Source organism: Marinomonas vulgaris, from assembly GCF_018145875.1.
In the GTDB taxonomy this organism is placed as follows: domain Bacteria; phylum Pseudomonadota; class Gammaproteobacteria; order Pseudomonadales; family Marinomonadaceae; genus Marinomonas; species Marinomonas vulgaris.
This window is the reverse complement of the sequence record NZ_JAGSSV010000002.1, coordinates 173,014-230,684: the sequence shown is the minus strand read 5'-3', so window position 1 is coordinate 230,684 and position 57,671 is coordinate 173,014. Positions and strand designations below refer to the sequence as shown.

55 protein-coding genes (2 of these 55 only partly in view) are annotated in these 57,671 nt (G+C 45.3%); 27 read left to right on the top strand and 28 right to left on the bottom strand.

Annotated elements, in window-relative coordinates; all coding sequences use genetic code 11:
* Positions 1 to 300: the start of a rod shape-determining protein gene (locus J9B83_RS03295; protein WP_211535304.1), read on the bottom strand. 744 nt of this gene lie to the left of the window's left edge; 300 of the gene's 1,044 nt are visible here — the first part of the coding sequence; its start codon is at positions 298 to 300; the stop codon falls past the left edge of the window.
* 237 nt (positions 301 to 537) lie between these two features.
* Between J9B83_RS03295 and gatC the strand changes: the two genes are divergently transcribed.
* The 5 genes from gatC (at position 538) to J9B83_RS03270 (ending at position 5,897) form a co-directional block, all read left to right on the top strand.
* Positions 538 to 825 carry an Asp-tRNA(Asn)/Glu-tRNA(Gln) amidotransferase subunit GatC gene (gene gatC, locus J9B83_RS03290; RefSeq protein ID WP_211535303.1) on the top strand — a complete coding sequence of 96 codons (288 nt, stop codon included), beginning with the start codon at positions 538 to 540 and terminating at the stop codon, positions 823 to 825.
* Between the two features lie 12 nt (positions 826 to 837).
* Positions 838 to 2,304 carry an Asp-tRNA(Asn)/Glu-tRNA(Gln) amidotransferase subunit GatA gene (gene gatA, locus J9B83_RS03285; protein ID WP_211535302.1) on the top strand — a complete coding sequence of 489 codons (1,467 nt, stop codon included), beginning with the start codon at positions 838 to 840 and terminating at the stop codon, positions 2,302 to 2,304.
* Positions 2,301 to 3,746, top strand: coding sequence for an Asp-tRNA(Asn)/Glu-tRNA(Gln) amidotransferase subunit GatB (gene gatB / locus J9B83_RS03280; protein WP_211535301.1), 1,446 nt, complete (start codon positions 2,301 to 2,303; stop codon positions 3,744 to 3,746). Before gatA ends, gatB begins: the two co-directional genes overlap by 4 nt.
* Before the next feature lie 196 nt (positions 3,747 to 3,942).
* Positions 3,943 to 4,227, top strand: coding sequence for a YkgJ family cysteine cluster protein (locus J9B83_RS03275; RefSeq protein WP_211535300.1), 285 nt, complete (start codon positions 3,943 to 3,945; stop codon positions 4,225 to 4,227).
* Positions 4,227 to 5,897, top strand: a complete 1,671-nt coding sequence (locus tag J9B83_RS03270) for a L,D-transpeptidase family protein (protein WP_211535299.1) — start codon at positions 4,227 to 4,229, stop codon at positions 5,895 to 5,897. The genes J9B83_RS03275 and J9B83_RS03270 overlap by 1 nt, the downstream gene beginning before the upstream one ends.
* A 92-nt stretch (positions 5,898 to 5,989) precedes the next feature.
* Here the strand turns inward: J9B83_RS03270 and rlmM are convergent, their stop codons facing one another.
* The 3 genes from rlmM to J9B83_RS03255 all read right to left on the bottom strand — a co-directional run bounded on the left by rlmM (position 5,990) and on the right by J9B83_RS03255 (position 8,961).
* A complete protein-coding gene (gene rlmM, locus J9B83_RS03265) occupies positions 5,990 to 7,042 on the bottom strand; it encodes a 23S rRNA (cytidine(2498)-2'-O)-methyltransferase RlmM (RefSeq protein ID WP_211535298.1) in 1,053 nt (350 codons plus the stop codon).
* Positions 7,043 to 7,088: 46 nt separating this feature from the next.
* Positions 7,089 to 7,760: a TIGR01621 family pseudouridine synthase gene (locus J9B83_RS03260; protein WP_211535297.1), complete on the bottom strand. Its 672-nt coding sequence runs from the start codon at positions 7,758 to 7,760 to the stop codon at positions 7,089 to 7,091.
* A gap of 103 nt (positions 7,761 to 7,863) precedes the next feature.
* Positions 7,864 to 8,961, bottom strand: coding sequence for a GGDEF domain-containing protein (locus J9B83_RS03255; RefSeq protein ID WP_211535296.1), 1,098 nt, complete (start codon positions 8,959 to 8,961; stop codon positions 7,864 to 7,866).
* A gap of 499 nt (positions 8,962 to 9,460) precedes the next feature.
* On the opposite strand from J9B83_RS03255, the gene J9B83_RS03250 reads away from it, so the two are divergent.
* From J9B83_RS03250 to J9B83_RS03220, 7 genes are all read left to right on the top strand, one after another.
* Positions 9,461 to 11,014, top strand: a complete 1,554-nt coding sequence (locus tag J9B83_RS03250; protein WP_211535295.1) for an ABC transporter ATP-binding protein — start codon at positions 9,461 to 9,463, stop codon at positions 11,012 to 11,014.
* Positions 11,011 to 12,078 carry an ABC transporter permease gene (locus J9B83_RS03245; protein WP_211535294.1) on the top strand — a complete coding sequence of 356 codons (1,068 nt, stop codon included), beginning with the start codon at positions 11,011 to 11,013 and terminating at the stop codon, positions 12,076 to 12,078. The genes J9B83_RS03250 and J9B83_RS03245 overlap by 4 nt, the downstream gene beginning before the upstream one ends.
* A gap of 9 nt (positions 12,079 to 12,087) precedes the next feature.
* Positions 12,088 to 13,020, top strand: a complete 933-nt coding sequence (locus tag J9B83_RS03240) for an ABC transporter permease (protein WP_211535293.1) — start codon at positions 12,088 to 12,090, stop codon at positions 13,018 to 13,020.
* Positions 13,021 to 13,117: 97 nt separating this feature from the next.
* A complete protein-coding gene (locus J9B83_RS03235) occupies positions 13,118 to 14,185 on the top strand; it encodes a BMP family ABC transporter substrate-binding protein (RefSeq protein ID WP_211535292.1) in 1,068 nt (355 codons plus the stop codon).
* 138 nt (positions 14,186 to 14,323) lie between these two features.
* Positions 14,324 to 15,349 carry an adenosine deaminase gene (locus J9B83_RS03230; protein WP_211535291.1) on the top strand — a complete coding sequence of 342 codons (1,026 nt, stop codon included), beginning with the start codon at positions 14,324 to 14,326 and terminating at the stop codon, positions 15,347 to 15,349.
* Between the two features lie 111 nt (positions 15,350 to 15,460).
* Positions 15,461 to 15,826: a DUF2750 domain-containing protein gene (locus tag J9B83_RS03225; RefSeq protein WP_211535290.1), complete on the top strand. Its 366-nt coding sequence runs from the start codon at positions 15,461 to 15,463 to the stop codon at positions 15,824 to 15,826.
* 530 nt (positions 15,827 to 16,356) lie between these two features.
* On the top strand, positions 16,357 to 17,871 hold the full coding sequence (locus tag J9B83_RS03220; RefSeq protein WP_211535289.1) for an alanine/glycine:cation symporter family protein: 1,515 nt from the start codon (positions 16,357 to 16,359) through the stop codon (positions 17,869 to 17,871).
* A 72-nt stretch (positions 17,872 to 17,943) separates the two neighbouring features.
* Here J9B83_RS03220 and J9B83_RS03215 read toward each other — a convergent pair whose 3' ends face one another.
* Positions 17,944 to 19,524, bottom strand: coding sequence for an L-lactate permease (locus J9B83_RS03215; protein ID WP_211535288.1), 1,581 nt, complete (start codon positions 19,522 to 19,524; stop codon positions 17,944 to 17,946).
* Between the two features lie 308 nt (positions 19,525 to 19,832).
* Here J9B83_RS03215 and J9B83_RS03210 point away from each other — a divergent pair, with 308 nt between their 5' ends.
* Positions 19,833 to 21,029, top strand: coding sequence for a DEAD/DEAH box helicase (locus J9B83_RS03210; protein ID WP_211535287.1), 1,197 nt, complete (start codon positions 19,833 to 19,835; stop codon positions 21,027 to 21,029).
* Between the two features lie 22 nt (positions 21,030 to 21,051).
* On the top strand, positions 21,052 to 21,774 hold the full coding sequence (locus tag J9B83_RS03205) for a polyamine aminopropyltransferase (RefSeq protein WP_211535286.1): 723 nt from the start codon (positions 21,052 to 21,054) through the stop codon (positions 21,772 to 21,774).
* Between the two features lie 29 nt (positions 21,775 to 21,803).
* On the opposite strand, the gene J9B83_RS03200 is transcribed toward J9B83_RS03205, so the two are convergent.
* From J9B83_RS03200 to J9B83_RS03180, 5 genes are all read right to left on the bottom strand, one after another.
* The gene (locus tag J9B83_RS03200) at positions 21,804 to 22,064 is read right to left on the bottom strand and encodes a DUF2442 domain-containing protein (RefSeq protein ID WP_211535285.1); all 261 of its coding nucleotides are present in this window, start codon (positions 22,062 to 22,064) and stop codon (positions 21,804 to 21,806) included.
* Between the two features lie 3 nt (positions 22,065 to 22,067).
* Positions 22,068 to 22,325, bottom strand: coding sequence for a DUF4160 domain-containing protein (locus J9B83_RS03195; RefSeq protein ID WP_211535284.1), 258 nt, complete (start codon positions 22,323 to 22,325; stop codon positions 22,068 to 22,070).
* A 93-nt stretch (positions 22,326 to 22,418) separates the two neighbouring features.
* Complete coding sequence (locus J9B83_RS03190) at positions 22,419 to 23,381, bottom strand: isopenicillin N synthase family dioxygenase (protein ID WP_211535283.1); 963 nt, start codon at positions 23,379 to 23,381, stop codon at positions 22,419 to 22,421.
* Between the two features lie 11 nt (positions 23,382 to 23,392).
* Positions 23,393 to 25,699, bottom strand: a complete 2,307-nt coding sequence (locus J9B83_RS03185) for an ATP-dependent helicase (RefSeq protein WP_211535282.1) — start codon at positions 25,697 to 25,699, stop codon at positions 23,393 to 23,395.
* A gap of 30 nt (positions 25,700 to 25,729) precedes the next feature.
* Positions 25,730 to 26,872: a succinylglutamate desuccinylase/aspartoacylase family protein gene (locus tag J9B83_RS03180; RefSeq protein WP_211535281.1), complete on the bottom strand. Its 1,143-nt coding sequence runs from the start codon at positions 26,870 to 26,872 to the stop codon at positions 25,730 to 25,732.
* 186 nt (positions 26,873 to 27,058) lie between these two features.
* Here J9B83_RS03180 and J9B83_RS03175 point away from each other — a divergent pair, with 186 nt between their 5' ends.
* From J9B83_RS03175 to J9B83_RS03165, 3 genes are read left to right on the top strand one after another with little or no spacing between them, the layout of a single operon-like run.
* A complete protein-coding gene (locus J9B83_RS03175) occupies positions 27,059 to 28,273 on the top strand; it encodes an ABC transporter substrate-binding protein (protein ID WP_211535280.1) in 1,215 nt (404 codons plus the stop codon).
* A 26-nt stretch (positions 28,274 to 28,299) separates the two neighbouring features.
* Positions 28,300 to 30,051 carry an ABC transporter permease gene (locus tag J9B83_RS03170; protein ID WP_236037081.1) on the top strand — a complete coding sequence of 584 codons (1,752 nt, stop codon included), beginning with the start codon at positions 28,300 to 28,302 and terminating at the stop codon, positions 30,049 to 30,051.
* On the top strand, positions 30,045 to 30,680 hold the full coding sequence (locus tag J9B83_RS03165; RefSeq protein WP_211535279.1) for an ATP-binding cassette domain-containing protein: 636 nt from the start codon (positions 30,045 to 30,047) through the stop codon (positions 30,678 to 30,680). The genes J9B83_RS03170 and J9B83_RS03165 overlap by 7 nt, the downstream gene beginning before the upstream one ends.
* Positions 30,681 to 30,716: 36 nt before the next feature.
* Here the strand turns inward: J9B83_RS03165 and J9B83_RS03160 are convergent, their stop codons facing one another.
* The gene (locus J9B83_RS03160; RefSeq protein ID WP_211535278.1) at positions 30,717 to 31,454 is read right to left on the bottom strand and encodes a hypothetical protein; all 738 of its coding nucleotides are present in this window, start codon (positions 31,452 to 31,454) and stop codon (positions 30,717 to 30,719) included.
* A complete protein-coding gene (locus J9B83_RS03155) occupies positions 31,454 to 32,638 on the bottom strand; it encodes a tRNA-queuosine alpha-mannosyltransferase domain-containing protein (protein ID WP_236037080.1) in 1,185 nt (394 codons plus the stop codon). The genes J9B83_RS03160 and J9B83_RS03155 overlap by 1 nt, the downstream gene beginning before the upstream one ends.
* 52 nt (positions 32,639 to 32,690) lie before the next feature.
* On the opposite strand from J9B83_RS03155, the gene J9B83_RS03150 reads away from it, so the two are divergent.
* Positions 32,691 to 33,434 carry a dienelactone hydrolase family protein gene (locus tag J9B83_RS03150; RefSeq protein WP_211535277.1) on the top strand — a complete coding sequence of 248 codons (744 nt, stop codon included), beginning with the start codon at positions 32,691 to 32,693 and terminating at the stop codon, positions 33,432 to 33,434.
* A 90-nt stretch (positions 33,435 to 33,524) separates the two neighbouring features.
* On the opposite strand, the gene J9B83_RS03145 is transcribed toward J9B83_RS03150, so the two are convergent.
* The gene (locus J9B83_RS03145; RefSeq protein WP_211535276.1) at positions 33,525 to 33,869 is read right to left on the bottom strand and encodes a rhodanese-like domain-containing protein; all 345 of its coding nucleotides are present in this window, start codon (positions 33,867 to 33,869) and stop codon (positions 33,525 to 33,527) included.
* A 248-nt stretch (positions 33,870 to 34,117) separates the two neighbouring features.
* On the opposite strand from J9B83_RS03145, the gene J9B83_RS03140 reads away from it, so the two are divergent.
* From J9B83_RS03140 to J9B83_RS03120, 5 genes are all read left to right on the top strand, one after another.
* Positions 34,118 to 34,813, top strand: coding sequence for a VC0807 family protein (locus tag J9B83_RS03140; RefSeq protein ID WP_211535275.1), 696 nt, complete (start codon positions 34,118 to 34,120; stop codon positions 34,811 to 34,813).
* Between the two features lie 151 nt (positions 34,814 to 34,964).
* Positions 34,965 to 36,932 carry a methyl-accepting chemotaxis protein gene (locus tag J9B83_RS03135; protein ID WP_211535274.1) on the top strand — a complete coding sequence of 656 codons (1,968 nt, stop codon included), beginning with the start codon at positions 34,965 to 34,967 and terminating at the stop codon, positions 36,930 to 36,932.
* A gap of 232 nt (positions 36,933 to 37,164) precedes the next feature.
* Positions 37,165 to 38,202, top strand: a complete 1,038-nt coding sequence (gene dusA, locus J9B83_RS03130; protein ID WP_211535273.1) for a tRNA dihydrouridine(20/20a) synthase DusA — start codon at positions 37,165 to 37,167, stop codon at positions 38,200 to 38,202.
* A 5-nt stretch (positions 38,203 to 38,207) separates the two neighbouring features.
* Positions 38,208 to 39,158, top strand: coding sequence for a transaldolase (tal, locus tag J9B83_RS03125; protein ID WP_211535272.1), 951 nt, complete (start codon positions 38,208 to 38,210; stop codon positions 39,156 to 39,158).
* Positions 39,159 to 39,233: 75 nt separating this feature from the next.
* Complete coding sequence (locus J9B83_RS03120; protein WP_211535271.1) at positions 39,234 to 39,752, top strand: sugar O-acetyltransferase; 519 nt, start codon at positions 39,234 to 39,236, stop codon at positions 39,750 to 39,752.
* 76 nt (positions 39,753 to 39,828) lie between these two features.
* On the opposite strand, the gene csrA is transcribed toward J9B83_RS03120, so the two are convergent.
* Together csrA and J9B83_RS03110 are read right to left on the bottom strand one after the other, a co-directional pair.
* Positions 39,829 to 40,023: a carbon storage regulator CsrA gene (gene csrA, locus J9B83_RS03115; RefSeq protein ID WP_211535270.1), complete on the bottom strand. Its 195-nt coding sequence runs from the start codon at positions 40,021 to 40,023 to the stop codon at positions 39,829 to 39,831.
* A 74-nt stretch (positions 40,024 to 40,097) separates the two neighbouring features.
* Positions 40,098 to 40,751: a LexA family protein gene (locus J9B83_RS03110; RefSeq protein WP_211535269.1), complete on the bottom strand. Its 654-nt coding sequence runs from the start codon at positions 40,749 to 40,751 to the stop codon at positions 40,098 to 40,100.
* 265 nt (positions 40,752 to 41,016) lie between these two features.
* Here J9B83_RS03110 and J9B83_RS03105 point away from each other — a divergent pair, with 265 nt between their 5' ends.
* Positions 41,017 to 41,571, top strand: coding sequence for a YaeQ family protein (locus tag J9B83_RS03105; protein WP_211535268.1), 555 nt, complete (start codon positions 41,017 to 41,019; stop codon positions 41,569 to 41,571).
* 119 nt (positions 41,572 to 41,690) lie between these two features.
* Here the strand turns inward: J9B83_RS03105 and J9B83_RS03100 are convergent, their stop codons facing one another.
* Together J9B83_RS03100 and J9B83_RS03095 are read right to left on the bottom strand one after the other, a co-directional pair.
* Positions 41,691 to 42,344 (bottom strand): peroxiredoxin, encoded by a 654-nt coding sequence (locus J9B83_RS03100; protein ID WP_211535267.1) that lies wholly within the window; start codon positions 42,342 to 42,344, stop codon positions 41,691 to 41,693.
* Between the two features lie 125 nt (positions 42,345 to 42,469).
* On the bottom strand, positions 42,470 to 43,828 hold the full coding sequence (locus J9B83_RS03095) for a sigma-54 interaction domain-containing protein (protein ID WP_211535266.1): 1,359 nt from the start codon (positions 43,826 to 43,828) through the stop codon (positions 42,470 to 42,472).
* A 137-nt stretch (positions 43,829 to 43,965) separates the two neighbouring features.
* Between J9B83_RS03095 and J9B83_RS03090 the strand changes: the two genes are divergently transcribed.
* Positions 43,966 to 44,793, top strand: a complete 828-nt coding sequence (locus J9B83_RS03090; protein WP_211535265.1) for a helix-turn-helix domain-containing protein — start codon at positions 43,966 to 43,968, stop codon at positions 44,791 to 44,793.
* A 159-nt stretch (positions 44,794 to 44,952) separates the two neighbouring features.
* Positions 44,953 to 46,071: a PQQ-dependent sugar dehydrogenase gene (locus J9B83_RS03085; RefSeq protein ID WP_211535264.1), complete on the top strand. Its 1,119-nt coding sequence runs from the start codon at positions 44,953 to 44,955 to the stop codon at positions 46,069 to 46,071.
* Positions 46,072 to 46,169: 98 nt separating this feature from the next.
* On the opposite strand, the gene J9B83_RS03080 is transcribed toward J9B83_RS03085, so the two are convergent.
* The 3 genes from J9B83_RS03080 to J9B83_RS03070 form a co-directional block, all read right to left on the bottom strand.
* On the bottom strand, positions 46,170 to 46,937 hold the full coding sequence (locus J9B83_RS03080) for an MlaA family lipoprotein (protein ID WP_211535263.1): 768 nt from the start codon (positions 46,935 to 46,937) through the stop codon (positions 46,170 to 46,172).
* Between the two features lie 26 nt (positions 46,938 to 46,963).
* Positions 46,964 to 50,839 carry an ATP-dependent RNA helicase HrpA gene (gene hrpA / locus J9B83_RS03075; RefSeq protein ID WP_211535262.1) on the bottom strand — a complete coding sequence of 1,292 codons (3,876 nt, stop codon included), beginning with the start codon at positions 50,837 to 50,839 and terminating at the stop codon, positions 46,964 to 46,966.
* A 165-nt stretch (positions 50,840 to 51,004) separates the two neighbouring features.
* Positions 51,005 to 51,253, bottom strand: a complete 249-nt coding sequence (locus J9B83_RS03070) for a hypothetical protein (RefSeq protein WP_211535261.1) — start codon at positions 51,251 to 51,253, stop codon at positions 51,005 to 51,007.
* 166 nt (positions 51,254 to 51,419) lie between these two features.
* Between J9B83_RS03070 and J9B83_RS03065 the strand changes: the two genes are divergently transcribed.
* Complete coding sequence (locus tag J9B83_RS03065; RefSeq protein WP_211535260.1) at positions 51,420 to 51,722, top strand: DsrE family protein; 303 nt, start codon at positions 51,420 to 51,422, stop codon at positions 51,720 to 51,722.
* Between the two features lie 289 nt (positions 51,723 to 52,011).
* Here the strand turns inward: J9B83_RS03065 and J9B83_RS03060 are convergent, their stop codons facing one another.
* The 8 genes in view from J9B83_RS03060 to dnaX are tightly spaced (at most 49 nt apart) and all read right to left on the bottom strand, a layout consistent with a single transcriptional unit that may run on beyond the window.
* The gene (locus J9B83_RS03060) at positions 52,012 to 52,797 is read right to left on the bottom strand and encodes a class II glutamine amidotransferase (RefSeq protein ID WP_211535259.1); all 786 of its coding nucleotides are present in this window, start codon (positions 52,795 to 52,797) and stop codon (positions 52,012 to 52,014) included.
* Entirely contained in the window at positions 52,790 to 54,625 is a 1,836-nt protein-coding gene (locus J9B83_RS03055; protein ID WP_211535258.1) for a vWA domain-containing protein, read from the bottom strand. The genes J9B83_RS03060 and J9B83_RS03055 overlap by 8 nt, the downstream gene beginning before the upstream one ends.
* Before the next feature lie 49 nt (positions 54,626 to 54,674).
* Positions 54,675 to 55,157, bottom strand: coding sequence for a YcgN family cysteine cluster protein (locus J9B83_RS03050; protein WP_211535257.1), 483 nt, complete (start codon positions 55,155 to 55,157; stop codon positions 54,675 to 54,677).
* Positions 55,158 to 55,159: 2 nt separating this feature from the next.
* Positions 55,160 to 55,453, bottom strand: a complete 294-nt coding sequence (locus tag J9B83_RS03045; RefSeq protein ID WP_211535256.1) for a YcgL domain-containing protein — start codon at positions 55,451 to 55,453, stop codon at positions 55,160 to 55,162.
* Between the two features lie 30 nt (positions 55,454 to 55,483).
* Positions 55,484 to 56,623 (bottom strand): ribonuclease D, encoded by a 1,140-nt coding sequence (gene rnd / locus J9B83_RS03040; protein ID WP_211535255.1) that lies wholly within the window; start codon positions 56,621 to 56,623, stop codon positions 55,484 to 55,486.
* A gap of 1 nt (position 56,624) precedes the next feature.
* Positions 56,625 to 57,218, bottom strand: coding sequence for a recombination mediator RecR (gene recR / locus J9B83_RS03035; protein WP_211535254.1), 594 nt, complete (start codon positions 57,216 to 57,218; stop codon positions 56,625 to 56,627).
* A 9-nt stretch (positions 57,219 to 57,227) separates the two neighbouring features.
* A complete protein-coding gene (locus tag J9B83_RS03030; protein ID WP_211535253.1) occupies positions 57,228 to 57,554 on the bottom strand; it encodes a YbaB/EbfC family nucleoid-associated protein in 327 nt (108 codons plus the stop codon).
* Positions 57,555 to 57,570: 16 nt separating this feature from the next.
* On the bottom strand, positions 57,571 to 57,671 hold the 3' portion of the coding sequence (dnaX, locus tag J9B83_RS03025; RefSeq protein WP_211535252.1) for a DNA polymerase III subunit gamma/tau. Its footprint extends 2,014 nt past the window's final position; 101 of the gene's 2,115 nt are visible here — the last part of the coding sequence; its start codon lies beyond the right edge, outside the window — the gene reads right to left on this strand; it ends in the stop codon at positions 57,571 to 57,573.

Here is a 57,671-nt window from a genome sequence, read left to right as displayed (position 1 = left end):
ACTGTTTTCGTGCACTTTAGAGATAAAATACTGCAACATTTTTTCTGTTACATGAAAATCAGCGATCACCCCGTCTTTCATTGGGCGAATGGCGGTAATGTTGCCCGGCGTTCTACCTAACATACGCTTCGCGTCTGTGCCCACTGAAGCCACTGTTTTTTGATTGCCATTGTGGCGAATAGCAACAACAGATGGCTCATCAAGCACGATGCCGCGACCACGAACGTAGATAAGGGTATTTGCCGTTCCTAAGTCGATTGATAAATCGCTTGAAAACATTCCCCTGATTTTCTTAAACATGAATTTGTACACCCTGATAATACGATACGAACAGCGTCAAAATGTAACAATCAAGGGGGGATTGGGCAAGTTGATTCAGCGTAAATTTTCAAAAACTTCACAGCTATTCCCTTGTTTACTAAAATATTTTTAATAATTGCAAAATAAGCTGTGTTTTTAACCAAGCGTGCTTTATAGGCTCACATTGAAGAGATACAATAGCGGCCATTTACGATTGACAAAGGAATCAGGTGGAACATGTCCATAGACAAACAAGACGTGCAAAAAATTGCGCACCTGGCGCGCCTCGCCCTTACTGAGGAAGACGCCGACCAGTACCAACACTCCTTATCCAGCGTTCTATCGCTTGTTGAGCAAATGCAATCTGTGAATACCGATGGCGTAGAACCGCTTTCAAACCCACTGGAAATGACGCAAAGACTGCGTGAAGACAAAGTCACCGAAGAGAATCGCCGAGACGCATTTTTAGCCAATGCCCCCAAAACTGACGCCGGCCTTTTCCTAGTCCCTCAAGTGATTGAATAACGAGACCCTATCATGTTTGAACAGAGCATCAGCACCCTTGCGCAAAAGCTGCGCGACAAAGAAGTATCCAGCGTCGAGTTGACTCGTCTTTTCCTCGATCGCATTAAAACCATTGACCCACAACTTAACAGCTTCATCACTGTCAGCGATGAACTGGCACTGCAACAAGCCAAAGCGGCAGATACTCTTCTTGCCAATGGCAACGCCACCAGCTTGACGGGCATTCCCATCGCACACAAAGATTTATTTTGCACCCAGGGCACCCTAACGACGTGCGGCTCCAACATCTTAAACAATTTTATCCCACCGTATGAATCCACGGTAACCAGCCGATTTCAGCAAGCCGGCGCGGTTATGCTGGGCAAAACCAACATGGATGAATTTGCCATGGGTTCATCGAACGAAAACAGCTTCTACGGCGCAGTAAAAAACCCTTGGGATCTTAACAAAGTGCCAGGCGGTTCTTCTGGTGGCTCCGCCGCAGCGGTATCAGCTGGCCTTGCTGTAGCAGCGACCGGCACAGACACAGGCGGTTCGATTCGCCAACCCGCGTCTTTTTGTGGCATCACTGGTTTAAAACCCACCTACGGTCGAGTGTCTCGCTTTGGCATGATCGCCTACGCATCCAGCCTTGACCAAGGCGGCCCAATGGCAAAAAGTGCCGAAGATTGCGCACACCTAATGCAAGCTATGGGTGGCTTTGATGATAAAGATTCCACATCATCTGAAACACCAAACGATGATTATTTGACAAACTTGAATGCACCGCTTACTGGTCTTACTATCGGCTTGCCAAAAGAATACTTTGGTGAAGGCTTAGATTCTAAGGTCGCCGACACCATTAATACAGCCGTTAAAGAATTTGAAAAGCTTGGCGCCACCATTAAAGATGTTTCACTGCCCAATTTGCAACTGAGCATCCCAGCGTATTACGTAATTGCACCATCCGAAGCATCGTCCAACCTATCTCGCTTCGACGGCGTTCGCTTTGGCCATCGCTGTGAAAACCCAAAAGATTTAATGGATATGTACACACGCTCGCGTGCTGAAGGCTTTGGTAGAGAAGTTCAAAAACGCATCATGGTCGGCACTTACGCGCTGTCAGAGGGTTATTACGACGCCTATTACTTGAAAGCTCAAAAGATTCGTCGCCTCATCAAAGAGGATTTTGTCAACGCCCTTAAAGAAGTGGATGTGATTATGGGCCCTGTTGCTCCGACCACGGCATTTGGCCTTGGAAGCAAAACCAGCGACCCTGTGGCCATGTATCTAGAAGACATTTACACCCTATCCGTTAACTTAGCCGGCATCCCTGCTATGTCTGTTCCAGCGGGCTTTGTTGACGGTATGCCAGTTGGACTACAAATCATGGGCGACTACTTTGCTGAAGCGAAACTGCTAAACATCGCCCACCAATATCAGCAGCATACTGATTGGCATTTACAAACCCCTGACTTAGCAAAAGGAGCACAAGCATGAATTGGGAAGTAGTCATTGGCCTTGAGATTCATACTCAGCTCTCTACCAAATCTAAATTGTTTTCTGGTGCTGCAGTTGGGTTTGGCGCAGAACCAAACACTCAAACCACCTTAGTGGACCTTGGAATGCCAGGCGCTTTACCGGTTTTTAACAAAGAAGCATTACGCATGGCGGTGATGTTTGGCCATGCCATTAATGCAGAAATTGGCATGACGTCCGTATTTGCTCGCAAAAACTATTTTTACCCAGATTTGCCTAAAGGCTACCAAACCAGCCAAATGGATCATCCTATCGTTGGCAAAGGGTATTTAGACGTCACATTGGAAGATGGCACTACATCACGTGTCGGCATCACCCGCGCGCACCTTGAAGAAGACGCCGGTAAATCCTTGCACGAAGATTTTCATGGTATGACGGGCATCGATTTAAACCGTTCGAGCACGCCTCTGCTGGAAATCGTTTCCGAACCGGATATCCGTTCTGCCAAGGAAGCCGTCGCTTATGTGAAAATGATTCACTCTATTGTGACTTATCTTGGCATTTGTGATGGCAACATGGCTGAAGGCTCAATGCGCTGCGACATCAACTTGTCTTTGCGTCCAAAAGGGCAACAAGAATACGGCACACGCACCGAGATCAAAAACGTCAACTCGTTCCGCTTTATTGAAAAGGCCATCTACACCGAAATCGAGCGTCAGGCTGACATCCTTGAAGACGGTGGACGTATTATCCAAGAAACACGCTTGTATGATCCAGAGAAAAACGAAACACGCAGCATGCGCTCTAAAGAAGACGCTAACGACTACCGCTACTTCCCCTGCCCAGACCTGCTGCCTATTGTGTTAACGCAGGAATATGTAGATGACATCAAAGCCACGCTACCTGAGCTACCAAGCCAAAAAGCGGCTCGCTTCCAAAGCGAATACAGCTTAAGCGAATACGATGCGCACGTATTGTCTTCGTCTCGCGCCATGGCCGAGTACTTTGAAAACGCTCAAAGCGTGGTAAAAGATGCGAAACTGACGGCTAACTGGGCAATGGGCGAATTGAGTAAATTACTCAATCAAGAACAGATCGATATTGATCAGTCGCCGGTAAACGCAATCGCTTTCGGTGAATTATTGGTTCGTATCAAAGACAATACTATCAACGGCAAAACCGCCAAAGATGTGTTGCAGGCCATGTGGCAAGGAGAAGGCTCCGCCGATGACATCATTGAGGCGAAAGGCCTGAAGCAAGTCACCGACACAGGCGCCATTGAAGCCATGATCCAAGGCATTCTCGATGCCAATACAGCACAAGTGGAGCAATTCCGCGCGGCCGACGAAGATAAGCAGAAGAAAATGATTGGCTTCTTTGTTGGGCAAGTAATGAAAGCCTCACAAGGCAAAGCCAACCCTGGCATGGTCAATCCTATCTTGGCTAAAATGCTGAAAGGTTAATCGTTATTTGGCAACTGCTATAAGCGCTATTCTGTTAGAACGATGAAAATACCGTACTTTGAGTACGGTATTTTTTTATCCCATCGCCCCTATTCCCTCAGCCATCAATATTCTAGAATAGACGACACTTGTCACTTTCTATACATATATTGTTTAAAAACTGACATCTACTCTAGGGTAAATAAGGATCGTTTTAATGCAATGTCGACCAAGTTGCGGCGCATGTTGTACAGCTCCCTCCATCAGTACCCCCATTCCAGGTATGCCTGATGGCAAAAAAGCAGGCGAGCCCTGCATACAATTACTGGACGATTTGCGCTGCGCTTTGTTTGGACAATCGACTCGCCCCAAGGTGTGCGAAGATTTCACCGCGGAACACTATGTATGCGGCGACTCAAAAACAGACGCCATACGCATTTTAACCCAACTTGAAAATGACACTGCCCCCATTCCGTCTCGCTCATCAATAAGGATGCCTTAATGACATTAGTAAAACACATCATTCCGCTGATTTGCGTAAGCGTTCTAATCAGCGCCTGCTCTTCTTCAAATCAAGCACCACGCTTTGTTGTAGTACCTCCGAGCGAAGCGCAAATAGAAAGCAGCGTCAAAGACCAAGTATTGCTCACACTCAATGCCTTTACACCGGTGGCTGGCCAAGCGCTGCCCAACAACACCGTACTAGACGCCTATGAAATGCGTGAATACGAACCGATTTGGATCAAAGACAAAACCATTAATATGTCTATCTACAAGCTGGTCGACTTACTGGAGCAATCTTACACTCACGGCCTAAACCCCATCCATTACCACGCCGGCATTATCAAAGAATACCTTGATATTAAAGAGCCAACGCCACAGCAATTGGCGGAAATGGACGTTATTACTACCATCGCCTTGACAAGCTATGCCCACGACTTAAGCAACGGCCGTTACGAACCTCAACTTATTGATCCAAACTGGCAACTCGACGCCCCCAGTAACAACTGGAAAGATTTGCTATATCTAGCGTCCGCCACCGATATGGTTAATTCTTTGCCTTTGTTAGCCCCTCGAAGCCCTCAGTATCAAGTTCTACAAAAATGGCTCGTGTATTACCAAGACCTTGCCATTAAAGAAAAAGACATCTTTGTGAGCGCAGGTGTGCCGTTGTCCCAAGGGGACGAAGGCCCACGTGTTGCACAACTAAGGGCACGTCTTGTGCAGCTGGGCGATATTCGCTTTTCCACACGCAAGGTCAATGAAGAAGAATTTGATGACCGCCTACGAGAAGCGCTTATTCGCTTTCAACAGCGCCACCATTTATCCGCAGACGGTGCCGCCGGCTCCCGAACCATTCAAATGCTCAACATTCCTTTAAAAGAGCGTGCAAAACAGATTGCCTATAATTTAGAAAGATGGCGCTGGATGCCCAGTGAACTGGAGTCTAATCGTATCTGGGTCGATCTTACCAACTACACAGTAGATATGTTTCTCCATGGTGAGCGCACCTCTATGAAAGCGGTGATCGGTAAAAAAGAGCGTAAAACGCCCGTTTTTAAAGGCACCATGACCTACATGGTTGCCAACCCAACATGGCGAGTCCCCCACAGAATTGCACGAGAAAACCTATTGCCTAAACTGCAATCTGACCCCAATTATTTGGTCAAACATGGCTATAAGCTTTATTCAAGCTGGAGCGTTTCCGCTAAAGAGTTGGACTCTACTAAAATCAACTGGAGCGCCATCAGTGAAGACAAGCTAGCTTATCGCTTCGAGCAAGAACCCGATGAAGGCAATGCGCTTGGTCAGTACAAATTCATGTTCCCCAACAAAAATGAAATTTACTTGCACGATACGCCGGCAAAACATCTGTTCCGCGAGAATGACAGAGCCTTCAGTTCTGGCTGTGTGCGCTTAGAGAGTCCTGCTGAATTTGCTCAAGAAATCACCAAAGGCTTTAAACAATTTGATGAAATGAACTCGGCCATGAAAAATGGCTCTAACACTGTGATCTCATTGCCTACCTACATCCCTGTCTACTTGGTGTACTTTACCGTTGTGCCCAATGCTAATGGCATGCTGGAATTTAGAAACGATGTTTACGAGCGCGACGCTCTAATGGAAGAAGCCATGGGATATTCTCCTTTTAAAGCTAGTGACTCTATCTAATATTTTTGCTTTGCTCGCGTACACCATAAAAAACGCCTCATAAACCAATGAGGTTTATGAGGCGTTTTATTATGTCTTACGCTGTTTAAATTCTATTTCACCATGATGCACACGGTGATTTCTTCGCGGTCATGATACAGATGCTTAATTTGATAGTGATAACCAACGCCTGCTTTTTTCAGCAAGCTCTCAATAGCCTCAAGGCACAACACCACTTCTTGATAGCGTTTTTTCATCGGCAGTTTTAAGTTAAATACCGCTCGACGTGTCCAACCATTCGCTAGCCATTTGGCCATTAGCTCAGCGACTTTAATCGGACGCTCCACCATATCGCACACCAACCAATCAACCGTATAAGGTGGCTCATATTTGAAACCGTCGGCTTTTTCATGATCGACCAAGCCAGTAGACATAAGCTCTTTTTGCATAGGGCCGTTGTCAATGGCAATCACGTGGATGCCTTTCTTAACAAACTGATAAGTCCAACCACCCGGTGCTGCCCCTAAATCTACGGCCGTCATGCCTTCAGTTAAGTCTCGACTTAACGTTCGCTCTGGAACAAACTGCAAAAAAGCTTCTTCGAGCTTCAACGTTGAACGACTCGGTCCCGCTGCAGGAAATCGTAAACGGCGAATCCCCATAGGGAATTCACTGCGACAAGAAGCGTAAGAAACACCTAAATAAGCCGAACCACCATCCAACATAAACACATGGTGGCGCACACCGACGGCTTTATTGCGTAACACACCGGATTTCTTCCAACCTTCGCGCAGAGGTTTTTCAAGCTTTTTGATTAAACTTGATAAGGATTTTGCTTCGTTAGTATCCGCTGTTTCAATCCATATTTCTTCGGCAAGGGGCAATTCGCGCGCTGCCTCCAGCAGAGATTCTACGCGACCACCCTGCTCTAATTCGATCACGTCGTTAACTGCAATAATCTGACGAGCAAAAATTAGGCGATTAAAATCCAACTGCTGTATTAAGGTCTCTCCCGCATCACTTTGCTCAAAGTTATACACAACAAAACCTGAATCCGGCACGACCTTGGCGTACCCATAAAACCCTTTCTTACTGGCGACGTCAGACAGCTCTGCCGCACAGTCTTTTTCAAACCCTTGACGGCAATACACCAAAACATTTTTCATTCATATTCCTTCTTAGTCAGCCACAACGACCACTAAGTCTTATTAATTACTTTTTAGACGGCCAATGTAAGGCCGCTTCATCAAAATTCGTCATTACAAACTGCACCAACTCATCCGAGTAGTATTCCCCCGAGCGAGCAGGATACAGATATTCTTTAGGTTCACCTTGCCATTCAAACGCCAATCGATAAGCATGAAGATAGCCTCGGTCCGCATCTTCACCACTGTATCTAGCATCCCCGAGGATGGGTGAGCCAATGCTTTTCAATGCCACACGAATTTGGTGTGTTTTACCCGTTAGGGGTCTCACATAAAACACCCTAAGTCCTTGATAAAATGCTGAAAAAAACTGCGTCTCAGCGACATTCTCTAAGGTTTTGGTTAACTTCCATTGACCCCGTCGACTGGGCGACATTCCCCCTGTAATCGTCCCTTGTTTCTTCTTGGGCTTTTTGGCCGACAATGCCAAATAACGCTTCTCAACCAAATGCTGCTCAAATAACGACCCAAAGGTCGCCGCCGCTTGACTGTTACAGGCCACAAGCAACAGACCCGAGGTCATTTTATCCAGCCGATGCACAGGGTAAAAAGTGTGATCAGGATAGGTTTGAGACATATATTGCATCACGCCGACCGATTCTGACTCCGCATGGAAGCTCATGCCTGCCGGTTTTTCAATTACCCAATAATCATCACAACTATAAACGACAGTGATCAAAGCAGCCTCTTCACGAAAAATAAAGAAAAAATCGATTAGCCAACAAGTTTATCCACAGAGAAAGTGGACAACTCATATGTCAATACAAAGAAGTAACTATATTCTAATACTGGTACTCGGACTGTACCGAAAGTTGATTTCGGCCATTTCGTTTAGCGGCATATAGACCCTTATCCGCTTGAGCCAAGATCTCTTCGTAACGAGATACATGGGAATCAATGGCAGCTAATCCTATGCTCACGGTGACAGGAATCACAATGCCGTGATCGGTTTCAATAAGCATGGCTTCAACGGCTTGGCGCATTTTTTCCATCACGCTTTCAGCGTCACTCAAACTGGTGTCACGCATAATCACAATAAACTCTTCGCCGCCGTAGCGACCAATTTCATCTTGCGGACGAATCACATCGGCCATCACAGCAGCGACCTTGGTCAACACGAGATCGCCGGCTTCATGGCCGTAGGTATCATTGATTTTCTTAAAATGATCCAAGTCCACAATGGAAAACACACAAGATTCAGAATTGATCACAGAGTCCGCGAAAATATTTACCGCATCGGCCAAGACCTTACGTCGGTTAGATAAACCGGTTAATTCGTCTTTTTCCGCCAAGGTTCGCAAATGATGATTAACCGATTTTAATCGACTCATGACCAAACTAATCATTAATGCAAAATTGATTGCTACTAAGAAAAAAACCAAACTGATGGAAATACTTTTATCCACTGCTGTGAGTAACATCCCACGCGTTTCCAAAAGTTCACACATTAAAAACAAAGCTAATGAAGCACAAACCAGCCAATATTTGTGCGCTCGCTGATCTGCTCTAAACACGACAAATGCATAGGAAATGACATTAAGAAAAAACCAATGGAAGCCACTGCCTGTACCAAAGTAAAACACACTTAAAATAGTCACCTGAGCAATCTTAGTGACTGGCATTAACCATTGAGCACGAGAAAAATGACCGATGTAATTGTAACGCAAGCCCGCCAAACCAATGAGCAGACCTAAAGAAGAGAAAAAAGCCACGGCATACATTGAACGCGTTGCAAAAACCACCAGCATAAACAGCGAGCTGGCGCAAAACATCATATAAGAGAAGTTAACAACGTGCTTTTGGTTTAAATCGTTGTCAAACTCATCATCAAAGCCTAAATTTAACAGCTTATTTATCGTTGTTTTTATCGATGCAAACACAGTGCCCCACATTGATCAATTGTTATCGAAGCGACATTATCAAAGCAAGGAATAAAACAACCTTGTCCGTAATGAGACGTCCACAATGCTAAAATAAAGGCCATTATTCTACAGAGTATCCTGCACTTTTCCTATTCATAAGGCCGCAGGATACAAATCTCCAACATAACATGACGCCTATGGTGGGTATAACAGCAAGTTGTAAATAACGTCATTAAAGACAAATGAGTGAAAATCTCGTATTCTACGCCGCGTTAATAAAGTGTATTGGCATGATAATTGATATCCATAAATCAAATTTTAAAAAAACACTTTAAATTTAACTAATCGGTCAAATAAGTGAAAGCATTGCATTTTTGTCGCACCAAAGTGGCACATAACCCGGCTCATATTGGTGCGAAATGATTCTATGTTTTGTAATATGCGCGCATACGCGGCGCAACACGTAATAAATAGCCTTTTAGCATTTACTTAATCTTAAAGATAAGGTGCCAGAACATTGAAAAAACAACATTTGGTATCACGACTTGAACTTGTCAAGCTGACCAAACAGTACCCAGGCTGCCTTGCCAACGACAACATCAGCATAACGCTTATGCCCGGTGAAATTCATGCTTTATTAGGCGAAAATGGTGCTGGAAAAAGCACCTTAGTTAAGAGTATTTATGGTGTCGTTTCTCCTGACGCAGGTGCCATTATTTGGGATGGTAAAGAAGTTGATATCAAATCGCCTTCCATAGCGCGCGATTTGGGAATCGGTATGGTGTTTCAACACTTTTCTTTGTTCGAAACCCTAACGATTAGTGAAAATATCGAGCTCTGCCTGAGTAAGACTCAACTTCACCAAATTGGCGATTTAGCGACTCGTATAACTGAATTATCTGAAGAATACGGTCTAAATGTTAATCCAACCCGATATGTTCACTCTCTCTCTATCGGCGAACGTCAGCGTGTTGAGATCATGCGCTGTCTTGTGCAGTCAGTAAAACTACTCATTCTTGATGAACCCACCTCAGTGCTGACCCCACAAGAAGTCGCCGGATTGTTTGAGGTTCTTCGCACGTTATCAGAAGAGGGTTGCAGTATTTTATTTATCAGCCACAAGTTGCATGAAGTGACAGAAATCTGCCACAAAGCGACTATTTTACGTGGCGGTAAAGTCGTTGATACTTGTGTGCCTAACGAAGAAACACCTGCCTCTATTGCCAAAATGATGGTCGGCGACTTAGCTGAACAAGACGCCGGTTACGTTAAAAGAGAAGGTCAAGAGCGCATATTTGAAGTGGATAACCTGTCTCTGCCTTCTAAACAACCCTTTGGCACGGCGTTGAAAAACATTCAGTTTGACCTAAAAGCCGGCGAGATTTTGGGAATTGCAGGCGTCGCGGGCAACGGTCAAGACGAGCTCATGGCGGTTATTAGTGGCGAAGACGAACGGAATGTCAAAAATCAGCTGTCTTTAAATGGTGCTCCTATCGGTCATTTGCACGCAGGAGAGCGACGCAAGCGTGGTATGGCGTATGTTCCTGAAGAACGCTTAGGACGAGGTGCCGTGCCAGACATGAGCCTATCCGAGAACACCCTGCTAACCCACAGTGATGGTTTTATCAAAAAAGGCTTGGTCGATTGGCAAAGCATCAAAGACTACACCGCTTCCATCATTAAAAAATACAAAATCAAATGTCACGGCGAGTTTTCCGAGGCGAAAAGTCTCAGTGGCGGCAACCTGCAAAAGTTCATTATGGGGCGTGAAATTGGTCAGAACCCGAGCGTCTTAATTTGTGCTCACCCAACGTGGGGAGTCGATGTGGGCGCAGCTCTCGCTATCCACCAAGCCTTACTGGAACTAAGAGATCAAGGTGCGGCTATTTTGCTAATCTCAGAAGACATCGACGAGCTATTTTTATTGGCAGACCGAATGGCTGCAGTCTGTGATGGCTACTTGTCTCCCGTCGTCAAAACAGATTCAACAAACATAGATCAAATAGGACAATGGATGGCGGGTACCTTTATTGACACGATTAATCAATCAACGCAAGGAGCTGGCGCATGATTCGCATCCAAGCTCGAACTGAGCCCAGCTCGTTAATGAAAGTACTGTCGCCTGTGTTGGCCATCGTACTGACATTAATTTTCGGCAGTATTTTGTTTACCGCAATAGGTAAATCACCATCGCAAGCATTGCACGTGTTGTTGATTGCGCCCTTGGCAGACAGCTACAACATAGGCGAAATGTTCGTTAAAATGGCGCCTCTTTTGTTGTGTGCTGTCGGCCTTTCGCTTTGTTACAGAGCGAATATGTGGAACATAGGCGCTGAGGGTCAGCTTCTTGCTGGGGCGCTAGGCGGCTCCGCTATGGCATTGTATTTCATTGACTCTGACTCTGTTTTTGCTTTGCCGATCACCTTACTCGCCGGTATGGTATCGGGAATGCTTTGGTCTGCCATTCCGACGTTTTTAAAATTACACTTCAACTCCAACCTCATCTTGACCACCATCATGTTTAACTATATCGCTTTGTATCTTTTGATATGGGCGGTACACGGTCCATTGAGAGATCCTGATGGCTATGGCTTTCCTGAATCGGCAATGTTTTCTGATGCTACTATGTTACCGACTTTGTTTGAAAGTAGCCGTACCCACTTGGGAATTGTGTTTGCTGTGCTGGCTGGCGTGGTAGGTTGGTTTATTTTAAGCAAAACCCACCTAGGCTTTCAAATTCGCGTGTTTGGGGCCGACGAACCTGCCGCACGATACGCAGGTTTTAGCGGCAAAAAACTAAGCTGGTTTGTGATGTTGTTTGCTGGTGCCTTGGCAGGACTTGCCGGCATTGGTGAAACCTCCGGACCCATTGGTCAGTTGGTTCCAAATGTTTCTCCAGGTTACGGCTACTCCGCAATTATCGTGGCGTATTTAGGGCGACTACACCCTATCGGTGCTATTTTAGCCGCCGCATTTATGGCCGTACTTTATATGGGCGGCGATTTGGCACAAATTGAAATGGGTATACCTGTTGCCGTTGTCAGTATGTTCCAAGGGGTATTGTTGTTCTTTTTATTGGCGTGTGATTTCTTCATCAATAACCGCCTTTCTTTTACCAATCAAGCGACAAATTAGGAGCCTATTATGGACTCAGATCTTATTATACAAATCTTATTTGCCGCGATAAAAACCGGGACTCCGCTTTTATTCATCGCCTTAGGCGAAGTTATTTGTGAAAAATCGGGCGTGTTAAACCTAGGCCAAGAAGGCATGATGCTAATGGGCGCCGTGGTTGGTTTTCTAGCGGCCTACACAACGGGAAATGCCGGCCTTGGGGTCATAGCCGCTATGCTAATGGGCAGTATCATGAGCCTTATTTTTGCTTTTTTGGTTTTACATCTTGGGGCAAATCAAGTGGCTACAGGACTGGCACTAACTATCTTCGGTACTGGCTTAAGTGCTTTCATTGGCTCTGGTGTTGTGGGTCAGACCCTTCAAGGCTTCCAGCCTATCGCTATTCCTTTATTATCAGACATTCCCTACTTGGGTCGCATTTTATTCCAGCACGATATTTTGGTGTATACCTCTTTCGTTATGACCTTTGTACTTATGTTTGTAGTGAACAAAACTCGCATTGGCTTAACCTTGAAAGCTGTTGGCGAAAACCCTCACGCTGCTAACGCCATTGGTATTAAGGTGCTCAGAGTACGTTATTTAGCGGTCATGTTTGGCGGTGTCATGGCGGGTATATCAGGCGCTTATATGTCATTGGTTTATACACCAATGTGGGTAGAAAACATGACAGCAGGACGAGGCTGGATCGCTCTGGCGTTGGTTGTGTTTGCCTCATGGCGGGTAGGTCGCATTATGCTGGGCGCATACCTATTCGGTTTGGCCAGTATTATGCATCTGGTTCTACAAGGGCTAGGCTGGTCTATTTCACCGAACCTCTTGGCCATGTTGCCTTACGTCGCCACCGTAGTCGTGATGGTGATCATCAGTGCAGACAAATTTAAAGAGAAACTCTTATCGCCTCGGTCTTTAGGCAAGCCCTTTGATCCTAGACAAATGGCATAAGAAGAAATTTATACCCTTTAAAATAGTCTTATATATGTGATTTAAATATAATTTTAGTTAATACAACAAAATCGCCTCAGTGGCAAAAGGAGCAGCAATGAAACTTAAAAGTTTACTGGTTAGTTTGGGATTATTAGCAGGAGCCTCCCTGGTTCACGCCGAAGACCCATTTAAAGTAGGTTTTGTCTATGTCGGCCCAGTAGGCGACTTAGGCTGGAGCTACGAACACGATATGGGTCGTAAAGGCTTGGAAGAATACTTTGGCGATAAAGTAGAAACCACATTCGTTGAAAACGTGCCAGAAGGTGCCGATGCAGAACGCGTTATCACGCAGTTGGCTAAATCTGGCAATGACATGATCTTCACTACGTCTTTTGGTTTTATGAACCCAACAGTGAAAGTTGCGAAACGCTTTCCAAATGTAACTTTTGAACATGCCACTGGCTATAAACTGTCTAAAAATTTGGGCACCTATGTATTGCGTACTTATGAAGGCCGCTATATTTCTGGTGTCACCGCCGGCATGATGACCAAAACCGATACCATTGGTTACATCGGATCTTTTCCTATTCCAGAAGTTATTCGTGATATCAACGCCGTTTACATGGGTGCGAAAAGCGTCAACCCAGACGTGAAAATCAAAATCGTCTGGGCGAACACCTGGTACGATCCAGGTAAAGAAACCGATGCAGCAAATGCGTTAATGGACCAAGGCGTAGATATTTTATTGCAACACACAGACAGCCCAGCGCCACTTATTGCGGCGGAAAAACGCGGTTTACGTGGTATTGGTCAAGCGTCAGATCAAAGCAAGTTTGCTCCTAAAGCGCACATTTTCTCTGTTCGCGATGATTGGTCTCCGTACTACATCAAACAAGTACAGGCCGTTATGGATGGCACATGGGAACCTAAAGATTTCTGGGGTGGATTCCAAGACGACATGCTAACGCTAGCGTCTATTAACTCGAACCTGCCTGCCGATGTTCGAGCTAAAATCGATGAAACGCACGACAAAATCAAATCAGGTGAATTTAAGCCTTTTACTGGCCCAATCACAGACAATAAAGGCAACCTTGTTGTGCCTGCAAACCATTCTTTGACTGACGTAGAACTTGCGAAAGTGAACTGGTATGTAGAAGGCATTACCGACGAGATTCCTCGCTAATACATCTAGTTCAGCGCGGATAGGTATCTCTGCCAAGTCTTACAACCTCTAAGCAAATAAACAGATTTCTGTTTATTTGCTTTCTTTTTTTACACTAACATCGTTTCCCATTGTCATTAAGTCACCAAAGGTATCGCTATGGACACAACAAACACATTGATTGCGCTTTCTAAAGCCATGCCAAAAACCGAGCTACATTTACACATAGAAGGCACGTTTGAACCGGAACAAATGTTTGCCATTGCACAACGCAATCAGGTGGCCCTTAAATACGATTCCGTTGAAGCATTAATCGCTGCGTACCAGTTTACTAACCTTCAAGACTTCCTTGACCTTTACTACCAAGGCATGTCTGTCCTTTTGCATGAAGAAGATTTTTACGATCTCACCATGGCCTATCTGACGAAAGTACACAGTGAGAACGTGGTGCATGTGGAGATTTTTTTCGACCCCCAAGGTCACTTGTCTCGCGATGTGTCTTTTGATGTGCAAATCAAGGGCATTTATCGTGCCCTTCAAGATGCTAAGCAACAGTGGGGCATGACCAGCAAGCTCATAATGTCTTTCTTAAGACATCTTAGTGAAGAAAGTGCCTTTGAAACCTTGGCCTTAGCCAAACCCTATTTAAAGTGGATTGATGGTGTTGGTCTAGATAGCTCAGAGCTTGGCCACCCTCCAGAAAAATTTCTACGAGTTTTCCAAGCCTGCAAAGCATTAGGACTAAAAGTAACCGCTCATGCAGGTGAAGAAGGACCACCAGAATACGTGTGGCAGGCCATTGAAGACATTGGCGTTGATCGAATAGATCACGGCAACCGAGCACTGGAAGATAACAACCTAATTTGCACCATTCAACAACGTAATTTAACCCTTACCGTGTGCCCCTTATCTAACTTAAAGCTGTGCGTCGTGGACGATATGAAAGACCACCCCATTACCCGCATGCTGGCGCTTGGTTTAAAAGCCACGGTCAATTCAGACGACCCGGCCTACTTCGGTGGTTACATGAATGACAATTACGCCTCTTTGATTCAACACACAGGTATAAATCTAGCTCAACTGTATCAATTAGCCAAAAACGGCATTACCGGCAGCTGGATGACAAGGGCCCAACAATCTGTTCACCTCAACACGCTGGACGCCCTCTTTAAGCAATACAAATAAATAAAGCCGTTCTTCATCGTGCGTCTCGCCCAGACAAAAGCGACGTATATCGCGTCGCTTTTCGTTTTACCAGTATGATAATATGGCGTTTTTTATTATTGAGCCATTCTTATGACAACCTCCGCTTTCGACGACACTTTTTATCGTTTGCCCAGCAGTGAACGCTACGATCAGGTGCTGACTCTAATCAAAAAACAACACGCAATCTGGACGCTGGCCGACAACGAAGGCTGTTTAATTATTGATCTTGGCAGTGATAAAGTACTCCCCATTTGGCCAGAACAAGCCTTAGCCCAAGCTTGGGGCGAAAAAGATTACGAAGGCTTTCAGGCGCTTGAAATTAAAGCAACTGACTGGATTGAAAAATGGCTACCTGGCATGGAAAAAGACGGCTTTGCCGTTGGCGTTGCCCCTAATTTAGCTGGCGAATGCATTGTGTCCTCAGCGCAAGAGCACAGGGCAGACATTCAGGGTTAATAAAATTACATTTAAGTACAAAAAGCTTTGGGTGTTAGCTCAAAGCTTTTCAAAATGAATGACGTCAGACAGTTTCATTAATTGGCTTTCTCAACAATGTGCTAAGCACCTCTTTTTTCAGCATTACCCTTTTACTCCTCTTCAAGCCAAACAAAAAGTTCATTTTTACAAAGTAATTCATTAACAATAGATTGCTGTGTTTATTATATTAGATAAATTGAATGAGCACTTTGTTAATACCCCGATTCTACAGATAGAAGATAAATCGGTTATTTTGCATTTGATAACGCACTTATTCTTTAAAATTGTTACTGCAACAAAAGAAAACACTCAATAACATAGATTTACAAATAGATCTGGCTTTTTTTTCATGATAAATTCTTACCTCGTAGATGCACTTTTCATGCGTTATTTACCTCTTCGTAATATCACACAAAGTAACAGCGGCTGTCTCCATGGACGAGACGCTGCATCTACACTCTTCATAACGACAAAAAACGCTTATAGCGAATCACAATCGAGGACTTTCTATGCAAGCATTCATTGATTTCTTAAACGGAGTCATTTGGAGCCCTGCCCTAATTTATTTGTGTTTAGGTGCCGGTTTATTTTACTCAATACTTACCCGTTTTGCCCAAGTACGACATTTCAAAGAAATGTGTTCTTTACTTTTCAACTCAAACGACTCAGACAAAGGCATCTCGTCTTTCCAAGCCTTAGCTGTGTCACTTTCAGGTCGTGTGGGTACCGGTAATATCGCAGGCGTTGCCGCTGCAATTGGTTTTGGTGGCCCTGGTGCTGTTTTCTGGATGTGGGTTGTGGCGTTTTTAGGCGCAAGCACCGCCTACGCAGAATCAACGCTTGGTCAGCTTTACAAAGAAAACGACAACGGCCAATACCGTGGTGGCCCAGCGTATTATTTTGAACGCTGCCTAGGCTCAAAATGGCTGGGGGTGTTGTTTGCTTTTGCTTCCATCCTTGCGTGTGGCATCTTCCTTCCAGGCATCCAAGCCAACTCGGTGGGTAATGCGGTAACGCAAATCTTCGGTGAAGGTGTGGTGGTTTCTAGCTCTTTCGGTGATGTGGGTTCTACAAAATTAGTAGCGTTAGCGGCTATTTTGTTGGTGTTGGCCTTTATCATTTTTGGTGGCATCAAACGCATCGCAGGCTTCACACAAATCGTCGTGCCGTTTATGGCGCTAGGTTACATTGTGATGGCTTTGATTGTCGTGCTCTTAAACATAGACAAGGTGCCTGGCATCTTCGGTATGATCTTCTCTGATGCGTTCACCGCTCAAGCCGGTTTTGGTGCAGCGATTGGTTGGGGCGTGAAACGTGGTGTTTACTCAAACGAAGCAGGTCAAGGTACTGGTCCTCATGCGGCGGCCGCGGCCGAAGTGCAACACCCTGCACAGCAAGGTTTGGTTCAAGCTTTTTCTGTGTATGTTGATACCTTGTTTATCTGTACAGCAACCGCCTTAATGATCTTGATCACTCAACAGTACAACGTGCAAGGCACCTTGCCAGATGGTCAGTTCATCGTACAAAACGTCGATCCTTCCACTATTATTGCTTCCCCTGCCTTTACACAAATGGCCTTGGCCAGTGTGTTTGGTAGCATTGGACCAATCTTTGTGGGTATCGCCTTGTTCTTCTTCGCCTTCACAACGATTTTGGCGTACTACTACATTGCAGAAACCAACGTGGCGTACCTTCGTCGCGCATTGAAAATTAACGTGTCTTTGACTTTCGTTAAGCTATTGATCATGTTCATGGTAGCTTACGGCACAGTTAACACCGCAGGTTACATTTGGAACCTAGGTGATGTAGGCGTGGGCTTAATGGCTTGGTTGAATATTGTCGGTATCATCGCTATTTTCTTCATGTCTCGTCCGACCATGAAGACATTGCGTGATTACGAAGACCAAAAAGCCGCTGGCGTAACAGAATATACCTTTAACCCGAAAGCCCTTGGCATCAAAGGCGCGGAGTTCTGGGAAAAACGTTACGACGAACAGCAAGCTCAGAAAAACGCGAAGAAATAATCTTTTCTAAACGTTCAAAAAAAGCCACTTCACGGTAATAGTGAAGTGGCTTTTTTTGTTTCTTGTAACGACTTAAAGCAAGGTCACCACTGCAAACAAGGCCGCAACTAAAGCATAAAAAAGCATGGGCACAATCGTACGCTTAATGATGTAACCCTCTTGGTTTTTAATGCCTAGGATCGTCGAGACAGCAATAATGTTGTTAATGCACACCATGTTCCCCATGGCCGCACCAGCCGACTGCAAAGCCAACACCAAGGTCACAGGCAAACCCACCTCTTGTGCGATGCCTAATTGAATGCCACCAAAAGTGATGTTGGAAACCGTCGCGGAACCCGAGAAGAAAGACCCTAACCCACCCAACAAAGCGGCAGCATAACCCCAGTAATCGCCCAATAAGTTGGCAAACGCCTGTGCCAGCAACAACATAGGTGCGGCGTCACCACCTTGCATCATCAGCTTCACCATCACCAAAGCACCAATTAACGACAATACTGGCAAAAGTAAGCGTTGGCCGGTATCACGAAAAGATCGGCTTACCAGAGAGCGCGACATGCCAAAAAGCGGAATACAAATCAGTGAGACGATTAGGAAAGGGATCATCGCCGGCACATACAAACTCTTATATTGCCAACTGACAGACGTACCTAAAATGTTATTTAGGCTAAAGACTAACGCTTGGCTTAGCTCAAATTCGGTTGTGCCCATTTGAGCCGACCACAAAGGCACCATGCTGTTGAGTAAATCTTTTATGCCCCACTGGGGAATTCGGGTAACGATAAGAATCAGAATCAGCAGCGCAAAGGGTAAAAAGACTTTTGCCACTTGACGCAAGCTAACCGGTGCGTCTTCGTTACTCACCTCAGACGCAGCCTTCAAACCCAAGCCTTTTTTTGCAAAAAACACATTAAAACCAAGGCCAACTGCGCCACCAATCAAAGAGGGAAACTCATAATTCCATTGGGCAAACAGCACATACGGCACAGTACAAGACAGCACACTCAGAACAATAAACACCGTATTCTGACGAATTTCTTTCCAGCTCAATAAGAAACGCAATGCCACAAAAGGAATCACTAACGCCGCCAGACTATTCAACAGCGCCGTTTGCTTTGAAATATCCATCAATTGAAGTTCAGAAAGCGGCAGTGCCGACAGACCAAACCATATCGGTGTGCCCACGGCGCCAAATGATACCGGCACCGAGTTCATCGCTAAGGTGAAAATCGCCACAGGAATGGCAGGAAAACCCAATCCCACCAAAATAGGCGCAGCAATCGCCGCAGGCGTACCAAAACCAGACGCGCCTTCAATCATAAAGGCAAACGCCCAACCAATAATCATCAACTGAGCCACTTTATTGGTGCTGATGCTTTTGAGCCACTGACTCAATACCGCCTCAGCACCGGAAAAGAACAAAATACGATTCAACAAAATCGCCCCAGCAACAATAGAAATAGGCGTCAAAACAGACAATACGCCTGCCACCACATTAGCGCTCAGCAAACGCATATCCGCCTGGAACAAAAACAACTGAATGAACGCCACCATTATGGCGGTTAGAGGCAGAGCAATGTGCGAAGGCACGGCATTGCGCTTCGTCATGGCCCAAATTAGAAGCAAAATGGGTAAACCAGAAACAAAAGTAGTCATGCTTTTCCTTGATGAGTTAACAGCAAACGCTCACAGCCCATAAAAAGCGAATGCAAGAATGGCGCGCAATTCTAACATTGATCACACACCACCATCATTAAACAGTATAAAAACAGTGATAAAACGCACAAAATATTCAGTTTATGACGTTTCTCTGTTTCATTTAGGCATAAATGATAAAGCGTTGTGAGTGTCTACCATTTGCTAAACACCCATCATTCGGTAAACCAAGCACGTTTTGTTCCTGATTGCGTTATACTGCGCAGATATTACGCCACTTTATTTTTACTCACCCATTTGAGCCACTTATGTCATTTTCAACGCTAGGATTATCTCCTGCTATTATTAAAGCCGTGCAAGATCAAGGCTACCAACACCCAACACCCATTCAACAGCAAGCCATCCCCGTCATTCTCGCTGGAAAAGACCTCATAGCGACGGCGCAAACAGGCACAGGTAAAACAGCGGCGTTCGTATTGCCCATATTGGAAAAACTTCAGCACATTCAAACGCGCCGCAGCAAACGCATCAAAGCCTTGATCATCACACCAACACGAGAATTGGCGGTGCAAGTCGCGTCCAATGTGGCTCAATACAGTCAACATTTAAACGTCCGCTGTTTGGCCGTCTATGGCGGAGTGGACAGCGACGCACAAAAACAAAGCCTGATCGAAGGCGTAGACATTCTCGTCGCCACACCGGGTCGACTGCTGGATTTGGCACATCAACGGGCGGTGCATTTTGACGAACTGGAACACCTCGTGCTCGACGAAGCCGATAGAATGGTTGATATGGGCTTTGTTGACGATATTTACAATATTCTCGACCGACTGCCATCCCAGCGTCAAAATTTGCTTTTTTCCGCCACCATGACCGACAGCGTGCGTGTGATTGCGAACGAATTTTCCGACAGCAAACAAGACAAGCCTGCGTTTGAAATCGCTATTTCGCCTAAAACCAAAGCTGCTGCGAACATCAAACAATGGTTGATCACTGTCGATAAAGACACCAAATCGGCCTTACTGAGTCACTTGATCAAAGAGCAAGAATGGGATCAGGCACTGATCTTTATTGAGAAAAAACACGGGGCGGCCAAACTCGTCGATCAATTAGCTAAACGCGGCATTATTGCCGATTCCATTCATGGCGATCGCAGCCAAGCTATGCGCGAGCAAATTTTAAACCAATTTAAATCCGGTGAACTCAAATACCTAGTGGCAACGGGCGTCGCGGCACGCGGTATCGACATCGGCGCATTAAGCCGTGTGGTGAATTACGATCTGCCATTCAAACCAGAAGAGTACATTCACCGCATTGGTCGAACCGGTCGCGCTGGTGCCAGCGGCGAAGCTATTTCGTTTGTTGCCATGGGAGATTTTAAAAACCTCTGTGCAATCGAAAGTCGCCTCAACCACCTTATTGAACGTAAAGAAATCGATGGCTTCCCCGTACGCAAAGTCGTACCGGTTTCTATTTTAAATTACGTTCGCAAGAGCCAACGCTAAACCCTATAAAAGGTCTTACTTTATGTCTTTATTATTTGAAGAAATCGACAGCCAAGACTCGCCATTAGGCGAAATTTCTTTACGTAAACGTCGCATTCCGACGTTTGGCGACCGTGATATTTACGAAGTAAAACTCGGTGAAGAATTTTTGATGTCGAGCATGTTTGTCGACGCGGAAGAAGCTCTATCCGATCTCGGTTTAGCCCAAGTCAAAGGCGAGAATTTGAGCGTTGTTGTTGGCGGATTAGGCTTAGGCTACACCGCCGTCGCGGCGTTAAAAGACCCACGAATCAAAGAACTCTTGGTGGTCGATGCCCTAGAAACCGTGATCAGCTGGCACCAAAAAGAACTCGTGCCACTGGGTAAAGTACTCAATGAAGATTCACGAAATCGCTACGTACTCGGCAGTTTTTTTGACCTTGCCACGGCCCCAGAAACAGGCTTTGATCCAACATCTAACGGTAAAAAATTCGATGCGATTTTACTCGACATCGATCACTCCCCTACCGAGTTTCTCAACCCTTCCAACGCCGGTTTTTACACCACTGACAACCTCACGCTCATGGCAGAGCAGCTTAAACCCAACGGTGTGTTTGCCATGTGGTCACAAAACCCACCGGAGGACAATTTCATTGCTCTACTAGGCACGGTTTTTAACCAGGTCGACGCTCATCTGGTATCTTTTTTCAATCCCTTTCAAGGCAAAGACTCCACCAACTCGGTGTATGTTTGCGTAAAAAACTGACATGACGGCTTAGAATAACAAAGAGCGATTCATTTCAACTGACTCGCTGTTTGTTGTTTGCAATGAAGTCTCTTTAAAAATTCAGGAGCGAAGTCAGCCCCATTCGGCCAGACCAGTGTTTCTAACTCAGGATCAAGGGCAACCTGATTAAATGTCTCAACGCTTTTAAGCGGTTCAAACATAGGCCCTTTTAACTCATCGGTGAGATCAATGTTCCCCGAGGTTCCGTCATCAAATGCCACCCAAAGCCTGAAACCTGAAAGATACTTTACCGATGTTACATGCAACATAACTTACTCCAGTGGGTCGATAGGATTTAAAGGCTCACCGGCTCTTGCTCGAGACCAGTTTTCTTCTAACTCAACTTTGTGGATATCAATCCATTCTTGGACAAAAGTACAGGCTCTTCGTGGCAATTCACCATCTAAAACAACGCCGTCAAAGTCAAACAAGGCTTCATAGCCAGAATATTTGGCATGAAAATGAGGGGGATTGTGATCGTTAAAATACATAGCAATCAAAATCCCATAAAAACGACTAATCACAGGCATTCCTTTGCCCTCCGTGTGGTCATGTTTTAGGTCAACCAACTATCGTAAATTTTAGAACAATTTCAGATAGTAAGAAAATTTTCTAACTTCCTTTTACTGCCCTGCTGCTTCTTTTTCGCGATAAGCGTAGGTGGCGTCAAAACGCGACTGTATCCAGTCACCGCTGAGGATGGCGTCATATTTCGCTGGTTTTTCTGCCGTGGCACAGCTAGGCACGCATTCCACATTGGTTTCGTAATCGGGTTCCACGAAAAATGGGAAGGAGTAACGATGTACGTCTGGCAAGGACGCTCTCACACGGTGCGCGGTCGACACGTATTCGTCGTTGGTCCAGCGTTGCATTAAGTCGCCAATGTTTACCACGATGGCGTTTTCAATAGGCGTCGCATCAACCCATTCACCTTGACGAGTCTTCACTTGCAATCCACCAATTTGATCTTGCAACAATAAAGTCACACAACCGTAATCTGTGTGAGCGCCTGCGCCATTGTCGTGTTCGCTGGCTGGACGCGGCGGGTAATGGATCATGCGTAACACAGTCACATGGTTCTGAAAGCATCGGGTGAAAAAGTCGTCGTCTAGAGACAGGGCTTGCGCCATAGCGGTTAGCAGCTTTTGCGCGACCTTAAAGGCTTCCACATAATAGTCTTGCAGTACTTCGACGGTTTTTGGATCACTTGGGTTTTGATTAGGCCCGTACATGGTTGGGTATTTCGCCGCTAAAGGGTGATCGTTTGAAAAATCCAATGCCATGTCGAAGGTTTCTTTCCAGTCGGCGTGGCCTTTTTCGTCTAACTGCTCTTCGCCGATATTGCCATATCCACGATGATTGATGCTGTGTTTAATATCGATGGCATTTTTGACATCTTGTGGCTGACCAAAAAAGCGCTTCGCCTCACGCATTAAGGCCGACATAAGCTCATTCGGGATGCCGGTATTAATCAAATAGAAAAAGCCAATTTCTCGACACGCTGTGTCTAACGCCTGTATTTCACTCTGACGAACGTCGCTGCTGCCGTGAGTCAGTTTGGATAAATCAATTAATGGGATAGACATTGCCCTGTTCCTTACATTCTGGAAGATAATTTAATAAGTTGAGTGTGCTTGGTATTAAAACGCTTTAATCCCACTTCGCCGAAATCGACGACTATCATAGGTTTATCGCCTTGCTCTTGGCGGACGATAACACCTTGGCCAAACTTGTCGTGACGAACCTTGTCACCGGGTTTTAAACCATTTTGCGCCTCCACACGATGGTGGAACACTAACGACGGAGAAGGTTCCACCGCGCTTAAATAACGCTGAAAAACCGCGCCCTTTTCGGAAGCAATGGGTGTGCCAGAGGGCACATCGTACCAGGCTTCACAAATTTGACTAACAGCGTAAGGCTGAGCTTCAAACACAAAGCGGGATAAGGACAAACTTTTGACCGCCGCACGAGGAATATCGCCCTGCTTCATGCGTTTATGCTCGTCAGCCGTCGGTGTTTCAAGGATCACCAATTTTTTCCTAGCACGAGTAATGGCCACATAAAACAAACGACGCTCGGAAGCCAAATCGCTGGCGGCTTGCTTGTCAATGGCGCTCAAATCTTCGTCGTAATAGGGGAAGCGCCCCTCTTGTAGCCCCGACAACAACACCTGATCAAATTCCAACCCCTTAGACTTATGAATCGTCATCAGGTGCACGCCATGGCTGTCGTCGGTGTGCCTTTCATTCAAGGTGGCAAGTTGCTCTAGAATAGACTGAGCTTCACCGCCCACACCGCGAACATAAGCCATAAAAGCATCGCAGGTGGCAATTTTCTCTTGGGTTTGGATGTCTTTGCTGCTGGTGCTTTCAAAGTAACGATAAATGCCCAGTTTCTCCAAGGTGTGCGCTAAGCCTTGCGCCGGATCGCGGCGATACATGCCTAAGCTGCGTAACCAATCTGCCCGTTCATAAAGCTTTTTCGCACGCCAGCCATCCATCGAATCCGCCAGTGTTTCTATCATTTGTGGCAACAAATGGGGTGACTGACGAGCCTGCTGAATCAAGGTTTTTCGTTGTGCCATGGAGCCACCCAAACTGGGAACGGTCAGTAAATACTCCACATCATCCCGATGAAAAAATACCGCAGGATTTTCTAAGCCACCCGCAATCACCGCCAAATACGCCATTAACATGCGAATTTGACGATTTTCCAACAAGGGTGAATCCCCATGCAATTGATAAGGTACACCCTTGTGCATCAAGGCCAGTTGCACCGGCACCATGTCGCTGTAAAGACGAACCAGCACGGCACTGTCGCTCAGGGCATGGCCTTCATCTACCCAAGATTTCAGCTCTCCCAATAGAGCTTTTCCGGTTTTTGGCGCACGAGCAAAAGACACTCTAGTACGCTCGCCAGCGCCGATTACCAAGGCATCTGGGTCATTTTCACTGATCACGCTGGACGCCATTAACCCCACCGCATGACCAAAACGAAAACTGCTGCTCAGCGGGTAAGTCACCGCTTTATCGAAGTCTATATCGAACTGGGTCGCCATGATCTCAGGGCTAGCACCACGCCATTCATAAATGCATTGTTGCACGTCACCCACAATCATCCATTGACACGGCGCAGGATAAAGCCGCTTTAACAACTCATACTGACAGGGGTTGATGTCTTGAAATTCATCAATAAGCAAGTAGCGAAAATCCGGCACCAGCTGCCTGACTCGTAAGCACTCTGCTTCGGGCAATTCGCTGATCAACTGATAAGGGTCACTGAGCAAGTCAGCAAAAAAACGGACGTTATCGCGTTTGCGTAAACGTTCTAGTTCATCGTATAAGTCGGGGAAAAAACGTCGCTCAGTTGACCAACCAAGAGCATCAAAAACACGTTGTGCCGATTGGTCCGACGCTTTCACTTGATCGATAAACAGTAGGGCATCTTCTAGCCAGTCTTTTTCATCTTGCAAAGAAATCTGATCGCCTTTGCGCACCAAGCGTTGCAAGGCGTCGCGCAACATTTTCACTAAACTAAAATCGTCCGTCACCAGCTTGGCGGCTGGCAACCAATTTTGCTGTTCTAAGCGTCGGCAAAACTGCATACCAAAGGCATGAAATGTCATCACACTCGGAGAACGAAAGTACCCTGCTGCGTTTAAGCGCTTGCTCAAACGCTCAGCAAACTCCGCTTGGGCGCTTTTGTTAAACATAAACACGCCAATGTGTGAAGGATCGACACCTTGCGCCAATAAATGCTCGATACGAGCGATTAAGGTCGTGGTTTTCCCCGCCCCCGCCACAGCAATGACTTTCGCTGGCGTGGTCAAGTCGTGATCAACGACCCCTTGCTGCTCATCGGTTAACGACGAGGATAGGCGGGCATCAGATTGTACAGCTGTCAAAATAATCTAACCTTGTTCATGATCAAAGCGCTAGTCTTCAAATAAATGGCCCATCTCACGAAACGCAAGATGCTCTCTGCCGGCGATTTTAGCAATGGATTCACCGCACACCACCAGCCGACGTTGCACACGGGCAAATAAAACGCCATTGGTGCGAGCAACTAACGGATAGGAAGAGGTTTCCACGTTGTCGTCGGTTAGATTCACCACCTCGCCAATCACTTCGCCCGCCTCTACTTCGTCGCCAATGGCTTTGTGATAACACACGATGCCCGCGCACGGGGCTTTCACCAGATCCATCGCGTCAAGGGGGTAATACACCAGTTCGCTGTCGTCGATCGCCGGTGCTTTACCAGCAATGACCTCGCGCAACACCAAATAATCAAACAAAGCTTGAGCATCTTGTTGCGCAAAGTCGTTAGAAATATCGTTTTCGCCGCGCAGTTCTACAGTGAGCGAGCGCGTTCCCCAAGGCACTAAATGCGCATAATGGGCTTTTAGCTCGCGCCATACACTGACATTGGTTTCATCGAATGAAGCCGCGCCGGTTTCTAATTCAGATAAGCCCACCTTAGCACCCAACAACGCCAACAGCGGTCGAAAGTGCCCTTCAAATTCTTGCGCTACATAGGCGTGCATACTGGCTTCACCCGAGCAATGTAAGTCCAGCACTTCGTCTGCGTCCATCGACAAGGCCAGTAAGGTTTTCTTCATGCCTTGTAATTCTGTGGTTTCTGGCAGTAAGCATAGTTCTTCGTGAATGGCATGACGGACTAGGTCAACATTGGCCGCAATATCGCCTGTTATCTCACTTTTGATGCGCTTTTCTACTTTTTGCCCGAGCTGAGGCCAATTGCGATTAAAATTACCGCCACCATCCGAAAAAGCAAATCGCCCTGGAATATAGCCATGGAAATTCTGCGCCAAACCAATAGGGTTAGCCACGGGAACAATGACAATTTCCCCTTGAATTAAACCCGCTTCATCGGCTTTTTTGAGCATTCGAAGTAAAGTATTGAGGACCAAAAAGCCCGGCCATTCATCGGCATGTAGTCCCGCTTGAAGATACACTTTCGGTCGCGCTCCAGCCTCGCCAAAATGATTCGCTTTAAGCACACGCTGAGTTCCTGGGGTTGCATTAGGTAACGCATGGGAAAAAATTTGGTACGTCATAACACCTCATCAATGACCGTAATCGACACAAGGTATACATAATGACACAGTCAGATGCACTCTATTTACCGCTGCAACATGGTACGCTAAAAGCCATTTTTAATAAAAAACAATTGCCATCGGTGTAACAATTCACCCGTTACATACGTCTTATAATAAATCGCTTATGACTGTTAGGAAAAAACCATGAAAAAAACCTTTATCGCTGCGTCAATGGCCGCCGCTTTTATGCTCTCAAGCGTGTCCGCTTTGGCCGTCACCAGCAACGACCAATGGCAACAAACACTTGAACAAGCCAAAGGCCAAACCGTGTATTTTAATGCGTGGGGTGGCGCCGATAATATCAACGATTACATTCAATGGGCAGCCGATCGTATTGAACAAGAATACGACGTGACGCTCAAGCAGGTAAAACTGACCGACGCGTCCGATGCGGTGAACCGTGTATTGGCCGAAAAAGCCGCAGGCAAAAACAGTGAAGGCTCCATTGATCTTATTTGGTTAAACGGTGAAAACTTTCGTGCCATGAAAGACAACGCATTGCTGTTTGGGCCTTTTAGCCACAATTTGCCTAACTATGCTCATTACGTCGACGAGTCCGCTCGTCAAAGTTTGACCCAAGATTTTGGTACGCCTGTTGATGGCATGGAGTCGCCTTGGGGCATGGCACAGGTGATTTTCATGCACGATACCGAAACCTTAGCAACGCCGCCTAAATCCATGAATGAGCTACTTAGTTATGCCCAAGCCAACCCAGGCCGAATTACCTACCCAGAGCCGCCGCAGTTTTTAGGCTCCACGTTTCTAAAACAAGCGCTGCATGAGTTAACACCTGATACCAGCTTGTTATCCAACCCTGTCGATCAAGTAGATTTTCACGCTGTTACCGCGCCTTTATGGGCGTATTTGGATCAGCTGCATCAAGTGGCGTGGCGCAACGGCCAAACCTTTCCTTCCAGTTCTGAAGAAATGATGCGTTTGCTCGACGATCAGGAAATCGACGTGGCGTTGAGCTTTGACATTTCAGCGGCGTCGATACAAATCGACCGCGGCAATTTGCCAGACTCGGTTCGTTCTTATGTGTTTACTAAAGGCACCATTGGCAATACGCACTTTTTGGCCATTCCTTACAACAGCAGCGCCAAAGCGGGCGCTCAAGTAGTAGCCAACTTTATGTTGTCTCCCGAGGCGCAAATTCGCAAACAAAACCCCACTGTTTGGGGCGATTTAAGTGTCTTGTCCTATGCGAAATTGTCCAAGGAACAGCAACAAGCCTTCGACACTATTCCCCGTGGTATTGCCACCTTAAGTATTGAGGAGCTTGGACAAACACTGCCTGAACCTCATAGCAGCTGGGTGACCGCTTTAGAAAAAGAATGGCGTGAGCGTTACGCACAATAATCGCCAACCACTGACTAAGAAGTAAAATGCCCCTAATTCACACACGCCTTATTACTTGGGTAATGGCTTTGGTACTGATGATCCCCATTGCCATTGGTCTCATCGGTACCTTATTGCCTGCCTTTCAATATTTCCCGCCACTGGGTGAATATCAACTGTCGTTGTCACCATGGCGAGATTTATTTTCCCACGGCGAGTTTTACGCCAGCCTGAAGTTAACTCTGATCACCGGCATTGGCGCGCCTATTTTGTCTTTATGGCTGGCGTTATCATTGTTAGCGTGGGGCTATCAGCGACCTTTTTTTACTAAAATAGAAGCCTTGCTGTCGCCCTTGTTGGCCATTCCCCATGCGGCCATCGCTATTGGTTTGCTGTTTTTGCTCAGTCCTTCGGGCTGGTTGGTGCGGGTTTTTAGCCCTTGGTTAACTGGATTTGAACGACCACCTAATTGGATCAGCGTACAAGACCCTTACGGCGTGTCTTTGATTATCGCCTTGGTGATCAAAGAAATGCCTTATTTGTTGTTTGTCATGCTCACCACCATGAAAAGCATTAAGGCTCGTGAAAGCTTGCAGGTAGGACAGGCCCTTGGCTACAGCCGTTTTACCTTGTGGCGTAAAGTCTTGATCCCGCAGTTATACCCTATTGTGCGTTTGCCGATTTTTATTGTCGTGGCCTTTAGTCTTACCGTGGTGGATTTGGCACTGGTCATTGGCCCCAACACACCCTCTACCTTAGCGGTTACTTTATTGCGCTGGTTTAACAACCCAGATCTGTCGATGCGATTCATGGCCAGCGCTGGGGCCGTATTTCTTATGTTGTGCGTGGTGTCTGTGTTGGCAGGCTGGGAGTTGAGCCACAAACTGACCAGCAAAATCACTCGTTCCGAGCGTAGCAACGGCAAACGCGCCGGTTTGAGCGACAACTTACTACGCTTAGGTGTTATTGTTGGGTTATTGGCGTTGCTGAATGGCTTTGTTGCTCTGGTATTGTTGCCGATATGGTCTTTGGCTCGACGCTGGCGTTTTCCCGATGCCTTGCCAAGCCAATGGACGCTTAGCAATCTTGAACGTGCGGGCCCATTGTTACTGGAACTCACGACAAACACGCTGTTAATCGCGTTTTTGTCTACCTTACTGGCGTGCGCTATTAGCCTGATCATGCTGGAAACCAAACGTCAGGATATGGACAAGCAACATCAGCACACGAAAAACCATTTATTCGATTGGTTGATTTATGTACCGATTTTGCTGCCGCAGATTGGCTTCTTGTTTGGCTTGCATGTTTTACTGATTTACTTGGAACTCAACGGCGACCTTTGTGCCATTATTGCTCTGCATCTGATGTACGTGCTGCCCTATGTCTACTTAACCCTCAAGGGCCCTTATCTGAGCTACGAAGAAGGCTATTTGCAACAGGCGAACCGCATCCATTATCGGCCTTGGCGAAATTACCTCGGCATCAAAATCGCCATGCTCAAACCCGCGATGTTTACCGCATTCGCCATTGGTTTCTCGGTCAGTATTGCGCAATACCTGCCAACGCTCATTGCTGGCGAAGGCCGCTACAGCACACTCACTACCGAAGCCGTTGCGCAAGCTGCCTCTGGCGATCGTAAGCAAGTGGGCAGCATGGCCATGTTGCAAGCTTTCTTCCCCATATTGGTGTTTTGGCTCGCACAATTTATTCCTCGTCGTTGGACAAGATGGCGTCTCTTCATCAAACAGTGCGTCATTCGTAGCAAACACTTTTTCTTCAAAAAGGACACCCAGTGCTAATCGTAAAAGACTTCTGCTTATCCCTTAAAGATAAACGACTGATTCAACACGTGAGTTTCGACATCGACAATGGCCAGGTGCTGTCCATTATGGGGCCAAGCGGTATTGGTAAATCCAGCTTGTTGCACTTTTTGAGTGGCACTTTACACCAAAGCCTCACCGCGACAGGGGAAGCCTTTTTGAATGATACGGCGCTTCACGGTAAGCCTACGACGGCTAGGCGAGTCGGCTTGTTGCAGCAGATGCCCTTGCTGTTTCCACACATGAGCATTTTGGAAAACCTACTGTTTGCCATTGCCGAAGACATTCCACCTGAGCAGCGCCACAAAATGGCGCAACAGGCGCTGGAAAAGCTCGGCATACCCGACAAAGCCAACGCACTGCCGAAGGAATTATCTGGCGGACAACAAGCCCGTGTCGCCTTACTTCGTACCTTGCTTTCAAAACCAGATTATCTGCTGCTAGACGAGCCTTTTAGCAAACTCGACCCCGCCCTACGACGGGACGTGCGCGCCTTCGTGCTGGCCGAAATACGCCACGCCAACATCCCTGCATTACTGGTTACTCACGATTCAGAAGACGCCAAAGCCATGCAAGGCAAGTGTTTGGAACTGGAAAAAGCCACCTGATTGGGTGGCGCTTTTAAATGAAATAGTTGAAAGAAATTATACAGCGCGCTTCAGAGCTCTGAGTCGTTTCATTCGATGCCACTGTGGTTTGTTGAATTGTTTATAAAGCCACAAACAGCCAATGTCGAAGCCAAAATAAAACATGCTGATGCCGCTGGGTGGGTTGCTGCTGGTGATAAATGACACGGTTGCAAACCAAGTATCTGGCCATGTCCAGCTGCCAAAATACGTTCCTAAGAGTTCTAGGTACACCACCATAAAAAACATGATAAGAAAGAAGAGTTCATAGCCGGTTTTCTTTCTTAGCAATAACAGAATAACCAAGGTACATAAAAAGCCAAAACGGTCTTGATCAAGCCATAACCAAAGGCTCGAATAGACCACCATTACGCCATACAAAATGGTGGTCAACGGCTTTTTGTACTTTTGAACACACCTTTCTTTATGGAGATAAAATACCGCGGCGTAAACCAAGCTGTGCCCAAGTGGCACATAAAAAGGCACATTGCCGAGCCGGTACTCATACATACCCAACCAGAGTGCAAATACGACTTCCCCAAGGTATGCGAGGCCGACGCCGTAGAGCATCAACTTTTTAATTCTATGGCTGACTTGCCAATATACCCAAACAAAGCACGCCAACACCAAGCCATTGGTGATCGATTGGCCTTGTTCTATACGCATCGCCATGGTGTCGCTGTCTAACAATAACCCAAGCCAAAGCACGAAAAAAACCGGTAAATAAACACGACCATACGACAAAGAAAACATCATCAACTGGCTCCTTGTGTCGTCAGCTGTTGCAGTAAAACGTCGTATTTCAGCAGCAAATTTTCAGCGTAATAATGGGCGACATCTGGCTTACGTAGTGGTGCTGACGATAACTCAAGTATCCGGTCTACCGCCCCTTTGGCTTCCTGCGCTATGTCTTCAATGTGACTTTGATAGAGAAATGGCGGCTCAAACAATTCTGGGTATACCTGTCTGTTAGGCAGCACGGGCAGACAGCCTAACGCGACGGCTTCAAGTACGGACAAACCTTGAAATTCATGCAATGCCGTGGACAGCACCATGTGAGACGAGGATAAAAACGACAGATAATCCGCCCGGCTGGGGGCAAAGCCAAATTGGGAGATTTGGTCGCTAAACTCAGCGTGTATTTGTGCAAATATTGGCGGCGTGGTGCGAAATTGTTCTCCCAAAATAGCTATTTCAAACTTAACCCCTCGTCGCTGCAATTCCTTGAGAATGGCGAAGAGACGCTCTGGGCCTTTGTCGAATTCCCAACGTGCCGACCAGACGAGTTTAATCGGTGACTCTATGTTTGGTATTGAGTTTGGAGCAAATGGGGACGACAGGGTAGCTTGAGGTATTTCTAAAGGCACAGGCAACACATCGGCTTTAGATTCCACTTTATCAAGCCAGCTTGGCGACACAAAATCGGGCAGCTTTTTCAGTAACGCTCGCGCACCGGCAAAAAATGTGTGTTTATTAAACACGCTGTTAAAGACACATTGATCAGCCGCCAACGCACTGTACAAAGTCACCATTTGCATCTCTACCAAGCCTTGCTGTTTGTCGTTGGCAGGGTAAGCAAATTGATTTTCATGAAAATACAGCAACCACGGAAGGGACTGCAAAGCGGGACAAAAGGCTTTCAAGCCGACCACGTCGGTCATCGAGGTGGCGATAACCAGGTCGTAACCAGCGTCTAATGTGGGTTTATTCTGAGGGTCAAAAGCAAAACTCATGGCATTCCCGCGAATGCGCCACGCAAAATGTCGCGCTGGCAAAGACAAATAGGTCCATTCGTGCTGATTTAACCCCGTCATTAAGGTATCAGACCACGCTTTGTGACTGCTGGCTTCGTAGGCACTGATCAATAAAATTCGCACAGGGTTCTCTTTGTTATTTGCAAAAAATTTAGTCGGTAAAATGTGCTTTTGTGGCTGGCTCATCCATGGCAGCTCGCCTATTATGTAGGAAAATTACATTTCTTTAAGGAAAACCATGATCATTCAACGTCACGATCAAGACATCGACACCCCAACAGGCACTATGCGCTGCACCGTTTATCGCCCTCAAGCAGAGGGTAAATTCCCTTGCGTCTTTTTCTATTCTGAAATTTTCCAACAAACTGCGCCCATTGCGCGCTCAGCCGCTATCATGGCAGGCCATGGTTTTGTGGTCATTGTGCCCGAAGTGTTCCACGAACTAAACCCAATCGGCACAGTGCTGGGTTATGACGATGCAGGGAAAGATAAGGGTAACGCCGATAAATTCACCAAAACACTGGAAGCACACGACAGTGACACAATAGCCATGATCGAATATTTCGAACAAAAGACCTATTGCACAGGACAATTTGGCAGTATGGGTGTGTGTTTAGGCGGACATTTGGCCTACCGCGCGGCGTTAAACCCTCGAATCCAAGCGGCTTTCTGCTTGTATGCCACGGACATTCACTCCAACACTATACCATGCCAAGAAGGTAACGATTCTTTTATGCGCACTAAAGACATTCAAGGGGAAATCGCTCTTGTGTGGGGTAAGCAAGACCCTCATGTTCCGACCGAAGGCCGCCAAAAAATCTACCAGCAATTGATCGACACGAACCGCAATTTCACTTGGCAAGAAGTAAACGGACAACACGCCTTTATGCGTGATGAAGGTGATAGGTACGACCCTGCATTGGCACTTGAATGCTACGCAAAAGCAGTCGCGCTATTCCAACGGACACTTCACAAAGCTTAAATAACAAAACAATAAACCCCAGCAAGCTGGGGTTTATTTGTAACAGTGTTTTTTCTAGCGCTGGCAAAACAAACGCCAGTAGCAGACTTTTTACAACGCCTTATACGCGTTTAATCCACCTGCCACGTATTTAGCATTTACATAGCCCATATCTTTAAGTGATGCGGCAGACAAAGCGCCACGGTTATTAGCATTGCAGTAGCACAAAATTTCCGTTTCTAAGTCTGGAATTTTGTCTTCCACGATCATTTCTAGTTTTCCGCGACTGATGTTTAACGAACCTTCAATGTGGCTTTTCGCATGCTCATCAGGATCACGAATGTCTAGCGCAATCGCACCATTTGCTATGCGCTCGTTAACAGAACTTGGCTCAATGCCTTCGGCTTTGGCTTGAGCGGCATCGGCCATGGCTTGGAATTTTGGGGTATATTGCATGATGTACTCTCATAGAAGTTAATTAAGGTTCATCTAATATATTGAGATTAAGCTTACTTATCAAGCTATTGGCTTTATTCAAGAAACCAATGACGGCCGCAGCACAGCATTTTTACAGTAAAATCATTGAATACCTTTTAACCCCTTAATTTTGACGAGAAAAACTCATAGATACTCTGTAACTTATGGTATTTTTTGCTCTATGATAGTTGCCCTGTACCCCTGAACTTTTTTGGAAACGTTTTATTATGAATAACCCCCCTACTCACAAACCACGTCCTATGGTTGACTTAATTGTCAGCGTCATTTTACCTTCTTTTATTTTGATGAAGCTCAGTGGTGAAGACGCTTTAGGCGTAAGCGGTGGTCTTATGTTGGCGCTGGCCTTTCCTTTTGGCTGGGGTGTGTTCGAATTAATCAAATATAAAAAGTTTAACTTTATCGCTTTACTAGGCATCGTCAGCGTATTTTTAACTGGTAGCATTGGTTTATTCGAGTTAGACAATAAATGGCTCGCGATTAAAGAAGCAGCAATTCCTGCGATTATTGGCGTGGCGGTTTTAATCTCAACCTTTACCCCCTACCCCTTGGTCAGAGCCTTATTTTTCAATGCGTCCATTATGGATGTGGAGATGATAAAGCAGAAACTCGAAGAAAATAACAGTTCAGAACTGTTTGAAAAGAGGCTGATGACAGCCACCTACTTTATTACTGGCTCTTTCGCGTTTTCTGCCACCATGAATTACATTCTGGCAAAATGGTTAGTGACCAGTCCAGCCGGTACCGAAGCGTTTAATGAGGAGTTAGGGCAAATGACCCTATACAGTTACCCTATGATCGCCATTCCTTCCATGGTGATGATGATGGCTATTTTTTACTACCTACTGCGCAGCATTAAACAAGCAACAGGTTTGAAGCTAGAAGATCTGCTGATTAAAAAATAAACTCCACAAAAGATAACAACCAAATAAGGACGAAAAAATCAAATTTGTCCTTATTAATATCATTTCTCACAGTGTATTGCGTTATATTTATTTAAATAGGAAATAATCATGTTTCCTAATGATAGATCTTAAGAACCATTGGGTATAAATCATGAAAATCAAAACGAAATTACTGGTTGCATTTTCGGTTGCTACGCTCTTGCCTGTGCTCATTGTGAGCTCCATCACGGCTTTTTTCTCCTCAGATCAAGCACTAAACAGCTTCTCTAAAAACAGTGCACAAACGTTAGGCGCTGTCGAAGAAACCTTTGTTCAATTCATGAATGATACGAAATACCTAATAGGATTTATTGCCGACAGCGATAAAGTCACCGCCAAAGATGCGCCGCCTTTAACATCTTATGCGGATATTATAGGCAAAGCGCCTAGCAAGGTCGCGATGCAAAACGGTGGTCGGGAAGCAGGTCTTTACAACCTATTTAAAGCAATTGGCACCAATAACCCCAATTTAGTGTACGTTTATCTTGGTGACAAAACCAATGGCTACTCTGAATGGCCAGGCACCTACGAATATGCAGAATGGTCTCCAGTTGAGAGAGATTGGTATAAAAAAGCGCTCGAAAATCCTGGTGAAGTCATGCTTCGAGAGGCCTACTACTGGGAACCTGATGACGCCGTTTACATTTCAGCCGTTCAAACCTACAACAAGGGGAGCGAGATAGGTGGTGTTGTTGCGGTTGATGTGTCGATTAAAACCTTGACTGAAATGGCAGCCAAGACCCAGCTTGGTGAATCTGGCAGTATCATGGTGATTGAAAACACAGGTACTGTGCTCGTTGATCCCTTGCATCCGGATAATAACTTTAAAAATCTAAAAGACATTCCAGGCAAAGCCTACACAGCCATTGCCAACACTGATTCAGGGATGATTAATTTCACGATGGATGGTAAAGATTACTATGCCAACATCATGACATCGCCAAATTTAAAGTGGAAGTTTATCGGCCTCATGCCTGCGGCTGAAATCTACGCCAGTACGGTTGAGCTGATCAAGACAACATTGATTGTGTGCGTACTGCTATTAATTGTGTTTGGCGCATTAGCCTTCTTTATGGCACGAAACCTAATCACACCGATTCAATCGGTATCGATGCATTTGCGCACCTTGGCAGAAGGTGAAGGCGATTTAACGTCTAAAATTACAATCGATACTAACGATGAAACTGGCACCTTATCGAACTGGTTTAATCAGTTTATTGAGTCTACTCGTAAACTCATGTTGGGTATCAAGCAGTCCAGTGTGCAAATGGAACAAGCCGCGGCAGACACATCCTCAAAAGCAAGCGATGTAGCCAAATCTGCAACTGAGCAACTTCAATCTATTGAGCTAATTGCTGAAGCCGGTCAGCAAATGCTGATTGCCTCTAATGAAGCGGCGGAGAGTTGTGCCAATTCTGCTCAGTTTTCTGAGCAAGGCCTAGAAACTACTATCGCGGGCAAAGCTTTATTGAAAAACAGCGCAGATGGGGTCAATCGTTTAGGTTCCCGATTAAAAGAGTCTAATCAGATCATTAGTGATTTGCAGAAAGAAACCAGCAATATCAATCAAATCTTATCGACGATTCAAGGGATTGCTGAGCAAACCAATCTATTGGCGCTAAACGCGGCTATTGAAGCCGCCCGAGCGGGTGAGCAAGGTCGCGGCTTTGCTGTTGTCGCAGACGAAGTACGAACCCTTGCAGGGCGTACTCAAGAATCCACAGAGCAAATCAGCCACATTCTTGGCCTACTGGCAAACCGCACCAAACAAGCGTCGGATTCCATGTTGACCAGCGTGGCTGAGTCAGAAAGTGCCATCGACTTATCCAGCCAAGCACTGGAATCCTTCGAAAAAATCGAAGAAGTCGTTAAGCAAATGCGCGATATGACCATGCAAACCGCAGCCTCCGCCGAAGAGCAGCGCGCGGTCACGGAAGGGGTAAACGAAAACATCAACACCATCAGCCAATCTGCACATCGTGTGTCGAGCATCTCTGGGGATGTGGCTGACCTATGCCACAAACAAGATGTATTGAGCAAAGAGTTACACTCTATGGTGGCACGATTCCGTACCGAATAAGCAACCGGCCCTTGTAGACACACTGTAATGCCCCGTCTTGTCATGAGCCGGGGCTTTTCTTTTGCCTGAAATTTTAAATATGGTTAGAAACGTTGTAACTTTATGACATAATCAACGGTATAAATAGCAAATATGAGTGTGATTAAGACAATATCTGCGCAATACAAGACGCTCTACACATACATACCTTGCAAACATTCACCGCACCAGCTGACCCAAAATAGACATATTAATGTTACAAGACTCTCTCGGTAATACAGAAAAAAATGCAGTAAACTCAAGGGATACAGTCGATAGACGCTTTTCCATCGCACCCATGATGGATTGGACCACATCTGATTTTCGTGTCTTCGCCAGAACGCTGACTAAGCGTACCTTGTTGTATACAGAAATGGTAACAACGGGAGCCTTGCTGCAAGGTAATCATCCTGAAAGATTCTTACGATATGACGACTGCGAGCACCCTATTGCTCTGCAACTGGGCGGCTCCGATGCAACCGCTCTTGGAAAATGTGCCAAAATGGCCGAACAAGCTGGCTTTGATGAAGTCAATTTAAACGTAGGCTGCCCAAGCGATCGTGTACAAAACAGTCTAATTGGTGCCTGCTTGATGGCTCACCCAGACAAAGTAAAAGACGCCATGTGTGCCATGAAAGACAACTGCGACATTCCAGTGACTATTAAACATCGAATTGGTTTAGATCACGAAGAAAGCTACAGTGTTGTGCGAGATTTTGTCGGTGACATCGCCACAACGGGTGTTACTACTTTTATTGTTCATGCACGTAACGCAATTTTGGCTGGTTTAAGCCCAAAAGAAAATCGTGAAATCCCACCGTTAAAGTACGATTACGTTCATCAGTTAAAGAAAGATTTCCCACACCTTGAAATCATTTTAAACGGCGGCATTAAAACAGTAGCTGAGTGCCAAGCACAGTTAGCGCATGTAGATGGGGTGATGGTGGGGCGCGAAGCCTACCACAACCCTTGGATAATGAGCGAAGTCGACCAACAGCTGTTTAACGATGTCGCTGTCGTGGCTAGTCGCTTCGACGCGTTGGATGCTTTTGTTCCTTATGTAGAACGAAAATTAGACGAAGGTGAACGGTTACTGCATTTAACTCGTCATATTTTAGGCATTTTTCAAGGTGAACCCGGCGGCAAACAGTTTCGTCGCTATTTGTCTGAAAACGGTCATAAAGCCGACGCCAAGATCAATGTATTATTAGAGGCCATTGATTTGGTCAAACACCATCAACACAAAGGATAAGAGCAATGAGCAACAAATTATCTCAATTAAAAGCGTTCACGACCATTGTGGCCGATACCGGTGATATCACAGCAATTAAAGACTTTTTACCTGAAGATGCGACAACTAACCCGTCTTTAATGCTTAAAGCAGCACAAATCCCTGAATATGCCCCCTTCCTTGATCAAGCCGTGGCTTGGGCAAAAACACAAAGCGATGATAAAGATCAGCAAATTTTAGATGCCGGCGATAAACTCGCCGTAATCGTAGGTACAGAGATTTTAAAGTATATTCCAGGTCGCATTTCAACAGAAGTGGACGCACGCTTATCTTTTGATAAAGAAGCAACCCTAGCGAAAGCTCGTAAACTGATTGCACTGTATGAAGAAGCCGGCGTCTCTCGTGATCGCGTTTTGATAAAAGCGGCCTCAACATGGGAAGGCATCAAAGCGGCGGAAGAATTAGAAAAAGAAGGTATTAATTGCAACCTGACCCTGCTGTTTTCATTCGCTCAAGCCCAAGCATGTGCTGAAGCGGGTGTGTTTTTGATTTCACCGTTTGTGGGTCGTATTCTAGATTGGTACAAAAAATCCACTGGGCAAGAATACACAGCCGAGACTGACCCGGGTGTTGTGTCTGTGACAGAAATTTACAATTACTACAAAGAGCATGGCTACAACACCGTGGTTATGGGCGCGAGCTTCCGCAATATTGGTGAAATTGAGCAATTAGCCGGATGTGACCGTTTGACTATCAGCCCAAATTTGCTGGAAGAGTTAAAGAAAGACGAAGGGACATTGGAACGCAAACTCATCCCAGCAACAGATGTGAAACCTGCGCCTGAGGCGATCACTGAAGCCGCATTCCGCTGGGCAATGAACGAAGACGCTATGGCAACTGAAAAATTGTCTGAAGGCATCCGTAACTTCGCCGTCGATCAACGTAAGCTAGAAGTAACCTTAGCCTCTATGCTGTGAAATATTTTATGTAATTAAGCACACCAAAAAACGCGACCTAGGTCGCGTTTTTACTGTCTATTGTAAGGTGAGAATATGAATTTGACAGAGTTTGACAAAATGCGGCAGGGTAAACCTTTTAACGCCATCGATCTAGATTTACGCCTACGGCGCGAAGCCGCTCGATTAGCCTGCGCTAAATTTAATGCTCACCCAAGCAAAGGCAACCTTCGCCATATAACACGCCTGTTCTCGTCTTTTGACAGTCTCGTCATTGAGCCAGGATTTCAATGCGATTACGGCACGCAAATAGACGTTGGAGAACGCGTGTTTATTAATTTTAACTGTGTGTTTTTAGACAGCGCCAACATCCATATCGGTGACGATGTGTTAATAGGCCCAGGAGTGCACTTTTATACTGTTGATCATCCAAGAGAACCAGAACAACGCGCACAAGGCGAATGTTGCGCCCGCCCTATTTTCATAGGCAACAACGTCTGGATTGGCGGTGGCGCAAAAGTTTTGCCGGGTATTAATATTGGCCACAATGCCATTATTGGTGCAAATGTCGTGGTAAAGCGAGACGTAGCTGAGAATGAGCGCTATGTGGGTTAATTTGAAGTGATCTGACGAAAAAAGGTAAGCCTGAGCGCCTTACCTTTTAAGGTATCTATGATTCTATGGTATGTCCCTAAGAAGAACTTGTTGCTGTTTCTTCCTTCTCGGCGGCTTTGATGCGGTGATAAATTTCTTCACGATGGACACTCACGTCCTTGGGTGCCTTAATACCTAATCGGACTTGAGAGCCCTGAATTCCTAATACCGTTATTTCCGTATCGTCTCCAATGTTGATGGTTTCACCAGAGCGTCGAGTGATAATTAACATAATTCCTATCCTTTGGTTGTTATCGACAAAATCAAAATACAGTTTACGTTGTATAGCTGTCAACCAGATGCGCTCTAATCACGAAATTTTTGCATAGAAAATATTACTACGCCAATGATCGTCATACTGTCGTTCGCTTTGATCTGAGTATAATCGGTATTGAAAGAGCACAAATAACAATTGTCACCTTCTACTACCATTTTCTTAATAATGACATCTTGATGCTCTGCTAATTTCACCACAACAACATCACCATTTTGTGCCGTTTGACTTGGTTCTACTAAAACAAGATAGCCTTCTGGAATGCTGCTCCCAGATTGAGACGTCATACTGTTATTTTTCACTAATAACCAAAACGCATCTTGTGATGCATCGAAATACGTAGACACCCAAGTCACATTAGTAGGCGTGTGGTATTTATCAGGCCACAATGCGGCTTGCTGGTATGTAAGAATGGGGCGTTTACCAGCGTTATGAATATGATCAGAAGCAACATCACCGTCGTAACCAAAGGGCTGCTCTCGAACTTCTTTACCCTTACCATGCATTAACCATTCTGGGCTGCAGTCAAGCGCTATGGCTAACTCCAAAATTCTACGAGGGTTACGTGTTTGGCCATCTTCGATTTTTTGCAATGACTGCTGACTAATGCCCACGCGGCTCGCTAACTCCACTTGAGTCAATCCTAATTTATGTCTTTGCTGTTTAATACGTTCGGCTATTTTCATGGCTCGAATCATTACAACTTTGTTTGTTTCTAACAAACAATATTAATTGTTATTTATACAGTAAAAACTGTTTTTCTTTGTTAGTTCATACATTAACTATCAAAGATATTGATAATTAAGCAAAGACCTCATGAGTCATTTAGAGCAAACTGCAAACGAACAGAATCTTCACCCTGTAAATCCCAAAAGATAATCGTGTTGTTATCTGCGTATGCTGTACAATTCGCCACAATTATTCCTTAGCAACCATTTAGAAAGTGACCTCATGGCAACGAAAGCGACAGTGTACAAAGCATCGGTTCAAGTATCAGATATGGACCGCAATCATTATCAAAGTTATGAATTAACGCTTGCATTACACCCATCTGAAACAGAAGAACGCATGATGGTTCGCCTTGCAGCATTTGCGTTATTAGCCGATGAAAAAGAAGGTGGCGAACAACTTAGCTTTACCAAGGGCATTAGTACAGAAGATGAACCTGACCTTTGGCAGAAAAACTATTCAGATGACATTTTATTGTGGGTAGAGCTAGGACAGCCAGATGAAAAACGCTTGCGCAAAGCTTGCGGTCGAGCTAAACAGGTCATCATAGTGAACTACAACGATAAATCAGACATTTGGTGGGAACAGAACAAGGGCAAAAACAGCCGATTTGATAACATGCGAGTGCTGCAATTTCCTGAATCACAAGTGCAAACCTTAGTAAAAATTTGCACAAGGTCCATGCAATTAAACGTAACGATTCAAGACAGTGAAATGTGGATCTCTGGTGAATTAGGAGAATGCGCCATGACCCCAATATGGCGAGGTGAAGCATAACGACGGCGGATATTTTTTCGTAAACATGATCAATAAAAAGCCAGATAATCAATATCTGGCTTTATAGTTCTTAGTAATCAGATTGTGTCATTGTCTAATTTTCACAATGACAACCGATATTAAGACGGTAATTTAACTGTGCGTAGGTAAGGCAAAATTGTGTTCACTTCACCGAATTTTTCTTTCGCTTGCTCGTCTGTCAAAGACAAGGCAGCGATAACATCTTGACCCAATTCCCAGTTAGCTGGCATAGCAACAGGTACACCGTAGCTTGCTTGTAGTGCGTCTAGTGCGCGCAATACTTCTGCAAAGTTACGACCAACAGACATTGGGTAAGTCATAGACAATTGCAATTTCTTGTCTGGGCTGATGATGAAAACAACACGAACACTTGCAGAATCAGCGGCTGTGCTGCCGTCTGGTAGGTAAGCATCAGCTGGCAACATGTCTAGCGCTTTCGATACTTCTAGAGAATCATCAGCGATGATTGGGAAGCCTGCTTTGGCACCAGAGTATGACTCAATGTCCGCTTTCCATTCTTTGTGTTCTTCAACGCCGTCAACAGACAAACCGATGACTTTCGTGCCGCGTTTTTCCCACTCTGCAGACAGCTGTGCAACGGCACCGAATTCTGTTGTACAAACTGGTGTAAAGTCTTTTGGGTGACTGAACAAGATCGCCCAGCTGTCGCCGATCCAATCGTGTAATTTGAATGTGCCTAGGTCTGTTTCAAGTTCTAGGTTTGGAACGACATCATTAATACGTAAAGACATTACTGTACTCCTTAATAAGAAACTAAAATAAGCATTAAGCTTTGCTTGCTCAATGCGTAAATATTAGTATTATCTAATATTTAGTTCAACGCAGATTTTTCTATGATCGTCATTGAAAAAACTAATTAGGATTCAAGCTTTCGATATAAAGATCTAAGGCTAATACCCGCCACCTTTGCCACTTTATCCTTATCTCCCTGATAAAAAGCCATCAATTCCGACAAATATCGGCTTTCAGCTGTCTTCAGGTCAACCCATTCTGTCTTATTAGAGGGTGTTAATACAAGCTCTGAATTCATTAAATGCGCATCATTATCATTTTCTTGACTTAACTCATAATCAATGTCTAAACACTCTTGAATGGTGCTAGGCTCAATTAAGTTGGTGTCAGACAAGATAACAGCGCGATTGAGGAGATTACTTAATTCGCGGATATTACCAGGAAAGTCATAACGCTTAAGCACACGTAAAGCAGAATCGGTTAAATGGTATTCTTTGCCCTCACTGATGCGTTTCAATAAGGTGCTTATAAGGAGGGGCAAATCATCAGGCCTTTCACGCAATGAAGGAACATGAATAGGGAAAACATTGATCCGATAGTATAAATCTTGTCGAAACTCTCCTTTCTTAACCATATTGGCCAGATGTTTGTGAGTGGCACAAATGAGACGGAAGTTGCTGTGTTTGATAATAGAAGACCCCACAGGTCGAAATGACCCTGTTTCAATCAGTCGCAATAACTTCACCTGCATCGATAAAGGTACATCTCCTATTTCATCCAAAAATAATGTACCACCATTCGCTAGCTCTACTAGCCCCGTTCGGTTGTTATTCGCTCCGGTGAAAGAGCCTTTGACATGGCCGAACAGCTCACTTTCGAATAGAGAATCCGTTAAGCCAGCACACTCAAGCGTCACAAGAGAATTCTTCGACCTTTGACTACCTTGGTGAATTGCTGTCGCAACCAGCTCTTTCCCACTACCGGACTCCCCTAATAACAACACAGACGCATCTTTTTGACTGACTCTAGACACCTTTTCCAGCATCTGATTAAAGCGGCGGCTCGCCCCAACTAATTTGGTGTTCAAATTTTCAGGGCTAGATACCGGAATGCTGCGCAGCAATTCCACAAAAAATAACAAGGCACCGTCGTCATCAAAAATAGGCAACATTTCAACGTCTACATGCTCTTTTCCTCGAGGGGTTTGATGAATGTGTAAAATACGCTCTTTATGACCACTTTGTACTACAGCAGACAAAGGGCAATCTTCACCAGCCTCATCACAAGGCACAGTAAAACCGTGGGATACCTCATAACACCGAGGCTTATCGGTTAAAGAAACTCGCCCAAACTCATTACGATAATGCTGATTGGTCGCCAATATTTGATACTCCACAGACACTAAAATAGCTGGGCAATCATAGCCTTCAAGCATATTTGCCAAGCCTTCTGTGGAAGGAGAATCGGTTGCGATTATATTCATCAGAAATGTCACTTTTGTCATAAAAACTCAGTCAAATATGACAAGAATCACTACATTAGTCAAAGCTGATTTTATTTTTGGTTTTTTTCTCCTTAATAAACATAAACTTAAAAATATTTAACTTGGTGGCATGATTCATGCTAACAGTAAGTTTAGTTAATCATATAGCGTATTTTTATAGATGTAAGCCATGCAAGCTTATAAAAAGTGATTGTGTTACCCGCTTTTCTAAGCTGCATTCATTTTTAGTCGACGATTTGGTTACCCATTTTATGACCGCCAACAAAGAAGCAAACATCCTAAGCACATTGCGAAGATCCATTGTTAATCGATTGATCGAAACCAATGCGACAAGAACCGTTAAGGTGAGCAAAATTAAAAAAGGAGGCATCCTTTTCAAAGAAGGTGAGGCTTTCGATCATATTTATGTGATTTTCTCTGGATCGGTTAAAACCTACACCACAACACTATCCGGTAACGAAAAAATAACCTGTTTTTTTCATCAAGACGACATTCTAGGCTTCAGTGGCATCGACGCCGGCACCTATCCTGTTTCGGCAAGAGCACTAGAAACGACCCATGTATGTCGGATCATGTTTAGCGATATCGAAACACTTTCACTGAAAGATCCTGAGTTACAAAGAAGTATTTTCAAGCTCATGAGCCGACAAATACATGAAAATCAAAAGCTCCTTTCACTGTTAGGAAAAACGCAATCTGAAAAGCGAGTAGCTTCTTTTTTACTTAATCTCTATTACCAGAGACATGCACTGTCCTCTGAAATACAACACAAATTAACCATGTCTCGAAAAGATATAGGCAATTATCTTGGTATTACCGAAGAAACGGTTAGCCGCTCTATTACTAAACTCAGTAAAAGCGGTTTTATTAGCATTAGCGGCAAAACCTTTAGCATTATAGATACACAGAAACTTGTGGAGTTCATAGACGGCTACGTCAAGTAGCCTAAATTTCAGCAATTGCTCACGCTTTAATGCAAGAATCTGAATACTGCATTCAACTAGGCAAGCAATCCGCAATTGTGAAGGAAGTCCTTCCTAGCCTCGCTCTAAGCCAAACTTTTTGTTTATACTGCACACAAATTCGCGAGACGAGGTCGCACAATGAAACTTTGGATTCTATTTATCACCAGCCTATTTACATTGGCAGCTCACGCCTCACCATCTGCATCGGAAGAGCCACTTAATGTACACGAAGTCACGCAATTCAATGGCATTCCATGGGGCATTGCCTTATTAAATGACAACGAGGCCATTGTTACTATCAAGCAAGGCTCCGCTTATAAGATCAATCTAACCAATGGCAACAGCCAAGCTATTATTGGATTACCAAAGGTCGATAGCCGTGGCCAAGGTGGTTTGCTTGACGTGGCAAAATCGCCACATTTTTCCGAACAAGGCTGGTTGTACTTCACGTACGCTAAACCGTTCCAACAAGGTAGTAAAACCACCCTTGCCCGAGCAAGATTATCTGGTAATACGTTGGAACAATGGCAAGACTTATTGATCAGTGATTCCGCTAGTAACCAGAGTGTGCACTTTGGCGGACGCATCACTTTTGATGATAAGGGCCACGTTTTTTTCTCTGTGGGCGACCGAGGCAACCGAGATAACGCACAGAACTTAACCAATCATGCAGGCAGTATTTTACGCCTTAATCTTGATGGCAGCGTCCCCGAAAGCAACCCTTTCGTAACCCACGCAAATATTCGTAATGAAATATGGAGTTACGGTCACAGAAACCCGCAAGGCTTATTTTACGACACCAGCACGCAAACATTCTGGTCAAATGAACATGGCCCAAGGGGCGGAGACGAAATCAATTTAATCAGACCTGGTGCCAATTATGGTTGGCCAATTGTATCTTACGGAAAAGAATATCGGGACGCCTCCACCATTGGCGAAGGGCAAGTAAAAGAAGGCATAGACAACCCTGCCAAAGTATTTATTCCGTCTATTGCACCGAGCAGTTTACTGCGTTATCAAGGGATTTTGTTTTCAAACTGGAACGGTGACTTTTTATCAACCGCTTTGGCATTAAGACATTTAAACCGAGTGAAAGTCGCTAACAATGGCGACACCACTGAAAATCGTTATTTACAAGATCTTAATGAGCGTCTTCGTTCAATTGCTCAAGACTCAATGGGGGCTTTATATCTCGGCACGGATTCAGGACGGTTACTTAAAATTACTTTGGCACCACACGTTACTGTCAGCCAATAAGCAAACACAAATTACACTGTGCTAAAACAAATAAACGTCTCGAAAGGCGTTTATTTGTTTATGAATGCACTGAGTGTTACAAGCAAAGCGTTTAACGATTACTCAGCCCAACTTGAGTCATCATCGCCCCAGCTGTCTTCTTCACCCCAGCTATCATCAGCGGCGCTAGCATCCTGTGTCGATGCCTTTACAGGCACATTACCATCGTAGACTTCAAATGCACGAGACTGTAAGTAGACATCACGAACAAAACTATAACGATCACCTACGATCATGCCTTCAGCATTTAAAAGGCGAGCTCTTGTTTGCACAACGTCTAAACCAAGCAAAGCCAACTCTTCTTTGTTATTCAAATCTAAATAATCAGTTTCATCAATGGCAACGTACTCCGCTACTAACCCCGTGCCATCACGCACTGTAGAAGGTCCAAAAAACGGTAACACCAAATATGGCCCTGAATTGACCCCCCAATATCCTAAGGTTTGACCGAAATCTTCATCGTATTCTTTCAAGCCAAGCTCTGATGCCACATCAAAAATACCAAACCAACCCGCTGTACTATTAATCAAAAAACGAAAGGTCGACGAGGCCGTTTGATCCCATTTACCTTGCAATAAATTATTCGTGATGTTGCCGATTTCGCCCAAGTTAGAAAAGAAATTACTCACACCTTTCTGAACTGGGGTTGGGGTCACAGCTTTGTACCCTTTCGCCACCGGTTTGAGCACAGCCCCGTCTATTGCATCGTTAAAAGTAAACATAGCACGGTTAAACCCTTCCCATGGATCTTCTTCAGTGGCCGCGAATGTCATATTTGAACACACAAAAGATACACTCAAGAGCCAAAAAACCATCAACTTACGCATTTTTTATCCTTTTAATCACTGATTTATTAAACCAATTTCTTCACTTCGTTCCACTGTTTTGCTAAACGCTTATCTGAAATGGGTTCCAATGTGCCGACCGATTGGGCGAACAAGGAAATTCGGTATTCTTCTAACATCCAACGGTATTTAATCAACTCTGGATCATACAGGGCCTTGTCGTGGTGCGCTCTTTTTTGACGCTCGAAGGTTTGCCATAAAATTTCTAATTGAGACACGGCGGCATTTTCTTTGTTCAAATGATTTTGAAACCGCTCTAGTCGAACTTCAATACCTTTAAAATAACGTGGTAACTGCCCCAACCAAAACAAGGGGGTATTGCCAATAAAGCCTGGGTAAATCAGCTGCTCAAGTTGAAATTTGATGTCACCATATACTCGCGTCCATGGCAACGGCACAGATCCTTTCATTTTTTTCGCCACCCCTTGGTAAGAAGACAACACTCGGTAAAGCTGAGTGGCCATCTCGTTAGCGACCGTCACTAGTTGCGACTTGTGTGTGGACACACAACGTTCAAATTCAGCTTTACTACGAGGTAAGGGGCGCCCATCCAGAAACACCTTATCTAACACTGCATTTAGCAAGTCTTCTAACAAAGTTTCTTTTTTACCCAAAGGAGCAAAAATTAACATGGACTCTTTCAGTTTAGGTAAATTCTTCTGCAAATACCTAACCTCTTTATTGAGCATCAGCTTTAATAAAGTGATCACCCCTTTGCGATGGGTTTCGATCGCGGTGTTCTGATCATCAAACATTTTCAACGACACACTGTCACCCTGAGACACCAAGGCCGGAAAAGCCGTGACTTTAATGCCGGCTTGCTTGATCTCTTGTCGCTCAGGAATACCTTGCTCAGGCCACGTCGTTAAACCTTCTTGTTCATGCTGTTTGGTACCAAACTTAGCGAAACTTTCATCTACTAGGTCACTGAATTGGCTTTGCAATTGCGCCAAGTTTTTACCCACACCAAGTACTTTGCCACGCTCGTCTACCACTTCTAAATTCAGGGTCAAATGGGAATCGAGTTTGTCGGCATTCCATTCGTTTAACGGGATATCAATCAAGGTTTCACGCTTAATTTGCAAACTTAACTGTTCCAGCAAGTCGCCTTTGTCTCTCGAAAGATTCGGATAAATACGCTCAACAAAGGGAGGAATCGGCACAAAACGACGTCGCAAGGCTTTTGGTAAAGCACGCAATAATGCTTCACAACGCTCCTTGATAAACCCCGGTACAGCCCAACCTAAATCTTCCAAGCTCAATTGTCTGAGCAAACCTACAGGCACTTTTAAGGTCGCGCCATCGGTGGCTTTACCTGGGTCAAATTTGTAATCTATCGGTAATGCCACACCATGCAACCCAAAAGAGTCGGGGAATGCCTGATCATCAACACTCACCTCTTGATTGATCAAATCATCACGTGTCATTAACAGAATATCAGGGGACTTCTTAACAAAGTAATCCAAGCTTTTTTGGTTTCGAACGGTCTCCGGTAAGCGCGAATGATAAAAAGCAAACACGGTTTCATCGTCGACTAAAATATCGCGGGTACGTAGCTTGGCTTCTTGTGTCTCTAAAGATTCGATCAAGGCCTTATTTTTGCGATAAAACGCCTGCTTAGTTCGCAGCTCCCCTTCTACTAAACCAGAGCGGATAAAAATCTCTCGGGCTTCTTCTGGGTTAATTTGTCCATAATCCACTCGACGTTTCGCCACCACGATCAAGCCATACAAAGACACTTGCTCGTTGGCCATAATTCGGCCTTGATTGCGCTCAAAATGCGGATCAAAGTATTGACGCTTCACAAACGGCGCCGCATATTCTTCGATCCATGCAGGATCAATTCGCGCTGTTACACGGGCATATAACTTGCTGGTTTCCACCAGCTCGGCCGCCATAATCCACTGGGGTGGTTTTTTAAACAACATAGAGTTTGGAAAAATCGACAGCTTACGAGAACGGCATCCTAGCATCTCTTTACTGTCTTCCATTTTGTTTGCCACTTGAGTAAACAAGCCCGCCAACAAAGAGCGGTGAATGGCTTCATAGTGGCGCTCCTCGTGTTGCACTTCCTTGAAACCGAGCTGCTTACAAGCGATCATAATTTGGCGGTGAATATCTCGCCATTCGCGCATGCGCATGAAATTCAAAAATTGTTTACGACAATACTGGCGCAAATGATTTTGCGACAAAGCCTGACGCTGCTCTTCGTAGCGCTCCCATAAATTAAGAAACACAACAAAATCAGAATCTTCGTCTTTGTCTACGGCATGAGCTTGATCCGATTGAGTTTTCTTATCTTGAGGTCGCTCGCGAGGATCTGGAATAGATAATGCACTGACGATAATCGCTACTTCTTTGAGCACACTATGTTGTTCTGCCGCAATCAAAATACGACCCAATTTAGGGTCAATGGGCAACTTAGCCAACTGACGACCAATCGGTGTTAAACGATCTTTATTCAGCGCCCCTAACTCAGTCAACGCTCGATAACCGTCGTTAATCATGCGCTTTTCTGGCATTTCTACGAAGGGGAATTTTTCCACAGCACCTAACTTGAGACTGGCCATTTGTAAAATAACCGACGCCAAATTAGTGCGGAAAATTTCAGGATCGGTAAATTCAGCACGATTATTAAAATCCGCTTCATCATACAATCGAATACAAATACCATCGGCCACACGACCACATCGCCCTGCACGCTGATTCGCACTGGCTTGACTAATCTTTTCAATGGGTAATTGCTGTACTTTTGAACGCACGCTGTAACGACTGATACGCGCCAAGCCAGGGTCAATCACATAACGGATTCCAGGCACCGTTAATGAGGTTTCCGCCACGTTGGTCGACAACACAATACGACGACCGCCATGTGACTTGAAAATACGCTGTTGTTCACTGGCGCTCAAACGGGCATAGAGCGGTAAAACTTCGGTGGCTCTTAGCTCAGCGCGACGCAGTATCTCGGCGGTTTCGCGAATTTCCCGTTCACCGGGCAAAAAAACCAAAATATCACCGGCACCGCGATAACCAGATTGACGCTCTTCGGCGATGAGTAACTCAACCGCATCCAGCACGCCTTGCTCCATGCTTTGGTCTTCGTCGAGCTCTTCTGAATCCGACTTACTTAACAAAGGTTGATAACGCACTTCCACTGGGTAGGTTCGACCAGACACTTCAATAATAGGCGCATTGTCAAAATGTTGTGAAAAGCGCTCCACATCAATGGTGGCTGAAGTGACAATAACTTTTAAATCTGGTCTTGCGGCCAAGACTTGCTTTAAATAACCGAGCAAAAAGTCAATATTAAGGCTGCGTTCATGGGCTTCATCTATGATGATGGTGTCGTATTTATAAAGGCGTTTATCTTGTTGGATTTCAGCGAGTAAAATACCGTCAGTCATCAGCTTAATCAGCGTTTCTTCGGTGCTTTCATCGCTAAAGCGCACCTGAAAACCCACCTGCTCACCCAACTTCACCTGTAACTCGTCGCTAATACGCTCGGCTACACTGCGCGCCGCTAAACGCCTTGGTTGAGTGTGACCAATAACACCAGCGACCCCACGACCCGCTTGCAAACACATTTTGGGCAACTGAGTAGTTTTACCTGAGCCTGTTTCACCCGCAATAATCACTACCTGATTGTCTTGAATCGCCTTGATGATTTCGTCAGCACGTGCGGCAACCGGCAAACTTTCGTCATAAGTTACTTTCGGCATACGAGACAAGCGCGTCTGATAAAGCGTCTCAGATTGCTCGATCATAGTATTTAACTCAGTTTGCGTTCGGTCAAAGGGCAAACCGTCTTTTTGGCGCTTAGTGAGCTGCTGCTGTTTGCGCTCAATGAGATGACGATCACGGGTCATCAGTGGAGGATTTTGCATACGACTAAAAAAGTATCCTGTGTTTTGGGTGCTGACCTAATCAGATATCTTGATAGATCGCACATCGCCTAACGATATAATGGCCAATTCTAACATCAATACCCATCAATGAGTTAGAATGGAAGCATTGACGTAAAGCGGCTTTCAATGCCCGTTCGATGATCATTAATGCAGTTTTTTTGTACCGTAACGAACCATATCTTTGCCGTTTTCATATACGTCTGCGCTGACCCAACGGCCTAATAAAAGCTGCTGTTTATCGTCTAACACAGCAATAAAAGGTCGACCATTGGCGTTATTCGTAGCTAATGCGACACCTTCCACATTGGCTAAGCCAAGACCGCCAATTTCAATTAGACGTAAAAACGCCTCAAGCTCTTCTAAGGTTTCGATCACATCGTTGTCGTTAATCATCTTGCACACTCTGTAAAGACTAAAAGGCGAGCAAGAATAGCAGAAAATGAAATAAAAATGTCTGGATAAGGTATTTTACAATTCACATAGAAAGGTGACACAAACGCCTTACAAAAAATCGCTCAATACACTACAAACGCACTTTAATCTTTAAAAGGAGAGCACCATGTCCGTAACGAAACTACTTATTCATGCACCGACAGTGGATGCATTGAAACGCGCACAAAATAACGCGCGTAATTTGTTAAAACTAGAATCAAACGCCCAGGTTGAAATCGTCGTCAATGGCCCAGCGGCAGCCCTTGCGGTTACCCTCACAGACGCCGACATATTAGCTCGATTAGTTCTTTGTCGTAACAGCCTACAAGCACAATCTCTCACGGCTCAACCAGACGTGAAACTTGTCGCCGCCGCCGTTCAATACCTTGCTCACCAACAAGCCGATGGCTGGAGTTACATACGAGCTTAAAGATATTTAGGTTAAGAAGTCGAAGCAAAGCCAATGAGGGAGGTCAAACGATAGTGTCGAGTGAATGGTTTTGATTTGATGATTATTGAATAACAAAGTCATTAAATGGGTCGAAGCAAAGCCAATGAGGGAGGTCAAACGACAATGTCGAGTAAATGGTTTTAATTTGATGATTGTTGAATAACAAAGTCATTAAATGGGTCGAAGCAAAGCCAATGAGCGAGGTCAAACGATAGTGTCGAGTGAATGGCTTTGCTTCGACACTCATTAAATCATGCAAACCAAAAATTTAAAGATTTGGCCTGATCTGAAACACCACTTCCCCGCCTTCAAAAACACACAGCTCACCTTCCTGCATTTGATTCCATGTTTCATCTTGGGTTAAAGGCTGCGTAGCGATGACGGTGACGACATCTTTGTCGGTAGTGACTTCTTTAAAATCGATGATGACATCTTCGTCAGACAAGGTGGCTTGTTTAAACGGCGCACGTCGAGTGATCCAATGGAGTTTTGTGGTACAAAAGCAATACAATCGAACGCCGTCAGAAAGCATCATATTGAACACGCCGCGGCTTTTGAGTTGCAACGCCAATTCTGACAACAATGTTGAAATGTCGTCCAAACCAGGTTCCTGATCCCCAAATCGTGCTTGTAACTGCTCGATAATCCAACAAAAAGCACGTTCTGAATCCGTATTCCCCAAAGGGTGATAGCGCTCAACCGGCAAGTCATTGACGTTTTCCAATTGGCCGTTATGGGCGTACGTCCAAGTTTTCTCCCATAATAAACGACTAAAAGGATGGGTATTTAACAAAGAAACAGCACCAACATTGGCTTGGCGAATATGGCTAATCACAATGTCACATTTTAACGATGAATGGCTCATTACTTCAGCCATATCTGAATCGGCACTCGGCCTTGGGTCGTGCACAGCCCACACGTAACCGTCGCGATACATAGCCATACCCCAACCATCCTTGTGCGGGCCGGTTCGCCCGCCACGAGCACGCAAACCTGAAAAGCTGAAGCAAATATCTGTTGGTACATTGGCGCTCATGCCCAATAACTCACACATTGTCTAAACCATCTTGATTAAGGGATTGATGTTTCTGGCGGCGATACCACCATACTGCGATAAAAATAATCAATACCACGCCACTTATCGCAAGATAAAGAGAGGCATTGGTTGACGATAAGTCTCTCGCACTGGCGATAACTTTTTCGACCTTAGGTGCCACCTTAGGCTCGCCTTGCGACATCTCTGAATCCTCGATATCGTCGCTGTTTACCAAAGTAAAGGTTGGCGCTATTTGCATAGGTGCTAGATTTTTATTGCCGGCCATATCTGGAAGCACTGCAGCGACTTGGGTTATTGCTTGAACTAAACCGACACTGGGAGCAGCGTCACCCACTCGGGCAAAGCGCCAAGTAGGTGTCAAATAATCAAACGTCGTACCGCGGCTAGTTACACCCCTAAAATGACCTTGCACTGTCACATTATCATCCGCTACTACGGGAATAATTTTTTCCCAATAGCCTTGATTTAACAGCGACATAGTTTCTGTGTTAGTGGTGCCATTGCTGTACGAGAGTTCTAGCGTCAACTCGGAACGTAAGAGATCGAGTTGATCAATAGTTGGCGTGGCAGAAAAGGACACCAGATTGCCACCAGATAAGCTGCCTGTAAGCTCAATAGCCGGTGACACTGTTATAACTTGGCTGATTTGGCGGAATACGCCAGCACCGTTGATCTCGGTGCGAAGTTCATAGTGACCTGGGGACTCAATGCCCGACAACGTTTGCTCAAATTGCTCAGCATTTTGTGTCATCGATTGGGTATAAAGCGTTTCTTTTAAATCGCCATTTAACCGCATTAATGTTTGCGTCGCATTTAGCGGCTGACTGCCTCTCAGAAGACTTACTTGGGTTGCGATCGGTTCATTCTGAAACACCACGGTTGGTAAAGGCGTCGCTTGAATAGTCAGTGGGCTAACAATACGAACACGAGTACGATTCATATCTGCTTGATTAACTTGCCAATCGCCCACTTCAGGCTTTAACAATTCAATAATGGTGTAATGCGCCGATTCTTTGACAGACACCGCTTCGCGGTTACTCAATAGCAATGAGCTGCCATCGGGGTGAAGTAATTCGGGTGTGACGCCAGGCTCATGGAACGTCAGCAAAGATAAGCGCTCTATGGACTCGTCTACATAAAAGCGGTTGCCATCTAAAGGTAGTTCATTGGAAACCAGCGCTTGAGAGAAAATACAGTCAAAGGTATCGAGTAAATCGTCAGGCACCGCGACCTCTGTGTGGCTTGCATTGGTTTGCAAAGAGATGGCATTTAGTAGCGCTTTGTCTGTGTAACCGGTCATGGATACTGTGTGCAAATGCACGTTCAGGTCGTTCAATTCACCGACTAGCTCCGACAAGATACGATCACGAGAGGCTTTGTTTACTGCATCATCTAAGCTGATATCGACAAAACCATCGGTTACTAGAATCCAATGTCGGTCTATGTTTAAAGATAAATCTTCAGAATCGGGTGTGTCTAAAAGTAGACGGAGAATCGCTTCTAAATCAGTTTTCACATCTTGCGTCACATAGTGGCTCACATAACGCGCTAAGGTCGCGCGGCTGTCGTCATTAACAAGAGACTCTGGCAACAAGACTCTAGGCTCTTCCCCAAATAACCAAACACCTAGGCTGCTGGTTTCGTCGGGAGAAAGCTCTGACAGCAAACGCAAAGCTTCAGAGGTTAACCTGTCTGGATCGCTGGTTTGCATACTGCCAGAGGCATCAACAATGATACGAAATTGCGTGTCCGCCACAGCGAAAGACGTCCATAAAGACAAGAGCGCTGTCGTTAGCAAGATTGCCTTGATTTTCAACCACTTCATGTTGACACACTCCATTTGTGACGCACTTAATGTTAAGACCGTTAAATAATCACGTATTCATATCATAAGGTTCTGGCATACCATGCACCCACTTAATGATATGAGTATCCCACTCTTCTTCGTCGACTGTCGATTCGTTCACGGCGTAATGTTCAACCGTTAATCCCTGGCGCATCATCTCTTTGCGACTGCCCACTACCAAAGGATGCCAGTTTGGCAGCTCCTTGGTTTCATGCAATACACGATAACTGCAAGTATCTGGTAACCACTGAAAATCATCGATCTGATCGGGCGTAAGCGTTATGCAGTCGGCGACTTTAGCTTGTCGCGATTCATAAACCTTACACTGACAAGTCGCAATGTTAAGCTGCTTGCAGGACAAATTGGTGTAAAAGACCTCTTCGGTTTCATCGTCCTGCAGTTTTTGCAAGCAACATTTACCACACCCATCGCACAAGGATTCCCATTCATCTTTGGTCATTTGCGACAAGGGCGTGGTTTTCCAAAAAGGCTCATAACGCTTTGCTATCATAATCAGTACACCGCTTGCGTCGGCGTTTTATATAGGTCTAGTAGGTAATCGTCTTTCGCTGGTGGTAACTGCAGATAAAAGCCTTTATCACGAAGCCCTTCAATGACACTTTGTGCATTTGCACGGGCCAATTTACTTTCCGGCGTCAACAACATGGTCATAGCACTCACGCCCTTACCGAAGCGAGACATTAAGTCTTCTGGGATGTCTTTCAAGCCGATTTTCTTTTCTACGTACAAATACATGCCATCGTGCTTGGAAGAACGAAAGACTTCGACAATTAAATGTTGCTTCATAATGCTCTCTTGACCTTATTTGGTCATTTGCTATTTTTTGAATTTTTCTAGTACTGGGTTCACGATCACATCGCGGCGCCAGCCGGTCATCGCCGGATTGGCCCAATCAATGTCAGAGCCATCAAACAAATGACGCACCAAAGGATCGAGTAATTTGCGTTTCATCATGGCCTCTGGGGCGATGTTTAACGCCTCAGATTTCTGTCTAATAAAAGCCTTAATCGATTTGGTCAGTTCACCCGCTTGAGATGGCAAAGGCATTTCTAGTGGCAGCTGGTATTCATCTGGCGAGAGTTGGTTCACCAAAGCGACTTTTTCTAAAATCACCTCGCCATACAAACGATGCTGCTTGCCCGTTAGTTCTTCGGCGTCGGACACGGCTTTGTGGTGAGTCGGTAACATTTTTGCCAACGACCAAAGAGTGCGATCTTTTAATATCTGACCCTTTGGCACGTTTTCTTGGCGCGCTTGCTCATCGCGCCAAATGAACAGCAAACGCAACAAAGTCAGCCCAGCCGGCGATAAGCGCCACGCGGTTTTAATACCATCCCAGTTTTGCTCAGGATCGGAATTCATTTGATATTGCCATTTCAGCGACTCGCAGTCTTCTAGCACCCACTCCTGCATGTTTTTCTCTTGCAGACGGGCAATTTGCATCGGGTACACTTTAGCTAAGTACACCACATCAAGGGCGGCATAACGCTTTTGCGCATCGGTTAGCGGGCGTTGTGTCCAGTCAGAACGGGTTTCGTCTTTCGCCACTTCAATGTGCAAGTATTCATGAATCAGCTTCACATAACTAAGCGACCATTGGGCGCTAGCATAAGCTTCGCCGATTTGGGTGTCGTAAAACGGGGTTGGAAGCACGCCAAGTAGTCGATCGAACACGTCCAAATCTTCTGAGCAAGCGTGAAATACTTTCATCACCGCAGGATTGACCATCAAGGCTTTTAATGGCGCCCATTCGTCAATCGTCAAAGGATCGATCAGTACGGCTTTGTCGCCCTCACTAATTTGGATCAAGCCGGTAATTGGAAAATACGTGGTTCGACGAATGAACTCGGTATCAACAGCGATGACCGGCAATTGCGCCCAGTAATCACACCAGGTTGCCAAGGATTCATTGTCACCAACCCACACAATTGCCAGAGTATCATCTTGATCATTCATATTAGAGTGTCTTCCGTCCCTCCAGCGCGAGCGCCAGAGTGTTGCCATCAACGTATTCCAGCTCACCGCCCATAGGAACACCGTGAGCAATACGACTTACATTGATGTTCAATGTTTTTAGTTTTTCCGCGATATAATGGCAAGTTGCCTCACCTTCTACCGTAGAATTGGTGGCGATAATCGCCTCTTCCACGCTGTTGTGCTGAACCAAGGCTTCTAATCGATCCAGCCCCAATTCTTCTGGGCCAATGCCATCTATCGGTGACAAATGCCCCAGCAAAACAAAATAACGCCCCGTGTAAGTGCCTGCCGACTCAATGGCGACCACGTCCGCCGGGGTTTCAACAATACACAAACGCTTTGCATCTCGCTCGGGATCTTGGCAAATCTCGCACTCTGATTCTTCTGTCAAAATGCGACAACTGGAGCAACGCCCGACTTTATCGAGCGCCTCTCGCAGCGCATTCGCTAACCTGTCTGCCCCTTGAAAATCACGTTCGAGTAAATACAAAGCCATTTTTTGCGCCGATCTTGGGCCAACGCCTGGCAAACAACGCAACGAATCAATCAATTCTTTAATTAAGGGACTAAACAAATTCCACTCCTAGAATGGCATTTTAAAACCAGGTGGCAAGGACATACCCGCTGTGGCGGCGGCCATTTTTTCTTTTTGGCTGACTTCAATGTTACGTACCGCGTCGTTAATCGCAGCAGCGACTAAATCTTCTAGCATTTCTTTGTCATCGCCCACAAGGGAGTCGTCAATAGAAACGCGTTTTACATCATGGCGACCAGTCATCAGGATTTTAACCAAACCCGCGCCGGATTGACCTTCTACTTCCATGTTTGCCACTTCTTCTTGGGCTTTTTGCATATTTTCTTGCATTTGTTGCGCTTGGCGCATCATGTTACCCATTCCACCTTTAAACATATCTTTGCTCTCCAAATTAAGCTTTAACTTTGACGGTATCGTATACCAATTGTGCGCCCATGGTTGTCGTTAGGGCTTGCACAACGGGATGTGAATTCAAATATTGTATAGCCACTT

What these genes read in the sequence shown, in the direction of transcription:
- gatC (WP_211535303.1), top strand. Translation starts at nt 538, where the DNA reads ATGTCCATAGACAAACAAGACGTGCAAAAAATTGCGCACCTGGCGCGC.
- J9B83_RS03200 (WP_211535285.1), bottom strand. Translation starts at nt 22,064, where the DNA reads ATGTTGCATGTAACATCGGTAAAGTATCTTTCAGGTTTCAGGCTTTGG.
- J9B83_RS03090 (WP_211535265.1), top strand. Translation starts at nt 43,966, where the DNA reads ATGCTAACAGTAAGTTTAGTTAATCATATAGCGTATTTTTATAGATGT.
- gatA (WP_211535302.1), top strand. Translation starts at nt 838, where the DNA reads ATGTTTGAACAGAGCATCAGCACCCTTGCGCAAAAGCTGCGCGACAAA.
- J9B83_RS03050 (WP_211535257.1), bottom strand. Translation starts at nt 55,157, where the DNA reads ATGATAGCAAAGCGTTATGAGCCTTTTTGGAAAACCACGCCCTTGTCG.
- J9B83_RS03210 (WP_211535287.1), top strand. Translation starts at nt 19,833, where the DNA reads ATGTCATTTTCAACGCTAGGATTATCTCCTGCTATTATTAAAGCCGTG.
- J9B83_RS03235 (WP_211535292.1), top strand. Translation starts at nt 13,118, where the DNA reads ATGAAACTTAAAAGTTTACTGGTTAGTTTGGGATTATTAGCAGGAGCC.
- tal (WP_211535272.1), top strand. Translation starts at nt 38,208, where the DNA reads ATGAGCAACAAATTATCTCAATTAAAAGCGTTCACGACCATTGTGGCC.
- J9B83_RS03045 (WP_211535256.1), bottom strand. Translation starts at nt 55,453, where the DNA reads ATGAAGCAACATTTAATTGTCGAAGTCTTTCGTTCTTCCAAGCACGAT.
- J9B83_RS03110 (WP_211535269.1), bottom strand. Translation starts at nt 40,751, where the DNA reads ATGAAAATAGCCGAACGTATTAAACAGCAAAGACATAAATTAGGATTG.
- J9B83_RS03245 (WP_211535294.1), top strand. Translation starts at nt 11,011, where the DNA reads ATGATTCGCATCCAAGCTCGAACTGAGCCCAGCTCGTTAATGAAAGTA.
- J9B83_RS03105 (WP_211535268.1), top strand. Translation starts at nt 41,017, where the DNA reads ATGGCAACGAAAGCGACAGTGTACAAAGCATCGGTTCAAGTATCAGAT.
- J9B83_RS03225 (WP_211535290.1), top strand. Translation starts at nt 15,461, where the DNA reads ATGACAACCTCCGCTTTCGACGACACTTTTTATCGTTTGCCCAGCAGT.
- J9B83_RS03190 (WP_211535283.1), bottom strand. Translation starts at nt 23,381, where the DNA reads ATGTCTATCCCATTAATTGATTTATCCAAACTGACTCACGGCAGCAGC.
- J9B83_RS03155 (WP_236037080.1), bottom strand. Translation starts at nt 32,638, where the DNA reads ATGAGCCAGCCACAAAAGCACATTTTACCGACTAAATTTTTTGCAAAT.
- J9B83_RS03095 (WP_211535266.1), bottom strand. Translation starts at nt 43,828, where the DNA reads ATGAATATAATCGCAACCGATTCTCCTTCCACAGAAGGCTTGGCAAAT.
- J9B83_RS03195 (WP_211535284.1), bottom strand. Translation starts at nt 22,325, where the DNA reads ATGCCTGTGATTAGTCGTTTTTATGGGATTTTGATTGCTATGTATTTT.
- J9B83_RS03230 (WP_211535291.1), top strand. Translation starts at nt 14,324, where the DNA reads ATGGACACAACAAACACATTGATTGCGCTTTCTAAAGCCATGCCAAAA.
- J9B83_RS03065 (WP_211535260.1), top strand. Translation starts at nt 51,420, where the DNA reads ATGTCCGTAACGAAACTACTTATTCATGCACCGACAGTGGATGCATTG.
- rlmM (WP_211535298.1), bottom strand. Translation starts at nt 7,042, where the DNA reads ATGAAAAATGTTTTGGTGTATTGCCGTCAAGGGTTTGAAAAAGACTGT.
- J9B83_RS03085 (WP_211535264.1), top strand. Translation starts at nt 44,953, where the DNA reads ATGAAACTTTGGATTCTATTTATCACCAGCCTATTTACATTGGCAGCT.
- hrpA (WP_211535262.1), bottom strand. Translation starts at nt 50,839, where the DNA reads ATGCAAAATCCTCCACTGATGACCCGTGATCGTCATCTCATTGAGCGC.
- J9B83_RS03070 (WP_211535261.1), bottom strand. Translation starts at nt 51,253, where the DNA reads ATGATTAACGACAACGATGTGATCGAAACCTTAGAAGAGCTTGAGGCG.
- J9B83_RS03150 (WP_211535277.1), top strand. Translation starts at nt 32,691, where the DNA reads ATGATCATTCAACGTCACGATCAAGACATCGACACCCCAACAGGCACT.
- J9B83_RS03060 (WP_211535259.1), bottom strand. Translation starts at nt 52,797, where the DNA reads ATGTGTGAGTTATTGGGCATGAGCGCCAATGTACCAACAGATATTTGC.
- J9B83_RS03275 (WP_211535300.1), top strand. Translation starts at nt 3,943, where the DNA reads ATGCAATGTCGACCAAGTTGCGGCGCATGTTGTACAGCTCCCTCCATC.
- J9B83_RS03080 (WP_211535263.1), bottom strand. Translation starts at nt 46,937, where the DNA reads ATGCGTAAGTTGATGGTTTTTTGGCTCTTGAGTGTATCTTTTGTGTGT.
- J9B83_RS03175 (WP_211535280.1), top strand. Translation starts at nt 27,059, where the DNA reads ATGAAAAAAACCTTTATCGCTGCGTCAATGGCCGCCGCTTTTATGCTC.
- J9B83_RS03135 (WP_211535274.1), top strand. Translation starts at nt 34,965, where the DNA reads ATGAAAATCAAAACGAAATTACTGGTTGCATTTTCGGTTGCTACGCTC.
- gatB (WP_211535301.1), top strand. Translation starts at nt 2,301, where the DNA reads ATGAATTGGGAAGTAGTCATTGGCCTTGAGATTCATACTCAGCTCTCT.
- J9B83_RS03215 (WP_211535288.1), bottom strand. Translation starts at nt 19,524, where the DNA reads ATGACTACTTTTGTTTCTGGTTTACCCATTTTGCTTCTAATTTGGGCC.
- dusA (WP_211535273.1), top strand. Translation starts at nt 37,165, where the DNA reads ATGTTACAAGACTCTCTCGGTAATACAGAAAAAAATGCAGTAAACTCA.
- J9B83_RS03220 (WP_211535289.1), top strand. Translation starts at nt 16,357, where the DNA reads ATGCAAGCATTCATTGATTTCTTAAACGGAGTCATTTGGAGCCCTGCC.
- J9B83_RS03100 (WP_211535267.1), bottom strand. Translation starts at nt 42,344, where the DNA reads ATGTCTTTACGTATTAATGATGTCGTTCCAAACCTAGAACTTGAAACA.
- J9B83_RS03205 (WP_211535286.1), top strand. Translation starts at nt 21,052, where the DNA reads ATGTCTTTATTATTTGAAGAAATCGACAGCCAAGACTCGCCATTAGGC.
- csrA (WP_211535270.1), bottom strand. Translation starts at nt 40,023, where the DNA reads ATGTTAATTATCACTCGACGCTCTGGTGAAACCATCAACATTGGAGAC.
- J9B83_RS03145 (WP_211535276.1), bottom strand. Translation starts at nt 33,869, where the DNA reads ATGCAATATACCCCAAAATTCCAAGCCATGGCCGATGCCGCTCAAGCC.
- J9B83_RS03240 (WP_211535293.1), top strand. Translation starts at nt 12,088, where the DNA reads ATGGACTCAGATCTTATTATACAAATCTTATTTGCCGCGATAAAAACC.
- J9B83_RS03170 (WP_236037081.1), top strand. Translation starts at nt 28,300, where the DNA reads ATGCCCCTAATTCACACACGCCTTATTACTTGGGTAATGGCTTTGGTA.
- J9B83_RS03120 (WP_211535271.1), top strand. Translation starts at nt 39,234, where the DNA reads ATGAATTTGACAGAGTTTGACAAAATGCGGCAGGGTAAACCTTTTAAC.
- J9B83_RS03160 (WP_211535278.1), bottom strand. Translation starts at nt 31,454, where the DNA reads ATGATGTTTTCTTTGTCGTATGGTCGTGTTTATTTACCGGTTTTTTTC.
- rnd (WP_211535255.1), bottom strand. Translation starts at nt 56,623, where the DNA reads ATGAATGATCAAGATGATACTCTGGCAATTGTGTGGGTTGGTGACAAT.
- J9B83_RS03140 (WP_211535275.1), top strand. Translation starts at nt 34,118, where the DNA reads ATGAATAACCCCCCTACTCACAAACCACGTCCTATGGTTGACTTAATT.
- J9B83_RS03055 (WP_211535258.1), bottom strand. Translation starts at nt 54,625, where the DNA reads ATGAAGTGGTTGAAAATCAAGGCAATCTTGCTAACGACAGCGCTCTTG.
- J9B83_RS03180 (WP_211535281.1), bottom strand. Translation starts at nt 26,872, where the DNA reads ATGACGTACCAAATTTTTTCCCATGCGTTACCTAATGCAACCCCAGGA.
- J9B83_RS03270 (WP_211535299.1), top strand. Translation starts at nt 4,227, where the DNA reads ATGACATTAGTAAAACACATCATTCCGCTGATTTGCGTAAGCGTTCTA.
- J9B83_RS03030 (WP_211535253.1), bottom strand. Translation starts at nt 57,554, where the DNA reads ATGTTTAAAGGTGGAATGGGTAACATGATGCGCCAAGCGCAACAAATG.